Annotated in this window: 50 protein-coding genes (1 of these 50 only partly in view); 22 read left to right on the forward strand and 28 right to left on the reverse strand. The window is 72.2% G+C overall.

Translation table 11 applies throughout. The annotated features are described in order from the left end of the window. Positions 1-103 precede the first annotated feature (103 nt). Positions 104-1,186, reverse strand: coding sequence for a mannose-1-phosphate guanylyltransferase (gene manB, locus ACZ6SQ_RS22640; RefSeq protein ID WP_386379140.1), 1,083 nt, complete (start codon positions 1,184-1,186; stop codon positions 104-106). Between the two features lie 175 nt (positions 1,187-1,361). Then, on the reverse strand, positions 1,362-2,816 hold the full coding sequence (locus ACZ6SQ_RS22645; protein ID WP_469564872.1) for a peptidoglycan recognition protein family protein: 1,455 nt from the start codon (positions 2,814-2,816) through the stop codon (positions 1,362-1,364). A gap of 152 nt (positions 2,817-2,968) precedes the next feature. Between ACZ6SQ_RS22645 and ACZ6SQ_RS22650 the strand changes: the two genes are divergently transcribed. From ACZ6SQ_RS22650 to ACZ6SQ_RS22665, 4 genes are all read left to right on the forward strand, one after another. Next, positions 2,969-3,727: a TIGR03089 family protein gene (locus ACZ6SQ_RS22650; protein WP_469564874.1), complete on the forward strand. Its 759-nt coding sequence runs from the start codon at positions 2,969-2,971 to the stop codon at positions 3,725-3,727. A 253-nt stretch (positions 3,728-3,980) separates the two neighbouring features. Continuing rightward, positions 3,981-5,198: an LCP family protein gene (locus tag ACZ6SQ_RS22655; protein WP_469564876.1), complete on the forward strand. Its 1,218-nt coding sequence runs from the start codon at positions 3,981-3,983 to the stop codon at positions 5,196-5,198. Positions 5,199-5,450: 252 nt separating this feature from the next. Next, complete coding sequence (locus ACZ6SQ_RS22660; protein WP_469564879.1) at positions 5,451-7,205, forward strand: LCP family protein; 1,755 nt, start codon at positions 5,451-5,453, stop codon at positions 7,203-7,205. Positions 7,206-7,318: 113 nt separating this feature from the next. Next, a complete protein-coding gene (locus ACZ6SQ_RS22665) occupies positions 7,319-8,986 on the forward strand; it encodes an LCP family protein (RefSeq protein WP_469564881.1) in 1,668 nt (555 codons plus the stop codon). Positions 8,987-9,095: 109 nt separating this feature from the next. Here the strand turns inward: ACZ6SQ_RS22665 and ACZ6SQ_RS22670 are convergent, their stop codons facing one another. Further along, on the reverse strand, positions 9,096-10,124 hold the full coding sequence (locus ACZ6SQ_RS22670; protein WP_469564883.1) for a glycosyltransferase family 2 protein: 1,029 nt from the start codon (positions 10,122-10,124) through the stop codon (positions 9,096-9,098). Positions 10,125-10,250: 126 nt separating this feature from the next. On the opposite strand from ACZ6SQ_RS22670, the gene ACZ6SQ_RS22675 reads away from it, so the two are divergent. Then, a complete protein-coding gene (locus ACZ6SQ_RS22675) occupies positions 10,251-11,714 on the forward strand; it encodes an LCP family protein (RefSeq protein ID WP_469564885.1) in 1,464 nt (487 codons plus the stop codon). A 22-nt stretch (positions 11,715-11,736) separates the two neighbouring features. On the opposite strand, the gene ACZ6SQ_RS22680 is transcribed toward ACZ6SQ_RS22675, so the two are convergent. Continuing rightward, positions 11,737-12,294: an acyl-CoA thioesterase gene (locus ACZ6SQ_RS22680; protein ID WP_386379131.1), complete on the reverse strand. Its 558-nt coding sequence runs from the start codon at positions 12,292-12,294 to the stop codon at positions 11,737-11,739. A gap of 119 nt (positions 12,295-12,413) precedes the next feature. On the opposite strand from ACZ6SQ_RS22680, the gene ACZ6SQ_RS22685 reads away from it, so the two are divergent. Then, positions 12,414-13,682, forward strand: coding sequence for an LCP family protein (locus ACZ6SQ_RS22685; protein WP_469564887.1), 1,269 nt, complete (start codon positions 12,414-12,416; stop codon positions 13,680-13,682). A gap of 49 nt (positions 13,683-13,731) precedes the next feature. On the opposite strand, the gene ACZ6SQ_RS22690 is transcribed toward ACZ6SQ_RS22685, so the two are convergent. The 3 genes from ACZ6SQ_RS22690 to ACZ6SQ_RS22700 all read right to left on the reverse strand — a co-directional run bounded on the left by ACZ6SQ_RS22690 (position 13,732) and on the right by ACZ6SQ_RS22700 (position 16,717). Then, positions 13,732-14,505 carry a class I SAM-dependent methyltransferase gene (locus ACZ6SQ_RS22690; RefSeq protein WP_469565157.1) on the reverse strand — a complete coding sequence of 258 codons (774 nt, stop codon included), beginning with the start codon at positions 14,503-14,505 and terminating at the stop codon, positions 13,732-13,734. A gap of 50 nt (positions 14,506-14,555) precedes the next feature. Continuing rightward, positions 14,556-15,377 (reverse strand): SAM-dependent methyltransferase, encoded by an 822-nt coding sequence (locus ACZ6SQ_RS22695; RefSeq protein ID WP_469564889.1) that lies wholly within the window; start codon positions 15,375-15,377, stop codon positions 14,556-14,558. Positions 15,378-15,559: 182 nt separating this feature from the next. After that, positions 15,560-16,717 carry an acyl-CoA dehydrogenase family protein gene (locus ACZ6SQ_RS22700; RefSeq protein ID WP_469564891.1) on the reverse strand — a complete coding sequence of 386 codons (1,158 nt, stop codon included), beginning with the start codon at positions 16,715-16,717 and terminating at the stop codon, positions 15,560-15,562. A 186-nt stretch (positions 16,718-16,903) separates the two neighbouring features. On the opposite strand from ACZ6SQ_RS22700, the gene ACZ6SQ_RS22705 reads away from it, so the two are divergent. Beyond that, on the forward strand, positions 16,904-18,247 hold the full coding sequence (locus ACZ6SQ_RS22705) for a UDP-glucose dehydrogenase family protein (protein WP_469564893.1): 1,344 nt from the start codon (positions 16,904-16,906) through the stop codon (positions 18,245-18,247). A 138-nt stretch (positions 18,248-18,385) separates the two neighbouring features. On the opposite strand, the gene ACZ6SQ_RS22710 is transcribed toward ACZ6SQ_RS22705, so the two are convergent. Beyond that, complete coding sequence (locus ACZ6SQ_RS22710; protein WP_469564896.1) at positions 18,386-18,886, reverse strand: CGNR zinc finger domain-containing protein; 501 nt, start codon at positions 18,884-18,886, stop codon at positions 18,386-18,388. Between the two features lie 116 nt (positions 18,887-19,002). Here ACZ6SQ_RS22710 and ACZ6SQ_RS22715 point away from each other — a divergent pair, with 116 nt between their 5' ends. Further along, positions 19,003-19,362 carry a VOC family protein gene (locus ACZ6SQ_RS22715; protein ID WP_469564898.1) on the forward strand — a complete coding sequence of 120 codons (360 nt, stop codon included), beginning with the start codon at positions 19,003-19,005 and terminating at the stop codon, positions 19,360-19,362. Between the two features lie 35 nt (positions 19,363-19,397). On the opposite strand, the gene ACZ6SQ_RS22720 is transcribed toward ACZ6SQ_RS22715, so the two are convergent. The 4 genes from ACZ6SQ_RS22720 to ACZ6SQ_RS22735 form a co-directional block, all read right to left on the reverse strand. Then, positions 19,398-20,516 carry a dipeptidase gene (locus ACZ6SQ_RS22720; RefSeq protein WP_469564900.1) on the reverse strand — a complete coding sequence of 373 codons (1,119 nt, stop codon included), beginning with the start codon at positions 20,514-20,516 and terminating at the stop codon, positions 19,398-19,400. Positions 20,517-20,690: 174 nt separating this feature from the next. Then, positions 20,691-21,869: a dipeptidase gene (locus tag ACZ6SQ_RS22725; RefSeq protein WP_469565159.1), complete on the reverse strand. Its 1,179-nt coding sequence runs from the start codon at positions 21,867-21,869 to the stop codon at positions 20,691-20,693. A 5-nt stretch (positions 21,870-21,874) separates the two neighbouring features. After that, the gene (gene purE / locus ACZ6SQ_RS22730) at positions 21,875-22,399 is read right to left on the reverse strand and encodes a 5-(carboxyamino)imidazole ribonucleotide mutase (protein WP_469564902.1); all 525 of its coding nucleotides are present in this window, start codon (positions 22,397-22,399) and stop codon (positions 21,875-21,877) included. Continuing rightward, the gene (locus tag ACZ6SQ_RS22735) at positions 22,396-23,535 is read right to left on the reverse strand and encodes a 5-(carboxyamino)imidazole ribonucleotide synthase (RefSeq protein ID WP_469564904.1); all 1,140 of its coding nucleotides are present in this window, start codon (positions 23,533-23,535) and stop codon (positions 22,396-22,398) included. Before ACZ6SQ_RS22735 ends, purE begins: the two co-directional genes overlap by 4 nt. Before the next feature lie 199 nt (positions 23,536-23,734). Here ACZ6SQ_RS22735 and ACZ6SQ_RS22740 point away from each other — a divergent pair, with 199 nt between their 5' ends. After that, positions 23,735-24,328: a GtrA family protein gene (locus ACZ6SQ_RS22740; protein ID WP_469564906.1), complete on the forward strand. Its 594-nt coding sequence runs from the start codon at positions 23,735-23,737 to the stop codon at positions 24,326-24,328. Between the two features lie 38 nt (positions 24,329-24,366). On the opposite strand, the gene ACZ6SQ_RS22745 is transcribed toward ACZ6SQ_RS22740, so the two are convergent. Next, complete coding sequence (locus tag ACZ6SQ_RS22745; RefSeq protein ID WP_469564908.1) at positions 24,367-25,635, reverse strand: ATP-binding protein; 1,269 nt, start codon at positions 25,633-25,635, stop codon at positions 24,367-24,369. Positions 25,636-26,256: 621 nt separating this feature from the next. Beyond that, on the reverse strand, positions 26,257-26,934 hold the full coding sequence (locus tag ACZ6SQ_RS22750) for a response regulator transcription factor (protein ID WP_386379116.1): 678 nt from the start codon (positions 26,932-26,934) through the stop codon (positions 26,257-26,259). Between the two features lie 525 nt (positions 26,935-27,459). On the opposite strand from ACZ6SQ_RS22750, the gene ACZ6SQ_RS22755 reads away from it, so the two are divergent. Next, entirely contained in the window at positions 27,460-28,956 is a 1,497-nt protein-coding gene (locus ACZ6SQ_RS22755; RefSeq protein ID WP_386379115.1) for an oligopeptide:H+ symporter, read from the forward strand. A gap of 279 nt (positions 28,957-29,235) precedes the next feature. Here ACZ6SQ_RS22755 and ACZ6SQ_RS22760 read toward each other — a convergent pair whose 3' ends face one another. From ACZ6SQ_RS22760 to ACZ6SQ_RS22785, 6 genes are all read right to left on the reverse strand, one after another. Further along, positions 29,236-30,516: a hypothetical protein gene (locus tag ACZ6SQ_RS22760; protein WP_469564911.1), complete on the reverse strand. Its 1,281-nt coding sequence runs from the start codon at positions 30,514-30,516 to the stop codon at positions 29,236-29,238. Further along, the gene (locus ACZ6SQ_RS22765) at positions 30,513-31,547 is read right to left on the reverse strand and encodes a hypothetical protein (protein ID WP_469564913.1); all 1,035 of its coding nucleotides are present in this window, start codon (positions 31,545-31,547) and stop codon (positions 30,513-30,515) included. Before ACZ6SQ_RS22765 ends, ACZ6SQ_RS22760 begins: the two co-directional genes overlap by 4 nt. Next, a complete protein-coding gene (locus tag ACZ6SQ_RS22770; protein WP_469564916.1) occupies positions 31,544-32,344 on the reverse strand; it encodes a COG1470 family protein in 801 nt (266 codons plus the stop codon). Before ACZ6SQ_RS22770 ends, ACZ6SQ_RS22765 begins: the two co-directional genes overlap by 4 nt. 155 nt (positions 32,345-32,499) lie before the next feature. Continuing rightward, a complete protein-coding gene (locus ACZ6SQ_RS22775; RefSeq protein WP_469564918.1) occupies positions 32,500-33,183 on the reverse strand; it encodes an LPXTG cell wall anchor domain-containing protein in 684 nt (227 codons plus the stop codon). Between the two features lie 247 nt (positions 33,184-33,430). Continuing rightward, complete coding sequence (locus tag ACZ6SQ_RS22780; RefSeq protein WP_469564920.1) at positions 33,431-33,934, reverse strand: ATP-binding protein; 504 nt, start codon at positions 33,932-33,934, stop codon at positions 33,431-33,433. A 173-nt stretch (positions 33,935-34,107) separates the two neighbouring features. Further along, a complete protein-coding gene (locus tag ACZ6SQ_RS22785) occupies positions 34,108-34,485 on the reverse strand; it encodes an STAS domain-containing protein (RefSeq protein WP_469564922.1) in 378 nt (125 codons plus the stop codon). Positions 34,486-34,734: 249 nt separating this feature from the next. On the opposite strand from ACZ6SQ_RS22785, the gene ACZ6SQ_RS22790 reads away from it, so the two are divergent. After that, positions 34,735-35,649 (forward strand): RNA polymerase sigma factor SigF, encoded by a 915-nt coding sequence (locus ACZ6SQ_RS22790; protein WP_469564925.1) that lies wholly within the window; start codon positions 34,735-34,737, stop codon positions 35,647-35,649. Between the two features lie 382 nt (positions 35,650-36,031). Next, entirely contained in the window at positions 36,032-37,945 is a 1,914-nt protein-coding gene (locus tag ACZ6SQ_RS22795) for a ricin-type beta-trefoil lectin domain protein (RefSeq protein WP_469564927.1), read from the forward strand. Between the two features lie 88 nt (positions 37,946-38,033). Here ACZ6SQ_RS22795 and hutI read toward each other — a convergent pair whose 3' ends face one another. From hutI to hutU, 4 genes are all read right to left on the reverse strand, one after another. Further along, positions 38,034-39,206, reverse strand: coding sequence for an imidazolonepropionase (hutI, locus tag ACZ6SQ_RS22800; RefSeq protein WP_469564929.1), 1,173 nt, complete (start codon positions 39,204-39,206; stop codon positions 38,034-38,036). Between the two features lie 56 nt (positions 39,207-39,262). Next, positions 39,263-40,600, reverse strand: coding sequence for a formimidoylglutamate deiminase (locus ACZ6SQ_RS22805; protein ID WP_469564931.1), 1,338 nt, complete (start codon positions 40,598-40,600; stop codon positions 39,263-39,265). Further along, positions 40,597-41,799, reverse strand: coding sequence for an allantoate amidohydrolase (locus ACZ6SQ_RS22810; RefSeq protein ID WP_469565161.1), 1,203 nt, complete (start codon positions 41,797-41,799; stop codon positions 40,597-40,599). The genes ACZ6SQ_RS22805 and ACZ6SQ_RS22810 overlap by 4 nt, the downstream gene beginning before the upstream one ends. Before the next feature lie 176 nt (positions 41,800-41,975). Continuing rightward, positions 41,976-43,640: a urocanate hydratase gene (hutU, locus tag ACZ6SQ_RS22815; protein WP_469564934.1), complete on the reverse strand. Its 1,665-nt coding sequence runs from the start codon at positions 43,638-43,640 to the stop codon at positions 41,976-41,978. 199 nt (positions 43,641-43,839) lie between these two features. Here hutU and ACZ6SQ_RS22820 point away from each other — a divergent pair, with 199 nt between their 5' ends. From ACZ6SQ_RS22820 to ACZ6SQ_RS22840, 5 genes are all read left to right on the forward strand, one after another. After that, on the forward strand, positions 43,840-45,246 hold the full coding sequence (locus tag ACZ6SQ_RS22820) for a type III PLP-dependent enzyme domain-containing protein (protein ID WP_469564936.1): 1,407 nt from the start codon (positions 43,840-43,842) through the stop codon (positions 45,244-45,246). 168 nt (positions 45,247-45,414) lie between these two features. Further along, positions 45,415-45,816, forward strand: coding sequence for a hypothetical protein (locus ACZ6SQ_RS22825; RefSeq protein ID WP_386379101.1), 402 nt, complete (start codon positions 45,415-45,417; stop codon positions 45,814-45,816). After that, a complete protein-coding gene (locus ACZ6SQ_RS22830) occupies positions 45,813-46,634 on the forward strand; it encodes a transcriptional regulator (RefSeq protein ID WP_469564938.1) in 822 nt (273 codons plus the stop codon). Before ACZ6SQ_RS22825 ends, ACZ6SQ_RS22830 begins: the two co-directional genes overlap by 4 nt. 34 nt (positions 46,635-46,668) lie before the next feature. After that, a complete protein-coding gene (locus ACZ6SQ_RS22835) occupies positions 46,669-47,163 on the forward strand; it encodes a roadblock/LC7 domain-containing protein (RefSeq protein ID WP_469564940.1) in 495 nt (164 codons plus the stop codon). A gap of 13 nt (positions 47,164-47,176) precedes the next feature. Further along, the gene (locus tag ACZ6SQ_RS22840; RefSeq protein ID WP_386379097.1) at positions 47,177-47,551 is read left to right on the forward strand and encodes a roadblock/LC7 domain-containing protein; all 375 of its coding nucleotides are present in this window, start codon (positions 47,177-47,179) and stop codon (positions 47,549-47,551) included. 321 nt (positions 47,552-47,872) lie between these two features. On the opposite strand, the gene ACZ6SQ_RS22845 is transcribed toward ACZ6SQ_RS22840, so the two are convergent. Continuing rightward, positions 47,873-48,715 carry a MurR/RpiR family transcriptional regulator gene (locus tag ACZ6SQ_RS22845; RefSeq protein WP_386379096.1) on the reverse strand — a complete coding sequence of 281 codons (843 nt, stop codon included), beginning with the start codon at positions 48,713-48,715 and terminating at the stop codon, positions 47,873-47,875. A 200-nt stretch (positions 48,716-48,915) separates the two neighbouring features. Here ACZ6SQ_RS22845 and ACZ6SQ_RS22850 point away from each other — a divergent pair, with 200 nt between their 5' ends. Further along, positions 48,916-49,350, forward strand: coding sequence for a hypothetical protein (locus ACZ6SQ_RS22850; protein ID WP_469564943.1), 435 nt, complete (start codon positions 48,916-48,918; stop codon positions 49,348-49,350). Positions 49,351-49,782: 432 nt separating this feature from the next. On the opposite strand, the gene ACZ6SQ_RS22855 is transcribed toward ACZ6SQ_RS22850, so the two are convergent. Further along, complete coding sequence (locus ACZ6SQ_RS22855) at positions 49,783-51,171, reverse strand: cystathionine beta-synthase (RefSeq protein ID WP_386379094.1); 1,389 nt, start codon at positions 51,169-51,171, stop codon at positions 49,783-49,785. 149 nt (positions 51,172-51,320) lie between these two features. Here ACZ6SQ_RS22855 and ACZ6SQ_RS22860 point away from each other — a divergent pair, with 149 nt between their 5' ends. The 3 genes from ACZ6SQ_RS22860 to ACZ6SQ_RS22870 all read left to right on the forward strand — a co-directional run bounded on the left by ACZ6SQ_RS22860 (position 51,321) and on the right by ACZ6SQ_RS22870 (position 54,945). Next, positions 51,321-52,355 carry an SGNH/GDSL hydrolase family protein gene (locus ACZ6SQ_RS22860; protein WP_469564945.1) on the forward strand — a complete coding sequence of 345 codons (1,035 nt, stop codon included), beginning with the start codon at positions 51,321-51,323 and terminating at the stop codon, positions 52,353-52,355. A gap of 307 nt (positions 52,356-52,662) precedes the next feature. After that, positions 52,663-53,883, forward strand: coding sequence for an acetyl-CoA C-acetyltransferase (locus ACZ6SQ_RS22865; protein ID WP_469564947.1), 1,221 nt, complete (start codon positions 52,663-52,665; stop codon positions 53,881-53,883). A 282-nt stretch (positions 53,884-54,165) separates the two neighbouring features. Then, positions 54,166-54,945 (forward strand): hypothetical protein, encoded by a 780-nt coding sequence (locus ACZ6SQ_RS22870; RefSeq protein ID WP_469564950.1) that lies wholly within the window; start codon positions 54,166-54,168, stop codon positions 54,943-54,945. A 249-nt stretch (positions 54,946-55,194) separates the two neighbouring features. Here the strand turns inward: ACZ6SQ_RS22870 and ACZ6SQ_RS22875 are convergent, their stop codons facing one another. Then, positions 55,195-55,500 (reverse strand): hypothetical protein, encoded by a 306-nt coding sequence (locus ACZ6SQ_RS22875; RefSeq protein WP_469564952.1) that lies wholly within the window; start codon positions 55,498-55,500, stop codon positions 55,195-55,197. Between the two features lie 124 nt (positions 55,501-55,624). On the opposite strand from ACZ6SQ_RS22875, the gene ACZ6SQ_RS22880 reads away from it, so the two are divergent. After that, the gene (locus ACZ6SQ_RS22880; protein WP_356690941.1) at positions 55,625-55,855 is read left to right on the forward strand and encodes a DUF4287 domain-containing protein; all 231 of its coding nucleotides are present in this window, start codon (positions 55,625-55,627) and stop codon (positions 55,853-55,855) included. 112 nt (positions 55,856-55,967) lie between these two features. Here the strand turns inward: ACZ6SQ_RS22880 and ACZ6SQ_RS22885 are convergent, their stop codons facing one another. Then, positions 55,968-56,247: the end of a Bax inhibitor-1/YccA family protein gene (locus tag ACZ6SQ_RS22885; protein ID WP_469564954.1), read on the reverse strand. The gene runs 599 nt beyond the window's last position; 280 of the gene's 879 nt are visible here — the last part of the coding sequence; the start codon falls outside the window, past its right edge; its stop codon occupies positions 55,968-55,970.

Here is a 56,247-nt window from a genome sequence, read left to right on the forward strand (position 1 = left end):
CCCCCCCCCCCCCCCCCCCCCCCCCCCCCCCCCCCCCCCCCCCCCCCCCCCCCCCCCCCCCCCCCCCCCCCCCCCCCCCCGCACCACCCACCAACACAACGCGCTACTGATCCGACGAGAAGCGGAGCGATGCCGCTGGGATTCGGGCGTCGCACCACACCCGCGCCCCCTCGCGCAGTTCGTTGTCGGCGCCGATCACCGCCCCGTCGCCGATGACCGTGCCGGAGAGGACGGACCGTGTGCCCACGCGGGCGCGGTTGCCGATGAGGGAGTCCGTGATGACCGCGCCGGGCTCGATGACCGCCCCGGGAAGGATCGTCGAGCCGAACACCCGCGCCCCCTCCGCGACGAACGCCCCCTCGCCCACCACCGTCCCCCCGGCCAGCTTCGCGTCGGGCGCCACCGTCGCCGTGGGCAGGACCAGCCGGTCACCGCACCGGCCGGGCACGGCCGGGGACGGCGCCCGCCCCAGGACCAGGTCGGCGGACCCACGGACGAACGCGGCCGGGGTCCCCAGATCCAGCCAGTAGGTACTGTCGACCATGCCCTGGAGATGCGCCCCGGCCGCCAGCAGATCCGGGAACGTCTCCCGCTCCACCGACACCGGCCGCCCGGAGGGGATCGAGTCGATGACGGAGCGGCGGAAGACGTACGCCCCCGCGTTGATCTGGTCGGTGACGATCTCCTCGGGCGTCTGCGGCTTCTCCAGGAAGGCGAGGACCCGCCCGGTCTCGTCGGTGGGGACGAGCCCGTACGCGCGGGGGTCGGTCACCTGCGTCAGGTGCAGGGAGACGTCCGCGCCGGAGCGGGCGTGGGTGGAGACCAGCGCCCGGATGTCGAGCCCGGTCAGGATGTCGCCGTTGAAGACGAGCACCGGATCGTCGGGCCCGGAGTGCAGCCGGGAGGCCACGTTCCGGATGGCCCCGCCCGTCCCGAGGGGTTCGTCCTCGGTGACGTACTCGATGTGCAGACCGAGCGCCGAGCCGTCTCCGAAGTACGGCTGGAAGACGTCCGACAGATAGGACGTCGCGAGCACGATGTGCTCGACCCCTGCCGCCCTCGCCCGCGCCAACTGGTGCGTGAGGAACGGCACCCCCGCCGCCCTGACCATCGGCTTCGGTGTGTACACCGTGAGTGGACGCAGCCGCGTGCCCTTGCCGCCGACCAGGAGGATCGCTTCTGTCACGTGTCGTCTCCGCTTCCTGCCGGGACCGGCCGAACTCTCGTTCGGCCGGCCAGTGTGTGCAGCCCGTCGTCTGGCGCTCTCGACTGCCGGCGGTGTCGCGTCCCTTCCCCCCGACGGCGGTGACGAAGCCCCCGAACGTGCTCCCGGCGGACGACTCACTCCCCGCCCGGGGCGGTCAGCGGCCCTGGAGGCGGGCCGCGTCCGTCCGGGCGGTGCCGAGCCTGCCGTACAGCAGCCCGCCGGGGCACTGTGTGGCGAAGCCGTCCCGATGACCGGAGATCACGTTCAGTCGCACATTCTTGCCTTTTTTGTAGAGATTCCCACCGCCCGACTTGAGAGAGGTCTTGGCGCGCGGGTCCATCCCGTAGATGCCGAGCTTCCAGGCCGTCAGTTTCGCGATGGCGGTCACCGCGGAGGCCGACGGCTTGGAGGTGTTGAACGTGCCGAGCACGGCGATCCCCATGCTGTTGGTGTTGAAACCGAGAGTGTGGGCGCCGAGGACGGCCTTGGCCACCCCACCGGCACGGCCCTCGTAGATGTTTCCGCACTTGTCGACGAGGAAGTTGTAGCCGATGTCCCGCCAGCCCATGCTCTTGACGTGGTAGCGGTAGATACTGCGGATGACGGACGGCACCTGGGAGCACAGGTACTTGTTGCCGGACGCCGTGTGATGCACGAAGGCCGCCTTGACCGACTTGGTGTAGACGAACTTCCTCTCGCGCAGTGACTCGTCCGCGCCCCAGCCGCGCCGGGTGACGATACGCGGCCGCGGCCCGATCTTGGGCTGGGCCGGTGTCCGCCCCTGGCGCAGCAGGGCGAGTTCGCGCAGTGTCGCGGCACGGCCGAGCGCGGGCAGTTCCATGGCGCCGAGCGGCGCGAGGGCGGAGTTGGCGGCGGAGGCGGCGACGGTGCCGGCCCCGAGCGAGCCGGTACGCGGCGCGTCCACGGAGACGGCGCCGGCGGGGGCGGCCCCCGTGCCGGGGACGGAGCCCGAGGCGGGGCGGGCGCCGAGCGCGGGCCGGGCGGCCGAGGCGGCAGGCGCGTCCTCGGCCCGTCCCGGATCGACGAGTTCGAGACGCAGACCCGACGGCAGCACGGCCTCCGCGGTGGCGGTGCGGGCACCGCGGCCGGTCTCCTCGACGCGCGATTCGGCGACGGCCCGGACCCGGACCTCCACGCCGTCGGAATCGCCCACCCACAGCGGGGCGGTGGCACCGCGGACCCGGCCGGCGGCGCGCTCGGCGGTGTCGGGGTCGGCGGCGTGTTCATGGTTGTGGGTCTCGATGTCCTGCCAGCCGGACCACTTCCCCGTGGTGGAGCCGCGGGTGCGGACCTGGACGCGGCCGTGCAGTTCGGCGTCGGGGTCGTCCCAGACGACGCCGACGAGGGAGAAGTGGCGTACGTCGCGGCGGGTCAGGCCCTGTACGGCGGTGGAGCCGAGGGCACGGTCGACGGCGAGCGGGACCAGGGGCAGGGACTGGGTCTGTCCGGGAACCGCGGCGGAGGCGTCGGCGGCCTGCTCCGCGGCCGGTGCAGGGCGGGCCGACGCCGTGGCGGCGGGCAGGGTCAGCGGCAGGGCCAGAGCGGCCGCACAGGTGACACCGATCGAAGAGGCTAGGAATCCACGCATGCCCCTGATCCTGGACATAGCCATACAAATCTGTCCATCGATGAGTTGACGGACCGTCGGCAGCCGCTGGGCCGAACCGGTGGCATGCGCTGGGCCGAACCGGTGGCATGGCGCTCCGGCGCGGGCGCGTCGGCACGCGTACGCTTGCGCGGGTGAATGCGACCGACCGCACCCCTGCCGACCTGCTGCGTTCCGCGCTCGCCGAGGACCCCGCGCGACCGCTGGTGACCTTCTACGACGATGCGACCGGCGAACGCGTCGAACTGTCCGTGGCCACGTTCGCCAATTGGGTGGCCAAGACCTCGAACCTTCTCCAGGACGGGATGTCCGCGCAGCCGGGAGAGAGAGTGGCGCTCCTGCTGCCCGCGCACTGGCAGACGGCGGTGTGGCTGCTGGCCTGTTCCTCGGTGGGTGTGGTCGCGGACGTCGGCGGGGATCCGGCGCGAGCGGACCACGTCGTGGCGGGTCCGGACCGTTTCGACGAGGGCCTCGCCTGCTCCGGGGAGCGCTACGCGCTGTCGCTGGCGCCGCTGGGCCGGCGTTTCACCGGCGGACCTCCGGCGGGCTACGAGGACTACGCCGTCGAGGTGCCGACCTTCGGCGACCGCTTCGCCGCGTACGCGCCCGTGGATCCCGAGGAGCCCGCGCTGGTCGTGGCCGGGGCGGAGCTGACCGGCGCCGAGGTCGTGGAGCGGGCCCGCGCCGAGGCGGCACCGCTCGGCCTGACCGGCCCCGGCTCCCGGCTCCTGTCGGCGCTGCCGTACGACACCTGGGAGGGGCTGAGCGCGGGGCTGTACGGGCCGCTGGCCTCCGGCGGCTCGGTCGTGCTGTGCCGGCATCTGGACCAGGCCTCGGAGGAGACCCTGACCAAGCGCATCGAGAGCGAGCGGGTCACGGCGACGGCACGGTAGGAAAACCCGGGCCCGGCCCCACACCCGGCCGGGCCCCTGGCCCGCACCCGCCCCCGCCCCCCACCCGGCAAACCCGGCCCGGCCCAGGCCGGGCAGCCCGCACCCGCCCTGCCCCGCCCCGCCGCGCGAACCCGCAGGTCAGACCCGCCCCCGTCCCCCGTTCGGCCCACCCCCACCCCCCACCCCACCGCCATCCACGGCATCGTCGTAAGCGCAGGACGAGACGCCCGGACGCCGCGAGGGGGACTCAGACGTGAGCGAGAGCACGGGTTGGGGTTCCGGGAGGCAGGGGGCGGTCGGCGCCGGAGCGGCGGCGTCGGGGCGGGGGCTCGCGCGCCGGCGGCGCAGGCGCTGGGTGCGGGGCACCGCGATCGGCGTGACGGTCGTCCTCGTGGGGGCCGCGGTCGTGGGAGCGGTCGTGTACGCGAAGCTCGACGGGAACATCACGCCCGACGAGGCCGCCGCGGCCGAGCTCGCGCGCTACGAGAAGGAGCGCCCCACCGCACTGGTCGAGGGTGCGCAGAACCTGCTGCTGATCGGGTCGGACTCGCGTTCCGGGAGCGGGAACCGCAGATACGGGCGGGACTCGGGCACCGAGCGCTCGGACACCACGATCCTGCTGCATCTGTCGGCGGACCGGCGCAGCGCGACCGCGGTGTCGCTGCCGAGGGACCTGATGGTGGACGTGCCGAGCTGCCGCAAGCCGGACGGAACCCGCACCGAGCCGATGTTCGCGATGTTCAACTACGCCTTCGAGACGGGCGGCTCGGCCTGCACGATCCGCACGGTCGAGAAGCTGACCGGGATCCGGATCGACCACCACATCGTGGTGGACTTCAGCGGCTTCAAGAAGATGGTCGACGCCGTCGACGGCGTCGAGATCTGCCTGGCGGAGCCCATCCGGGACAAGGCGGCCAAGCTGCGGCTGCCCGCGGGGCGCGTGCGGCTGAACGGGGAGCAGGCTCTCGGCTACGTCCGGGCCCGCAAGTCCCTCGGCAACGGCAGCGACACCGACCGCATGGACCGCCAGCAGCGCTTCCTCGGCGCGCTCGTCAACAAGGTGCGCAGCAACGACGTACTGCTGAATCCGGTCAAGCTCTATCCGGTGCTGGACGCGGCCACGTCCTCGTTGACGACGGACCCCTCTCTGGCGAGTTTGCGCGGTTTGTACGAACTCGTACGCGGTGTGCGCCACATCCCCATGGAACGCGTGCAGTTCCTGACCGTTCCGCGGGAGTCGTACGTCTACAACGCCAATCGCGACCAGCTCGTGGAGCCGGCCGCGGAGAAACTCTTCGCCCGGCTGCGTACGGACGCGCCGATCAACGTCTCCAGGGAAGTTCCGGGGGATTCCGCGGCAAAGGGCGATTCGGATTCGCAGTCGTACGATCACCCTGAGTACAAGGAGGACAGCAGCTCTCCCGCCCCGACGTTCCGCGGAAACACCGCCGCCGAGGACGACTGCGAGTAAAGCCATCCCCAAGTAGTCCGGCCCGGACGAACGCGCGTTCAAAGAATTGGGGTGGATTGCCCGGTTGTATGGGCGTGGAATTCGTCACCGCCGTGGCTCCACGCTGAACTGGGCGGATAGTGTGAGCGCTCCGGTGCCCCCGGCCCTGCGACCCGACCGGTCGTGGCCCGGGGTCGCGCACTGTTTGTACGAGAGCCGAGCGTCTTTGAGGGGGAAGACGCCGCGTGGCCCCGACGGAGGATTCGGACAACCGTGGACGCGCAAGGCCGTGGGCGGGCGGACAACATCGATCCCGCAGACCAGTGGGTGCTCAATCCGAACACCGGCGAATACGAACTGCGACTGGCCAATTCCGCAGCGCAGTCGGGAGTGCCCGGACCGCGGGCGGCCGCGCGCCGTGCCGCACAGGGCGCCGCCCGTTCCCGGACAGCCGCGCCGGGCAGCCGCACCGCGCCCGAGACACCGGGCCGCGAGGGTGCGCCGGGCCGTGAGGTCCCGCCGCCGCGCAGGCGCCGTACGCCGCCCGAGGAGCCGCCGGGGCGGCGCGGGCGACGGCCGGCCAAGAAGCCCAGGGGCAAGAAGATCCTGATGTGGACGGGCGGCTCCATGGCGCTGGTCCTGGTCGCCGTCGGCACCGCGGGATACCTCTACCTCAAGCACCTCGAGGGCAACGTCAACACGCAGGACGTCGGTGACGCGGCCGCGAGCAACTTCAGCAAGGACGAGGCCTTCAACATCCTGCTGATCGGTACCGACAAGCGCACCGGCGAGGGCAACGAGGGCTACGGCGACAAGGACAACTCGACGGGCCACGCCGACACCACGCTGCTGCTGCACGTCGCCAAGGACCGGACGAACGCGACGGTGCTGAGCATCCCGCGCGACATGAAGGTGGACATCCCGGACTGCGAGACGAAGCAGGAGGACGGCTCCTTCGAGACGATCCCGGGCATCCACGACCGCTTCGGCTACAGCCTGGGTGTCGGCGGGCGCGACGCAGGCTGCACCATGCGCACGGTCGAGCAGCTGACCGGCGTCAAGCCGGACCACTTCATGATGGCCGACTTCAACGCCATCAAGACCCTGACCACAGCCGTGGACGGCGTCGACGTGTGCGTCGAGAAAGCCGTCGACGACCCCAAGTCGCATCTGAAGCTCCCCGCCGGTCCCTCGACCATCGAGGGCGAGCAGGCGCTGGCGTTCGTCCGCACCCGGCACGCCTGGGGGAACGAGGGCGACCTGGACCGCATCAAGGTGCAGCAGCAGTTCCTGGCGTCCCTGATGCGCAAGATGTCCTCCGGCGACACGCTGACCAGCCCGACGAAGCTGGTGAAGCTGGCGGAGGCGGCCACCGAGGCACTGACCGTCGACAAGGCCATCGGCGACGTCGGCACTCTCAAGGACATCGCCCTGGAGATGAAGAAGGTGCCGATGAAGAACCTCTCCTTCACGACGGTACCGGTGGTCGACAACCCCGAGGAGACGGTGAAGGTGACGGTCGTCCTCAACGAGACCCTGGCACCGCCGATCTTCGACGCGATCAAGAACGACGTCTCCCTGACCGAGGTCAAGCAGAAGAAGAAGCAGGAGAGCGCGGCCATCGCGGCCCGGCTGAAGGGCACCAGGGCGCCCGCCTCCGAGGTGCGGGTGCAGGTGCTCAACGGCGGTGCGGCCGACGGTTCCGCGCAGAAGACGCTCAACTGGCTCCAGTTGGAGGAGAGCGTCACCAAGTCGGAGAACGGCGGCAACGCGCCCGCCGACCTGGCGAGGACCACGCTGGAGTACGCCCCCGACCAGGCCGACCAGGCCCGCGCGCTCGCCGCGATCATGGGGCTGTCCGGCGCGGCGATGAAGCCGGGCGAGAGCGTGACCAACTCCCAGGGCCTGCCGACGATGACCCTGACCCTGGGCAAGGACTTCAAGGGGGCGGGGATCCCGCTGACCGGCCAGGCGAAGATCGACGTGAAAGACAAGACCACGGCGGACAAGGTTCAGTGCGCCAGCTGAGACGGCCACGGCCGAGAAGTTGAGCGCCGCAGGCGACCAGACGGGCCTGTCACGCGTCTTACCCGACGCATGACAGGCCCGTTCGATGGCCGCAAGGGTGGGGAGGACGGGAAATGACGCAGAGCAGTGTGCAAGGGGAGGGGACTCTTCAACGGGTCCGGCACGCTGACGAGGACAGTGCCCACGCCGGCCGGACCACGGCCGGAACCGCACAGGGGAACTCGCCGGGCACGGAAGGGGAGCCGGAGCCCGGCACACGGGCCGATGCCCTGCACGGCGGGCGACGCGCCCGGCGCGCCCCGCGGCTCGGCGGCCGTGTCCTGCGCTGGACGGCGGGCGCCGTGGCCCTGCTCATCGTGGGCACGGCCGGCGCCGGGTATCTGTACTACCGGCACCTGAACGACAACATCAAAGAGGACCACCTCAACCTCGGTGACAGCGACGTCGCCGCGCCCACGCCGAACGCCGCCGGGCAGACGCCGCTGAACATCCTGCTCATAGGCTCCGACGCGCGCGACACCGAGGAGAACCAGAAACTCGGCGGCGCCAAGGAGACGTTCGGCAGCCCGCCGCGCGCGGACGTGCAGATGCTGCTGCATCTGTCCGCCGACCGCTCGAACATGTCGGTCATCAGCATGCCGCGCGACACGCTCGTGCAGATACCCAAGTGCACCGACCCCGACGACGGTCAGGTCTACGAGGCGAGCAACGGCCGCGACATGACCAACCTGAGCCTCAGCAACGGCGGTCCGGGCTGCACGGTGGCCACCTGGCAGGAGCTCACCGGCATCCATATCGACCACTTCGTCATGGTCGACTTCGCCGGTGTGGTGTCGATGGCCGACGCGATAGGCGGCGTCCCGGTGTGTGTGGACGCCAACATCCGCTCCCGGGACAGCCAGGGCCACGGCTCCGGCCTGAAACTGGAGGAGGGCACCCACCCGGTCAAGGGCGAGCAGGCCCTCCAGTGGCTGCGCACCCGCTACGGCTTCGGCGACGGCAGCGACCTCGAGCGCGCCAAGGCCCAGCACATGTACATGAACTCCCTGGTCCGCGAACTGCGCACGAACGCGACCCTGGGCAGCCCGAACAAACTGCGCAAGCTCGCCGAGGAAGCCACCCGGGCACTCACCGTCGACCCCGGCCTGAACAGCGTCAAGAAGCTCTACGACCTCAGCAACGAACTGCGGGCGGTGGCGCCGGAGCGGGTCACGATGACCACGATGCCCAACCGCTATGTCGGCGCGCGCGTGGAGCCGACCGAGGACGCCGAGCAGCTGTTCCGGCTGGTGCGCGAGGACATCGCGCTGGACGGCAAGGGCCAGAAGAAGAAAAAGAGGACGGAGCCGGTCTCCGGCGACCCGGCCGCGCCGGACGCCGAGATCGCCGTCCAGGTCCAGAACGGCACGCGCACCGATGTGCTGGGCCCGGCCAACAGGCGGGCCACGGAGGTGGCGGGACTGCTCACCGAGGCGGGCTTCACCGGCGCGGTGCCCGATCCGCAGACGCCCCCGGCCGAGAAGGTCACGGTGGTGCGGTTCCCGAGCGCCGACCTGGAGGGCGACGCCCAGGCGGTGGCGCGTGCCCTGAAGATCCCGCTGAGCTCGGTGCGGCGCTCGACGGACGTCAGCGGGGTCACCCTGATCGTGGGCGCCGACTGGCGCGAGGGCACCGTGTACAAGGCACCGGCCCGCAGCGACAAGCTGCCCGACACCGCCGAGGCCCTCAACGGCGCGGACGACGGGGCCTGTATGCATGTGAACCCGGCGTTCACCTGGTGACGACGGCCGGCGCGGGAGACTGGGCCGCGCCGTTCCCGGGACGGCCGGTCCGGGGGAGAGAACGACGAGCGAACCGGATCCGTCCGAGGTCCGGTTCGCTCGTTCGCGTTCAGCGCTCGGCGAGCACCGCCGGCCGCCGTGAGGCGATCACCTTGCGGGCCAGTGCCTTCGGGCTGGTCAGGAAGCCCCAGCCCCAGGACATGTGCATGGTGGCGAGGGCGAGCGGGATCTGGAGGCGGGCCTTGAGCGGCAGGCCGCCGCCCGCGGGGAGCGAGCCCGCGGTGATCGCGGCGAGGTAGCCGCCCGGGATCACCAGGCCCCAGGGGGTGAGGGCCACGCCCACGACCAGGCCGGCCGCGATGGCGCAGACCGCCGTCGGCGGGGCGAGGTAGCGCAGGTTGATGGAGCCCGAGTGGTAGCGGGCCACGACATGGCGCCAGCGGCCGTAGTCCTTGTACTGCTTGGCCAGCGCCTTCACGCTCGGGCGCGGCCGGTAGGACACCCGCAGCTCCGGCGAGAACCAGATCAGGCCGCCCGCCTCACGGATGCGGAAGTTCAGCTCCCAGTCCTGGGCGCGGATGAACTCCTCGTTGTAGCCGCCCTGCCGCTCCAGGGCCTCCCGGCGGAAGACGCCGAGGTAGACCGTCTCGGCGGGCCCGGCCTGGCCGCCGGTGTGGAAGGCGGCGTTGCCCACGCCGATCTTCGAGGTCATCGCGGCCGCGACCGCGTGCTCCCAGTCGTTCTCGCCCTCGGCGTGCATGATGCCGCCGACGTTCTGCGCGCCGGTCTCCTCCAGGAGCCGTACGGCGGTCGCGATGTAGTTCGGCGAGAGCATGCCGTGCCCGTCGACGCGGACCACGACCGGGTGCCGGGAGGCCTTGATCGCGGCGTTCAGGGCGGCGGGCGTGCGTCCGGTGGGGTTGGGCACGGTGTGCACGCGCGGGTCCTCGCGCACCAGTTCGGCCGCGATCTCGTCCGTACGGTCCGTGGACGGACCGAGGGCGATCACGACCTCCATCTCACCGGCGTACTCCTGCGCGAGGATCGCCTGGACGGAGCCGCGCAGATGCCGTTCCTCGTTGAGGACGGGCATGATCACGGAAACGGCGGGGAGCTGCACGTCGGGCTTGGCGTTCATCGGTGCTCACGTTACCGCGAACGGGGGACACCGGGTGCCCCGGCCGTGGCGCTGCGCCGGGGTGGAGATCGTATCGGCCTACGGTGCTCACGGCTCCCGCGTACGGCCTCGCCCGGAGGTGTTCCCTTGCCCACGCCGCCCAGGTCCCCCGGCCGGCCCCAGCCCCGACCGCGGCCGTCCCGCCGCGTCCCACGGCCCGCGCCGCGGCCCAGACGGCCCCGCTGGGCCATGCGGGTGGTGACCAGCCTGTCGGTGGTGGTGCTGGCCTCCGCCGGTATCGGGCACGCCGTCGTCACCAGTCTCGACGCGGACATCGCGCGTGTGGACCCGTTCAAGGACATGAAGAACCGGCCGCAGGCCGGGCACGGCATGAACGTGCTGCTGGTAGGCACCGACGGCCGCGACCGGATCTCGAAGGCCGAGCGCCAGAAGTACCGCCTCGGCGGGGCGCCCTGCCGCTGCACCGACACGGTCATGATCGTGCACATCTCGGAGGACCGGGAGCGGGCGAGTGTGGTCTCCCTCCCCCGCGACTCCTACGCCGAGCTGCCCGCGCACGTCGACCGGACCACGGGTGAGCGGCATCACGCGCACCCCATCAAACTGAACGCCGCCTACGCCGAGGGCGGGCCCCAGCTGACCGTGCGGACGGTCGAGCACATGACGCATGTGAAGATCGACCACTATCTGGAGGTCGACTTCACCAGCTTCATGAAGACCGTCGACGTCCTCGGCGGCGTCCGCATCTGCACCACGGACCGGCTGAAGGACTCCTACACCGGCCTGGACCTGCCCGCGGGCCCGCACGACCTCAAGGGCGGCCAGGCCCTCCAGTACGTCCGCGCCCGCCATGTCGACGGCGCCTCCGACCTCGGCCGGATGCAGCGCCAGCAGCGGTTCCTCGCGGCGCTGGTGGAGCGGGCGACCTCCTCGGGCGTCCTGCTGAACCCGCTGAAGTTCCGGGACGTGACCCGGGCCGTGCTCGGCTCGGTCCGCGCGGACAAGGGGTTCGGCACCGACGAACTCCTGGACCTGGGGCGGGCGATGCGCAACTTCTCCCCCTCCTCCTCGGAGTTCGCCACGGTCCCCATCGGGAAGATGGGCCATGTGGTCAAGGGCATCGGCTCCACCCTGAAATGGGACCCGGTGAAGTCGGCCAGGCTGTTCCGGGCGCTGCGCGAGGACCGGCCGCTTGCGGCCCACCGCCCGCGCGACACCGCGGTCCGGGTGCCCGTGGCCCCGCAGCAGATCCGGGTGCAGGTGGAGAACGGCACCCGCACCGCCGGTCTGGGCCGCCGCGTCGACGCCGCCCTCGCCGCGACCGGCTTCCGCACGACCCGGCAGCCCACCAACGCGGCCCGGCCCACGAACCGCCGTACCGTCGTCGTCCACGACCCCCGCTGGGACCGCTCGGCCAAGTCCCTCGCCGCGGCCCTGCCCGGCAGCGAGCTGCGCGCGGTGAAGGGGCAGGGGGCGACGCTGAAGGTGGTCGTCGGCGCGGACTTCGAGAAGGTGCGCAAGGTCCGCGCGGAGAACGCCCGGCAGGGCGAGTTCGGGGTGGTGCGGGGCGACGAGGTGGGGTGCCCCTAGGGCAGTCGCGTGCGGCCCGGGGTCAGTCCTCGTAGCCTTCGGCCGCGCGCTTCTCGCGCAGTTCCCTGATCGCGCGCCGACGGGAGAGCCGGTGGGTGCGGCGGATCTGGGCCTCCTGGTAGCGGCGCTTGTCGCGCTCGGTCTCGGGGAGCACCTGCGGTACCGAGCGCGGCTTGCCGTCGGCGTCGACCGCGGCGAAGACCAGATAGGCGGAGCCGACCTGGGTGGCGGGCGTGGACTCGTTCCAGCGCTCGGCCAGGACGCGTACGCCGACCTCCATGGAGGTCCGGCCGGTCCAGTTGACCTGGGCCTTCACATGCACGAGGTCGCCGACGCGGACCGGCTCCAGGAAGACCATCTCGTCCATCGACGCGGTGACGGCGGGTCCGCCGCTGTGCCGTCCGGCCACCGCACCCGCCGCGTCGTCGACCAGCTTCATGATCACGCCGCCGTGCACCGTGCCCAGCAGGTTCGTGTCGTTGTGGGTCATGATGTGGCTGAGCGTCGTACGGGAGGCCGAGGTCGGCTTGCCGGGAATGCCCGGATCGTCCATGTCGGCGTTGCTGGCCTGGTCTGTCATGGCCTCCACCTTATGCCGAACAGGCAGGTGGGGGCTTTGTGTCAGATTGGCAACAGCACTGCCCCTGTTTTCCGCTCACCCTTGTAAAGCACACGCCTTCGACCGGCACACTGGGGCGCATGAACGATTGGCCCGAGGGATGGTCCGACGACAACCGCGGCAGCCGCGGCCCCGCCTACGGTCGCGGCAGCGCCGGTGCGCAGCCCGAGGGCGCCCGTGTGATGCGACAGGTCCGGCGCGGCCCCGGCGGGGGCGGTTACCAGGCACCGCCGCAGCACGGAGGGGTTCCGCAGCAGCCGTCGTACGTGGACGGCGGTGACGGCTACGACAGCGGCTACAACACCGGCCAGGTGTACGGCGGCGGTCCCGGCGGAGGCGGGGACGGCTACTCCGACGGCGGCCGGCCGCGGCCCGACTGGCGGCGCCGGATCAAGTGGACCGCGATCACCGTCACCACGGTGTTGTTCGTCACGGCGGTCGGCACCTACTTCTGGGCCGACTCCAAGCTCAACCGCGAGGTCGACCTGTCCAAGGTCATCGAGCGGCCGGAGGCGGGCGAGGGCACGAACTACCTCATCGTCGGCTCCGACAGCCGCGCGGGCATGACCGCCGAGCAGAAGAAGAAGCTGCACACCGGGTCCTCCGAGGGCAAGCGCACGGACTCGATGATGATCCTGCACACCGGCGACGGCGCCCCGACGCTGATCTCCCTGCCCCGCGACTCGGACGTGGAGATCCCCAGCTTCCAGGGCTCGGAGTCCGGCAAGACCTACCCGGGCACCGGCCGGCACGTGAAGCTGAACGCCGCGTACGCCGAGGACGGTCCCGAACTGCTGGTGCGCACGGTCGAGTTCAACACCGGCCTGCACATCGACCACTACGTCGAGATCGGCTTCGCCGGGTTCGCGAACATCGTGGACGCGGTCGGCGGCGTCGAGATCGACATCCCGAAGGCCTTCAAGGACAAGAACTCCGGCGCGGACTTCCAGGCGGGCAAGCAGACCCTGAACGGCGAGGAGTCGCTCGCCTTCGTCCGCACCCGCTACGCGTTCGCCCGCTCCGACCTGGACCGCACCAAGAACCAGCAGAAGTTCCTGTCTGCCCTGGCCAGTCAGGTCGCGACGCCGAGCACCGTCCTCAACCCCTTCAAGCTCTACCCGACCATGGGCGCGGGCCTGGACTCCCTCATCGTCGACGAGGACATGGGGCTGTTCGACCTGGCCGACATGTTCTGGGCGATGAAGGGCGTCAGCGGCGGCGACGGCAAGTCCATGAACATTCCGCTGGCGGGCTCCACGGGCGGCAACCTGCTGTGGGACAAGGACAAGGTCAAGACGCTGGTGAGCCAGCTGAAGAACGACGAGACGGTCACGGTGTCGGGCGACTGACCCGGCGACGCCCTGCCGGACCGATGACCGGTCCGGCAGATGACCGTCCCTAAGCCGTCGCCCGCGCGAGCAGCGCCCCGTGTTCCAGGGACAGCTCGCCGCGGGCGTCCGTGTATCCGGCCGCGGCGATCCGGCCGTACTCCGCGCGGACACGGGCGACGGTCTCGGTGTCCTGGGCGGTGACGATCAGGCCGATCGTGGCGAGGCCCGAGGCCGCGGCGGTCCACCACTCCTCGACGCCCGCGCGGTGCTCGAAGCGGGTCTCGGCGCAGGCGGCGCCGGTGAAGCCCGCCTCCCTGAGCAGGGCGGCGACTCCGTCCGGGGTGCGCGTGAAGTCCTCCGCGGCCTCCAGACGCGGCAGACCGGGCGGCGGGACCACGCCGGCGGCCTCCAGCGCGCGGCCGTACAGCTCCATGCCGGCCTGGCGGCCGGTGCTCCACAGAGTGACGGCGAGGCGCCCGCCGGGCCTGAGCACGCGGCGCAGTTCGGCGAGGGCGGCGCGCGGGCGGCCGACGTGGTTGAGCACGAAGTTGCCGACGACGGCGTCGAACTCGCCGTCCGCGAAGGGTAGTTCGGGCAGTTCGGCGACCTCGGCGGGGATGCCCCGGGCGCGGGCCGCCGCCGCCATTGCGGGCTCGGCGTCCACCGCCCTCACCCGGGCGCCGCGTTGCCGGGCGGCCAGGGCCGCCGTGCCCGTGCCGGTGCCGACGTCCAGGACGTACGTCCCGGCGCCGACGCCCGCCGCGTCCAGCAGCTCCGGCACCGGGTGCGCGCACAGCCGGGCGAAGGTCGAGCCGTAGGCCTCGGCGCGCCCGGCCCACATCCGCCGCTCCGCGGTGTCGAACGCGGTGGCGGTCGGGTGGACGGCCGGGCTCACGGCTTGCGACCCACGCCCGCGAAGTGGGTGACCCGGACGGGCTCGGGGCCCGGTTCGGGCCGCCAGCGGGAGCAGCTGACGATGCCGGGCTCCAGCAGTTCGACGCGGTCGAAGAAGCGGGCGAGGTCCTCGCGGGTGCGCAGGGTCATCGGCGCGGAGCCCTGGCTGTTCCAGTACTCGACGGCCTGGGTCATGGCCTCGCCGTCGACCTCGGTCGTGGGGTGCGATATCGCGAGGTGGCTGCCGGAGGGCAGGGCGTCCAGCAGCCGGTGGACGATACCTGCGGCCTCGCCGGTGTCCATGACGAAGTTGAGGATGCCCAGCATGGTGACCGCCACCGGGCGCTGGAGGTCGAGTGTCGCGGCCGCCCCGCGCAGGATCGTCTCGGGGTCGTTGACGTCTGCCTCGATGTAGTCGGTGGCTCCCTCGCGGGTGCTGGTGAGCAGCGCGTGGGCGTGGTTCAGCACGAGCGGGTCGTTGTCGACGTAGACGATCCGGCAGGAGGGGTCGACGCGCTGGGCGACCTCGTGGGTGTTCTCGGCGGTCGGCAGCCCGGTGCCGATGTCCAGGAACTGCCGCACGCCCACCTCGCCGGCCAGATGCCGCACCGCGCGGGCGAGGAACGCCCGGTCGGCGACGGCCGAGCGCGGCAGCTCCGGCACGAACGACAGGATCTGGTCACCGACCTCCTGGTCCACCGGGTAGTTGTCCTTGCCGCCCAGCCAGTAGTTCCAGATCCGCGCCGAGTGGGAGACGTCCGTACGCAGGCGGTTCACCCGGCCGACGCCTTCGTCGTGGGAGGGGAGGGGGTCGGACATGAGGTGGGTCTCCTTGGTCGGGAACGATCCGATCGCGCCCTCAACCTAGACACAATCAGCCTCCGCCGTCGGCCACTTGGCCGATCCTGGCCCGTGCCCGGACGGGGGCTCGGGAGCGCCGACGGGCATGCGACAGCCCCCGGCCGGGGGCTCCGGGCGGGGGCTCGGCAGGTGCTCGCGGGTTACGGCAGGTTGCGGGCCATGACGATGCGCTGGACCTGGTTGGTGCCCTCGTAGATCTGGGTGATCTTGGCGTCGCGCATCATGCGCTCGACCGGGTAGTCGCGGGTGTAGCCGTAGCCGCCGAGGAGCTGGACGGCGTCGGTGGTGACCTCCATCGCGACGTCGGAGGCGAAGCACTTGGCGGCCGCGCCGAGGTAGGTCAGGTCGGCGTCGCCGCGCTCGGAGGCGGCGGCGGCCTGGTAGGTCAGCGCGCGGGCGGCCGAGATCTTCATGGCCATGTCCGCGAGCATGAACTGGATGCCCTGGAAGTCGGCGATCGCCTTGCCGAACTGCTTGCGCTCCTTGACGTAGCCCTTGGCGTAGTCGAGGGCGCCCTGGGCGACGCCGAGGGCCTGCGCGGCGATGGTGATGCGGGTGTGGTCCAGCGTCTTCATCGCGGTGGCGAAGCCGGTGCCCTCCTCGCCGATCATGCGGTCGGCGGGGATGCGGACGTTGTCGAAGTAGACCTCGCGGGTCGGGGAGCCCTTGATGCCGAGCTTCTTCTCCGGCGCGCCGAAGGAGACGCCCTCGTCGCCCTTCTCCACGACGAACGCGGAGATGCCCTTCGAGCGCTTCTCCGGGTCGGTGACCGCCATCACGGTGTAGTACTCGGAGACGCCGGCGTTGGTGATCCAGCGCTTGACGCCGTTCAGGATCCAGTGGTCGCCGTCGCGGACCGCGCGGGTCTTCATGCCGGCCGCGTCGGAGCCCGCCTCGGGCTCGGACAGGCAGTAGGAGAACATGCCGTCGCCCTTGGCGAGCGGGGTCATGTACTTCTTCTTCAGGTCCTCGGAGCCGGACAGGATCACCGGCAGGGAGCCCAGCTTGTTCACGGCCGGGATCAGGGAGGACGAGCAGCACACGCGCGCCACCTCCTCGATCACGATGACCGTGGCGAGCGCGTCGGCGCCCGCGCCGCCGTAGGACTCGGGCACGTGGACCGCGTGCAGGTCGTTCGCGACCAGCGCGTCGTGGGCCTCCTGCGGGAAGCGGGCCTCCTCGTCCACCGCGGCGGCGAACGGGGCGATCTTCGCCTCGGCCAGGGAGCGGACGGCGTCGCGGAGCATGTCGTGCTCCTCGGACGGGCGGTACAGGTCGAAGTCAGCCGATCCGGCCAAGGTCTCTCACGCTCCAATGACGCTACTGACGCTAACTACCGTTAAGTAACTCAATTTTAGTGCGTCCCCTCGCGAGGCGGATACGTGAGGTAGACGACAACGGGAAAAGTGCCCGCTGAATGGGGTTCCCGAGCCCCGGCTATGCTCGGGCACCGCATCACCGTTCGCCGTACTCCTGGAGCGTCCATGGCCCTGAAGATCACCGTGATCGGCACCGGCTATCTCGGCGCCACCCACGCCGCGGCCATGGCCGAGCTGGGCTTCGAGGTGCTGGGTCTCGACGTCGTCGAGGAGAAGATCGACCTGCTGCGGCAGGGCGAGGTGCCGATGTACGAGCCGGGCCTCGGGGAGCTTCTCCGCAAGCACGTGGCCGGGATCGAGGGCTCGTCCGGGCGGCTGCGCTTCACCACCGACTACGCCGAGGCGGCCGCGTTCGGCGATGTGCACTTCGTCTGTGTGAACACTCCGCAGCGGCACGGCGACTACGCCTGTGACATGTCCTACGTCGACTCCGCCTTCGCCTCGCTGGCCCCGCATCTGACCGGCCCTTCGCTGGTGGTCGGCAAGTCGACCGTGCCGGTGGGCTCCGCCGAGCGCCTGGCCGCCTACGTGGCCGAGCACGCCCCGGCCGGGGCGGACGCCGAGGTCGCATGGAACCCGGAGTTCCTGCGCGAGGGCTTCGCGGTGCAGGACACCCTGCACCCGGACCGGATCGTGGTCGGCGTGCGCAGCGAGCGCGCCGAGAAGCTGCTGCGCGAGGTGTACGCGACGCCGGTCGGCGAGGGCACCCCGTTCGTGGTGACCGACTTCCCCACCGCCGAGCTGGTGAAGACCTCCGCGAACTCCTTCCTCGCCACCAAGATCTCCTTCATCAACGCCATGGCCGAGGTGTGCGAGGCCGCGGGCGGCGACGTCGTCCAGCTGGCCGAGGCCATCGGCTACGACGACCGCATCGGGAAGAAGTTCCTGCGCGCCGGGATCGGCTTCGGCGGCGGCTGTCTGCCGAAGGACATCCGGGCGTTCATGGCCCGCGCGGGCGAGCTGGGCGCCGACCAGGCGCTGACCTTCCTGCGCGAGATCGACTCGATCAACATGCGTCGGCGCGGCCAGATGGTGGAGATGGCCCGCGAGGCGCTCGGCGGCGGCTCGTTCCTGGGCCGGCGCGTGGCGGTGCTCGGCGCCAGCTTCAAGCCGGACTCCGACGACGTACGGGACTCGCCCGCGCTCAACGTCGCCGGGCAGATACACCTCCAGGGCGGCCAGGTGACCGTCTACGACCCCAAGGGCATGGCCAACGCCCGGCGGCTGTTCCCGACCCTGGGCTACGCCGACACGGCGCTGGAGGCGGTGCGCGGGGCGGACGTCGTGCTGCATCTGACCGAGTGGCGGGAGTTCCGCGAGCTGGACCCGGCCGCGCTGGGCGAGGCGGCGAAGCAGCGGGTGATCCTCGACGGGCGCAACGCCCTGGACCCGGAGCTGTGGCGGCGGGCCGGGTGGACGTACCGGGCGATGGGACGCCCCACGGCCTGAGTTCCGCGCACGGCGGTGGCGACGCCGGTTCGGCCGAGGCTCAGTCGGCCGAACCGGCGTCTTCCCGCATTCTGCCCCACGCACCCCCGCCGCGGCCGGTGAACGTTACGCGGCTCACGCATCCTTTGCGTTCAGAGGTTATTTAGCCCGGTATCGCCGCATCTTCGCGCGTGCTCCGCACACCTGCATCGAGCACCAGCGGCCGCGGCCGGCCGGGCTGCGGTCGTAGTACGCCCAGTGACAGGTGTCCGATTCGCACGCCTTGAGGCGGGTCCAGGTGCCGGCGACCAGGGCCTCGGCGACCGCCGCGGCGACCCGTGAGAGCAGGGGGCCTTCGTCGGCCGGGGCGAGCCGGGCCGAGCCGTCCCCGGAGTCGACAGCCAGCAGGAGCGGGGCGCCCGCGAGCAGCGTGCCGAGCGGGGTCACCGTGCCGTGCGGCGGGTGACCGGCATGGGCGAGGAGGGTCGCCCGCAGCGATTCACGCAGGTCGCGCGCGCGGGGCAGTTCCTCCTCGGTGAGCCCGAGCCGCGCCCGGCCGTCCGCCGAGTCGAGGGCGTCGGCGCCCGACTCGATGTCCAGCGTGTTGACCAGGGACTCGATCAGGGCGAGGCCTCCGGGCGCGGGTGATCTCTCGCTCATGGCTGCACGCTACCTCCCCGATCTCCCTTGCGACGTTACCTCTCATGAGGGACCATGAGGTAACGGTTACCGGTTACCAGCTCCTAGCGGTAACCCCGTATTCCCGAGGAGGAGTCATGGCTGTCGCCGAACTGGGTGTCGTCGTCCTGGACTGCCCGGATCCCGCCGGGCTCGCCGCGTTCTACGCCGCCGTCCTGGGCGGCAGCGTCGAGGGCGAGGGCGAATGGGTGGACGTGAAGGTGCCGGGCGGCCAGTCGCTGGCGTTCCAGGCGGCACCGGGGTTCGTGCCGCCGAGGTGGCCCGCCGCCGATCACTCGCAGCAGTTCCACCTGGATCTGAACGTGCCCGACCTGGACGCGGCCGAGCGGGAGGTGCTCGCCCTGGGCGCCCGCCCGCTGGACACGGAGGACCGGACGCGCGGCTGGCGGGTGTACGCCGACCCGGGGGGCCACCCGTTCTGTCTCTGCGCGAGCTGAACCGTCCGGTCGCCCGGCCGCGCGGGCGCCCGCGGTCAGCCGTCCAGCTCGGCGATCCTGGCCGTCGACGGCTCGCGGCGATGCTGTGCGGCGCGGGCGGTGGAGTCGGTGGTGCGCAGCACGCGCTGGACGTTGCCCCAGGTCAGCAGCGCGATGTCGGCCGCGGGCCAGCCGCGCTGGAACAGCTCGGCGACGAGCCGCGGGTACCCGGAGGGGTCGCCGAGGTCCTGGGGGTGGGCGGCGCCGGAGTCGTAGGTGCCGGACAGGCCCACGCACTCGGGCCCGGCGATCTCACGGACGTGGTCGAGATGGTCGGCGACGTCCCGCACGGTCGGCCCGGTCTGCTCGGCGGTCAGCGGCACCATGCACAGGCCCTTCGCCGCCCCCAGCTCGGCGAGCAGGTCGTCGGGCAGGTTGGCGGGGTGGGGGCGCAGCGCGCGGGCGGCGGAGCGGGTGCACAGCACCGGCGTCCTGGACAGGGCGATCGTCCGGGCGACGGTGGCCTCGGAGGCGCCGGAGAGGTCGGCGAGGACCCCGAGCCGGTTCATCTCCCGCACGACCTCCTCGCCGAACCGGGTCAGCCCGGCCTCACTGGCCCAGGAGGTGCCGCTGAGAGTGAGCACGCGCACCCCGAGCCGGTGCAGGACGCGCAGGATGGCCAGGGAGTCGTCCAGCGCGGCGGCCGTGGCCGGACCGAGCAGGACGGCGACCCGGCCGCAGTGGCGGGCGTCGATGAACTGCCCGGCGCTGCGGGCCAGGCGCAGGCCCTCGGGGTGCGCCCCGATGACCGAGCGCACCAGGTCGAGCTGCTCCAGCGTGGCGCCCACGGCCCGGTCGGCCGCCAGCCCCTCGGGCAGTTGCAGCGACCAGAACAACGCCCCGACCCGGCCCTCCCGCAACCGCGGCACATCCGTGTCGACCGCGCTCTCCCCGAGCTGGAGGTCGTACCAGGGCAGGTGGCGCAGCGCCCAGGGCAGGCCGCTGTAGCCGTCGGCGACGGGGTGCGAGGCCAGCAGGGCGTGCGCCTGTTCCAGCGGCTGCGCTCCCTCGGGGACGCTGACGGACGGCTCTTCGACCAGCTCGTCGAACGGCTCCGCGAGGGGCAGCGCGGCGATCCCGGTGCCGGGGTGCAGTTCGTCCTGGAGGTCGGCCATGGCGGTCTCCGTACGTCGGGATCACGGCGTGACCCGCCGTACCGTCACCGTCGCACGGACGTCCGGGGCCTTCCTGGTGGGCGGGGCGTTCGGGGGTACGCCCGCCGCCGCGCTTCAGGACCGCCGCGGGGCGGGGCGACCGGGGACACCGGCCGCTCCGCCCGGGGACGGCGGTCAGCCGTCGAGCGACTCGATCGTCGCGTTGGACGGGGAGCAGGTGGCCCGGAGATGGCGGGCCACGTCCTCCGCGGCGTCCAGCACCCGGACCGCGTTCTGCCAGGTCAGCTTGGCGAGATCGGAGTTGGACCATCCGCGGTCGTGGAGCTCGACGAGAAGACGCGGGTAACTCGACACGTCACCGAGGCCCTCGGGGGTGAAGGCCGTGCCGTCGTAGTCGCCGCCGATGCCGAGATGGTCGACGCCGGCGACCTCGCGCATGTGGTCGAGATGGTCGGCGACCGTCGACACCGTGGCGACCGGGCGCGGCCGCCGCTCCTCGAAGGCCGCGTGGACCTTCATGGCCTCCGGGGTGGTGTCGAGGTGGTGGAAGCCGTGGGCGCGCATGTTGTCGTCGGCGGCGGCCGTCCAGTCGACCGCGGCCTGGAGCACGAACTTCGGCACGAACGTCACCATCGCCATGCCGCCGTTGCCGGGCAGCCGCTCCAGGACGTCGTCGGGGACGTTGCGCGGATGGTCGCACACGGCCCGCGCGGAGGAGTGGGAGAAGATCACCGGGGCCGTGGAGGTGTCCAGCGCGTCCCGCATGGTCGTCGCGGCCACATGGGAGAGGTCCACCAGCATGCCGAGACGGTTCATCTCCCGCACGACCTCACGCCCGAACGCGGACAGCCCGCCGACGCTCGGCACGTCCGTCGCGGAGTCCGCCCAGGCCACGTTGTCGTTGTGGGTGAGCGTCAGGTACCGCACGCCCAGCGCGTACAGACCCCGCAGTGTGCCCAGCGAGTTGTCGATGGAGTGCCCGCCCTCGGCCCCCATCAGCGAGGCGATCCGGCCCTCGCGGCGCGCCGACTCCATGTCCGCGGCCGTGAACGCGGCCCGCAGTTCCATCGGATGACGGTCGATCAGCTGCCGTACGCAGTCGATCTGCTCCAGCGTGGCCGTGACCGGGTCGGGCAGGTCCGTGCGGACGTACACGGACCAGTACTGCGCGCCGACCCCGCCCTCGCGCAGCCGGGGCAGGTCGGTGTGCAGATGGGCGTCCTGCCGTACGGCGATGTCCCGGGCGGAGAGGTCGTAGCGGACCTGTTCGCGCAGGGCCCACGGCAGGTCGTTGTGGCCGTCGACGACCGGGAACTCGGCGAGGAGTTCCCGGACTGCCTCCAGGGCGGTCATCGCGGTCACTTCCCGAAGCCGAAGCCGCCGCCGGACCCCTCGGCCTTGGCGCGCAGGCGCTTGCCCTTCTCGGTGGCCTGGTCGTTCAGGTCCTGCTGGAACTCGCGCATCCTCGCCAGCAGGTCCTCGTCGTGCGCGGCGAGCATGCGGGCGGCCAGCAGACCGGCGTTGCGGGCGCCGGCCACCGACACGGTCGCCACCGGCACACCCGCCGGCATCTGCACGATCGACAGCAGCGAGTCCATGCCGTCCAGGTACTTCAGCGGCACCGGCACACCGATGACCGGCAGCGGGGTCACGGAGGCGAGCATGCCCGGCAGGTGCGCGGCGCCGCCCGCCCCGGCGATGATCGCCTTCAGGCCCCGGTCCGCGGCGTTCTCGCCGTACGCGATCATCTCGCGCGGCATGCGGTGGGCGGAGACGACGTCGACCTCGTAGTCGATCTCGAACTCGTCGAGGGCCTGGGCCGCGGCCTCCATGACCGGCCAGTCGCTGTCCGACCCCATGACGATGCCAACAACAGGGCTCATTCGGTGATGGTGCCTCTCAGGTAGTCGGCAGCGTGACGCGCGCGCTCCAGCACGTCGTCCAGCTCGTCGCCGTAGGTGTTGACGTGACCGACCTTGCGGCCGGGCTTCACGTCCTTGCCGTACATGTGGATCTTGAGCTTGGGGTCGCGGGCCATGCAGTGCAGGTACGCGGAGTACATGTCGGGGAAGTCGCCGCCGAGGACGTTCGCCATGACCGTCCAGCGCGCCCGGGGGCGCGGGTCGCCCAGCGGGAGGTCCAGGACCGCGCGGACGTGGTTGGCGAACTGGCTGGTGACCGCGCCGTCCTGGGTCCAGTGACCGGAGTTGTGGGGGCGCATCGCCAGCTCGTTGACGAGGATGCGGCCGTCGCGGGTCTGGAACAGCTCGACGGCGAGGTGGCCGACGACTCCCAGTTCCTTGGCGATGCTGAGCGCCATCTCCTCGGCCTTCAGCGCGAGCGCCTCGTCCAGGTCCGGGGCGGGCGCGATGACCGTGTCGCAGACGCCGTCGACCTGGCGGGACTCCACGACCGGGTAGGCGACGGCCTGGCCGTGCGGCGAGCGGACCACGTTGGCGGCCAGCTCACGGAGGTAGTCGACCTTCTCCTCGGCGAGGACCGGGACGCCCGCCTTGAAGGGCTCGGCGGCCTCCTCGGCGGAGTCCACCACCCACACGCCCTTGCCGTCGTAGCCGCCGCGGACGGTCTTCAGGACCACCGGGAAGCCGTCGCCCTCCGCCGCGAACGCGGCCACGTCCCGCGGATCGGCGACGATCCTGTGCCGTGGACAGGGCACACCGATCGCGTCGAGCTTCGCGCGCATCACCCCCTTGTCCTGGGCGTGCACCAGCGCGTCGGGGCCGGGGCGCACGGGAATGCCGTCCGCCTCCAGGGCCCGCAGATGCTCGGTGGGAACGTGTTCGTGATCGAAGGTGATCACATCGCACCCGCGCGCGAAGTCACGCAGCGTGTCGAGGTCGCGATAGTCGCCGACGACGACATCGCTGACGACCTGCGCCGCGGAATCCTGAGGGGTGTCACTGAGGAGCTTGAACCTGATGCCGAGCGGGATGCCTGCTTCGTGTGTCATACGAGCGAGCTGGCCCCCGCCGACCATGCCGACTACCGGGAACGTCACGCCCCCAGAGTATCCGGCGCGCGAGGACGGCCGGATTCCGCTCCTCGCGCGGGTCCCGTTACCGCTCCTCGCGCGTCCTGTGACCGCTCCTCGCGCGGGTCCTGTGACCGACCTGTGTGCTCGGTCGCGAGCGATCACGAAAGGGGGGTGGTTAGCATGATTGCGTTGACGATTTCCGACGGACGGGGCCTACAACGCCATGGGACGTGGTTCCTCAGGGCTTCACTCGGCGCCGCCCGGCGCGTTGCGGCTGCGCTTCGACCACCTGCTCCGGGAGGTCGCGAAGTTCGGCGCGGTCGGCGGTGCGGGGCTGCTCGTCAACCTCGCCGTCTTCAACCTGGTGCGCAGCGTCACCGACCTCCAGGTGGTGCGCGCCAGCGTCATCGCCACGGTCGTGGCGATCGCCTTCAACTACATCGGGTTCCGGTACTTCACCTACCGTGACCGCGACAAGAGCGGCCGCACCCGTGAGATGACCCTCTTCATCGTGTTCAGCGCGATCGGCCTGGTCATCGAGAACGGTGTGCTGTACGCGGCGACGTACGGGTTCGGCTGGGACAGTCCGCTGCAGAGCAACATCTTCAAGTTCCTCGGCATCGGCGTCGCCACCCTGTTCCGCTTCTGGTCCTACCGCAGCTGGGTCTTCAAGGCCCTGCCGCAGGAGACGGCCGCGCCGCAGCAGGTCACCGCCGCCGGGTCGCGCGGCACCCCGCGGGCCCGATCGGGCAGGGCCGGGCACCGCTCCGCCGACGGGACGCGGTCGGGACGGCAGCGGGTCAAGCAGCGGGTCTGAGGGGCGCGGGGGCTGTTCCGGCTCCGGACCGCCCGCGCTCAGCGCACTGTGGGGGCCTTCTCCTCGCTCTTCGGCGGGGCCGTGCGGGACAGGAACAGGCCGAAGACCGGCGGCTGGGCCTGGAGCATCTCCAGGCGGCCCCCGTCGGCCTCGGCGAGGTCCCGGGCCACGGCGAGGCCGATACCGGTGGAGTTGCGGCCGCTGATGGCCCGCTCGAAGATGCGCGCGCCGAGGTCGGCCGGGACGCCCGGGCCCTCGTCGGTGACCTCGATCACGGCCTGGTTGCCGGTGACCCGGGTGCGCAGGGCGACGGTGCCGCCGCCGTGCATCAGGGAGTTCTCGATCAGCGCGGCCAGCACCTGCGCGACCGCGCCCGGGGTGCCGACCGCCTGGAGGTGCCGTTTTCCGGAGCTGACGATGGCCCGGCCCACACCCCGGTACGCGGGGCGCCACTCGGCGAGCTGCTGCTGGATGACCTCGTCGAGGTCGAAGGTGACGGCGGAGCCGGTGCGGGGGTCGCGGGCGTTGGTCAGCAGCCGCTCCACGACGTCCGTGAGGCGCTCCACCTGGGTCAGCGCGATGGTCGCCTCCTCCTTCACCGTCTCCGGGTCGTCCGTGAGGGTGATCTCCTCCAGCCGCATCGACAGCGCGGTGAGCGGGGTGCGCAGCTGGTGGGAGGCGTCGGCGGCCAGCCGCCGCTCGGCGGTGAGCATGCGGCCGATGCGCTCGGCCGAGGCATCCAGTACGTCGGCTACGCGGTCCAGTTCGGGGACGCCGTAGCGCTTGTGACGGGGGCGCGGGTCGCCGGAGCCGAGGCGTTCGGCGGTCTCCGCGAGGTCGGTGAGCGGGGAGGCGAGGCGGCCCGCCTGGCGCAGGGCGAGCAGGACCGCGGCGATGACGGCCAGCAGGGCCACCGCGCCGATGATCAGCAGGGTGCGGCCGACCTCGCGGGTGATCCGTGAGCGGGGCTCCTGGACGGTGACCGTCTCGCCCTCCTCGCCGCGCGCGGTGTGCTCGATGACGTCGCCGTCGGGCTCGTCGCCGATCTCGATGACCTCGCGGCCGGGGATGCGGATCGCCGCGAAGCGGTCGTCGCCGACCTGGTCCTGCAGGATCTCCGCGGAGATCTGCTCGTCGCCGAGGATGCGGCCGTCGACGATGCCGGCGAGGCGTACGGCCTCGGAGTTCACCCGCTCCTGGGCGGTGGTGGTGATCGTCCGTGTCTCGACGATCACCAGGGATACGCCGAAGACGGCGATGACGACGAGTACGACGGCGAGGGTGGACTGGATCAGACGACGGCGCACGGGTCCTCCGGGAGCGGCTTCACGACTCCCAGTCTGCCAACACGGTCCCCTTGAGCGCCGCTCCCCCCTCCGGGGCAGGGCCGTCGATCGAGTGCGGCCCGCTCGTGGCAGATCGCGCAGTTCCCCGCGCCCCTTCAGTGCTTGCCGCCGCCGTTCGACCGCGGGTCCTCGTGGGCTGGTCGCGCAGTTCCTCGCGCCCCTAGGGGGTGCGGTCGTCGATCGGGTGCGGGTCGCGGTCGGCCGGTCGCGCAGTTCCCCGCGCCCCTAGGGGGTTGGGCTGCTGGCGCGTCGGGCAGCCCATCGGGGTCGCGGGACTGTACCGATCTCCGGCTACCGCCACGCGGACCCGACAAGCCGCAGCCGACAACCGACGGCAACCACATCAGGGGCGCGGGACTGTACCGAATTGCGGCTACCGCCGCGCGGGCGCGACAAGCCGCAGCAGACAGCCACCCGATCAGGGGCGCGGGGAACTGCGCGAACAGCCCACCACGGCCCACAGCCGAACGACTGCAAGTAGCACCATCAGGGGCGCGGGGAACGGCGCAAGAGGCTGTAGGGGGCTCGGGCAGGGGGCGGCAGCGGCCCCGGGGGTGGGTGGGGTTCAACCGCCGGCGGCACTCAGCTCTTCTCGAAGCGGAACCCGACCCCCCGCACAGTCGCGATGTACCGAGGATTGGCCGCATCGTCACCCAGCTTCTTGCGCAGCCACGAGATATGCATGTCGAGCGTCTTGGTCGACGACCACCACGTCGTGTCCCACACCTCACGCATCAGCTGATCCCGCGTGACCACCCGCCCCGCGTCCCGCACGAGCACCCGCAGCAGATCGAACTCCTTCGCCGTGAGCTGGAGTTCCTCCTCGCCCATCCACGCCCGGTGCGACTCCACGTCGATCCGCACGCCGTGCGTCGCCGGCGGCTGCTGCGGCTCCGCGGAACCGCGCCGCAGCAGCGCCCGGACCCGGGCGAGCAGCTCGGCGAGCCGGAACGGCTTGGTGACGTAGTCGTCCGCCCCCGCGTCCAGCCCGACGACCGTGTCCACCTCGTCGGCCCGCGCGGTGAGGATCAGGATCGGCACGGTCTGCCCCTCGGCGCGCAGCCGGCGGGCGACCTCCAGGCCGTCCATGCCGGGCAGCCCGAGGTCCAGGACGACCAGGTCGATACCGCCCTGGATACCCGCGTCCAGCGCGGTGGGGCCGTCCTCACGCACCTCGACCTCGTACCCCTCCCGGCGCAGCGCGCGGGCCAGGGGCTCCGAGATGGACGCGTCGTCCTCGGCGAGCAGTACACGGGTCATGACCTGATGGTAGTCCGCCTGGTGGCGGCCCAGAGGTGAGATCGCCACGGCGGATTCTTACCTTTGGATCTGTACCGAAATGACGGATTCACACCTTTCCCAACCTTGGTACGAACCTATGATTGAGGCTCGGATCCGTCTGATCGCATTCGAATTAGGCTCCACGGTTCCTTGATCACCTGTGATCCATATCTCAAGTCCTTTCATTTCAGGCACTGAACTGCCGTATGGTGATTCAACGCCTGTAGCACCGCAGGGACCTTTGGCTCCGCATTTGACGCCGAGGGTCTCTTTTGTGTGCGGGCCGGCTCGCGCCGGCCCTGAAAGGAATGACCTGTGGCCGGGCCTCACCACGCGACAACGCGCGAGAGGCGTGGATCCCGGTGGTCGCCGTCCACCGTCCCGTGACCCGGGGCGGACTCCCCCTGGGCGTAGGGGCGGACGGGCCGATCACGCCGGTGCCGGCCGCCCCACCGGGCGCGCAACGCTCCACCCCGCGCGTCCCGAACCAGCAAGGAACGACCCATGGCGTCCAGCCTGACGAAGGACTCGGTCCGTCCGGGCACCCCCGGTTCCGAGAAGACCTTCCTCGGCCACCCCCGCGGCCTGGCCACTCTCTTCATGACCGAGATGTGGGAGCGGTTCTCCTACTACGGCATGAGGGCACTGCTCCCGCTGTACCTCGTCGCCCCGGGCGGCCTGCACCTCGACGCGGCCACGGCCACGGCGATCTACTCCGTTTACGTCTCGCTGGTCTACCTGCTGGCGATGCCCGGCGGCTGGTTCGGCGACCGGGTCTGGGGCCCGCGCAAGACCGTCGCCGTCGCCGGCGCGGTCATCATGCTCGGCCACCTCACCCTGGCCCTCCCCGCCTCCGGCACCTTCTACGCCGGTCTCGGCCTGGTCGCCGTCGGCTCGGGTCTGCTGAAGGCCAACATCTCCACGATGGTCGGCCACCTCTACGACGGCCCGGACGACCCGCGCCGCGACGGTGGCTTCACGGTCTTCTACATGGGCATCAACCTCGGCGCCTTCGCCGCCCCGCTGGTCATCGGCACCATCGGTGAGAACGTCAACTGGCACCTGGGCTTCGCCCTCGCCGCGCTCGGCATGGCCCTGGGCCTCGGCCAGTTCCTGCTGGGCAGCCGCAACCTGGCCGAGCGCTCCAGCGTCGTGCCGAAGCCGCTGTCCGCTCAGGAGAAGGCGTCCACGCTGCGCAAGGCCGCCGTCTGGGCCGGTATCGCCGTGGTCTTCTACGCGATCGTCGGCTTCTCCGGCTCCTACACCCTGAACTGGATCCTGGTCCCGCTGACCCTGCTCGGCGTGATCATCCCGGTGCTGGTGCTGGTCAACATCAAGCGCGACAAGGACCTCGACCGCACCGAGCAGAAGTCGATGTCGGCGTACATCTGGTTCTTCGTCGCCGCCGCCGTCTTCTGGATGATCTACGACCAGGGCGGCTCGACCCTGTCGATCTTCGCCGACTCCTCCGCCGAGAACACCGTGTTCGGCTGGGAGTTCCCGGTCTCCTGGTACCAGTCGGTCAACCCGGTCCTGATCATGGCGCTGGCCCCGGTCTTCGCCTGGTTCTGGCTGGCGCTGAACCGGCGCGGCAAGGAGCCGAGCACGATCGTGAAGTTCGCCTCGGGTCTGGTCCTGGTCGGCGCGTCCTTCTTCCTCTTCCTCGCCCCGCTGTCGATCGCCGAGGGCGGTCACAAGGCGGCCGCGATGTGGCTGGTGGCGATCTACTTCGTGCAGACCGTGGGTGAGCTGCTGCTCTCGCCGGTCGGCCTGTCGGTCACGACGAAGATGGCGCCCGCGAAGTACGCCTCGCAGATGATGGGTGTCTGGTTCCTGGCCGTCACCGCGGGTGACGCCACGACCGGTCTGCTGTCCATCGCCGGGGTCGATCTCAACAAGACGGGCATCGTCGCGCTGGAGGCGACTCTGGCCGTGGTCGCCGGTGTCGCGGTGTGGATGTACCGCAACAAGGTCAAGGAGCTCATGGGCAGCGTTCGCTAGTCCGGGCTCGCTTGCGCGAAAGGGCCGCCGTATCCGAGGGGGATACGGCGGCCCTTTCGCCGCTTTGCGCGGCGGACTGTGGGCGGCTGCGGGTCCGTCGTGGTTTCTCGCGCAGTTCCCCGCGCCCCTGAGGGGCGGTTTTCTGCGGGTGTCGCCGTGCGGGCGGGGCAGCCTTGTCGCCGTGCGCGTGCCGTGCGTGGGCGGCTGCGGGTCCGTCGTGGCTTGTCGCGCAGTTCCCCGCGCCCCTGAGGGGCGGTTGCCCGGCCGTTCTCCGCGGCTCTAGGGGCGTTTGCGGGTTGGTAGGGCTGTGAAGATTGCTGTGCCCAGGAGGAGGGTTGTGGCTGCTGCCAGGGCCAGGGCCTTCAGGGGGCCGTGGGATTCTGAGCCTGTGTCCGCCAGGCCGCCGCCGGTGGTGGTGGTCGTACCACCCGCCGAGGAACCGCCTCCTGACGCTCCGCCGGGCTGGGCCGTGGTGTCCAGGGTGAGGGAGACCTCGGTCTTCTGGGGAGTGCAGGTCGTCGTCGTACCGAGGGCCTTGATGACCAGGACGCCCGGCGCGAGGGTCGACTCGCCGTCGGCGCCCGGCTTGTAGGTGCCCGTCAGGTCGGGGATCTCGATCGGCTCACCCGCCTTGACCGCCTCGGAGTTGGCCGGGCCGGTGACATGGACCGTGCCCCGGTCGTCGCCGCCGAGGACGACGTCCATGGACGGCTCGACCGAGTTCGCGGGGATCTCGGCGGGGCTGTCCATCACCGACTTCTTGAAGCCGACGGTGAGTTCGAAGTTCCCGCCGTCGCGCCGCGCGTCGATCTGCACGCGCGAGATCGCGTTCCGGTCGCCGATCGGGGTCTTGCAGGCGTAGGGGACCTGGACCTCCTTGCCCTTGAACTCCGAGGCGGGCGCGCTGGGTGTAGGGGTGGGGGTGGGCTCGGGAGTCGGGGTGGGGGTGGGCGTGGGCGTTGGTGTCGGGGTCGGGGTGGGGGTCGGGGTGGGGGTCGGCGTCGGGGTGCCGTCGCCCGAGGTCACCTTGATGGTCGCGGCGGGCGGCACCGGCTGCTCCGGCGTGCACCTGGTGTCCGTGGACATGGCGTTGATGACGTACGCGTCCGGCGTCAGCGTGACCTCGCCGGGTGTCGTGAGCCTGACCTTGCCTTTCATCGCGGACAGCACCATCGCGCCGCCCTTGGGTATGGGCGGGTTCTCGCGCGGCCCCCGCATCGCGATGTCGCCGCTCTGCGCGCCGCCGGCCTTGAGCGTGCCGCTCGGCTGGACCGAGTCGGCGGGCAGGTCGACGAGGTCGGGGTTCTTCGAGGCGGCCCGGACGAACGTCCACACCACCTCGACCTCCTCGCCCACCGCGGCCGTGGCCGGGGCGGTGATCTCCACCTCGGTGGTGCCGTGGACCGGCGGCAGACCCGAGATCGCCGGGGGCACGCACTCGGTGGCGTACGAGACCGCGGCGGCCCGCGCGGGCACGGCGGACAGGGCGAGCAGTACGCCCGCCCCGGTCATCAGGGCGAGAGCCCGGCCGGCCGGTGTGACTCTCCTTCGCTCCTTCACGTGCCTGCCTCTCTGCTGGGGAACTGGTCGTCGCGCGGCGCGGAGGGTGCGCCCGGATCGGCGTCCGGGGTGAACCAGGGCAGGGTCGGGGGCGCCGGGGACCCCCGGCCGCCGGGTGTCCTCGTACGGGGCAGCCGCAGGGCCACGGCCGGCAGACGCAGGCGCCGAGGCGCGGCCCCGCGCGGCCGCAGACGGTCCACCAGGGCCATTCCGGCGCGGAACACCGCGGCCGGCACCACCAGGCAGACCAGGATCCAGAACAGGGTCACGCCCCACGGGCGGCCCACCGCCCAGGGCTGCTCGGCCATCACCCTGCCGCCGTACTTCAGAGAGACGGTGTAGTCGCCGTGCGCCCCGGCGGCCAGTTCGACAGGAAGCTCGACCCTCGCGCGGCCGCCGGGCGGGATCGTGCCGCGCCACTGCCGCTCCTCCCACTGCGGCGCGAACACACCGTGCGCGGTGCCGACCTGGAAGACCGGGTCCCGCAGGGCCGAGGTGCCGACGTTGCCGACGGTGAGCACCAGGGTGCGGGTGGGCGGCGCCCCGAACCAGGTCAGCAGCCCGTCGGAGCCGTCGAGCCGGGCGTCCGTGAGGGCCGCCGGCCGGGCCCCGCCGGGCTGCGCGGGCAGCGGCTCGACGGCGTGCCCGGCGACCTGGAGGACCGCGTCGGCCTGTGCCCTCGCGCCCGTCGCCGTCGCCACGTGCACCACGCACGGGCAGGGCACGGGCGGTTCGGCGACGGGCAGTTCGCGCCTGAACCGCCCGTCGGCGTCCGTGGTGACGGCCCTGCCGTCGGCGTTGGCACAGGAGTTGGTGCCCCCGGGCACGCCCCGGGAGGGCACGGACTGCCCGCAGATCAGGATCATCAGCAGGGCGCGCGGCCGCCAGCCGCTGCCGTGCACGGTGACCGAACCGCCCGTGCCCGCCTGGGCCGTGGACAGCCGCACGGCGGGTTCCCCGTCCGCCCGGGCGAGCCCGGCCGGCACCAGCAGGGCGGCGACCAGCGCCAGCACCAGGGCCTTCGCCCTCACCTCGCCACCTCCCCGGGCCTGCGCCGCCTGCGTCGCCGTAGGACGATCAGGGCCCCGGCGGCGGCCGCTCCCCCGGCCCCCGCCGACGCGGCCGGCCACGGCACGAACCTGGCCCGCGCGCTCGCGCTGTCGCGGGCGCCGCCCGCCGCGGTGACCGTCAGCCGTACCTCGACCGCGTCCAGGGTGGGGCGCCCCGGCCAGGGCTCGGTCAGCCTCAGCCGGCGGCCGGGCGGGAGTTCGACGTCCAGCATGCGCGGCGCGCGGTCCAGCACCGGGCCGAGCAGCCCCTGCGCGCGCACCGCGAGCCGCGGCACGAGGGTGGTCGTACCGCGGTTGACCAGCTCGTAGACGATCCGTCCGTCGCGTACGGCGACGTGCTCGACGGTCAGCGCGGACAGGCGCGGCCCGCCGATCCGCAGCAGCAGCGGGACCGTGGCCGTACGGCCGTCGCCGTCCCGGGCGGTGATCGTGCCGGGCCGGTCGCCCGGGGCCGCGTCCGCCGGGACCGTCAGGGTCACGGGGATGTCGGCGCGGGTGCGGGCGGGCACCCGGACCTCTCGGCCGGCGAAGGCGACCGGGGCCCCGCCGCCGGTGAGCCGTACCGTCACCGCCCGGCTCCCCCGGTTGGTCACGGAGACGGAGTCCGTCAGGACCGCGCCGGGCCCGCCCTCGGCGTACAGGGTGGGGCGGCCGCCGCCGGAGGGCGTGACGGACCAGCCGTCGGCGGCCGAGACGGGTGTCGCGCCGAGGGCGAGCAGCGACAGGGCCAGGGACAGGAGGCGTACGGCGTACGGCATCGGCGGCTCCGTCGGGGAGGTGCGGCGCGATGGGGTGCCCCCGGCGGCGGACGCCGGGGAGCCTCGTCACGGAGTGGGGGCCGGGCAGGCCCCGGGAGGGTGGCCTGCCCGGCCGTCGACGGTCGGCGCATGCCTTTGTCCGCCGACGCGTGCCTTCAGCGGCCGGCGCGTGCCGTCCCGCGCCGCCGGGTCAGCCACAGGGTGCCCGCCGCACCGGTGAGCAGGACCGTGCCGCCGAGGATGCCGAGGGCGACGGCCGAGTCCGCCGGGCCCGTCTGCGGGAGTCCGGCCCCCGGATCGCCGCCGGCCGGCGGGTCGCCCCCGGTGTCCGGGCCGCCCGCGCCCGCCGCCTTCACGTCGAGGCTCAGGGAGGGGCCGGGGCTGTTGGTGGGTGTGCAGGTGGTCGTCGTACCGAGGGCCTTGATGGTGAGGACGCCCGCGGTGAAGGTGACCTTGCCGGACTTGCGCGGGGTGTACGTGCCGCTCAGGTCGTTGATCTTGATCGGGGTGTCGGCGGGGATCGCCGCCTGGTTGGCCGGGCCGGTCACGGTGAGGCTCCCGCCGTCGGCGCCGCCGATCTCGACGGTCGCGCTGGGGTTCATCGCCCCCTTGCCCAGCTCGACGGGGCTGGACGAGACGCCCTTCTGCCAGGACATGGTGATCCTGTAGCCGTCGCCGCTCCGCACGCCCTTGATGTCGATGGGCGACACCGCGCTCTTGTCCCCGATCGGCGTCTTGCACTGGTAGTTGACGTCGACGACCTCGGCCCGGGCCCCGGGAGCGCCCACCAGCACCGCCGATCCGGCCAGGACCGCGACGATTCCCTTCCGGTACGACATGGGCGTACCCCCATTCCTGACGGAGCATCAGATCGGCCGTCAAGGTACGCCCACGGGCAACAAGAGGGAAGAGAAGCGCACTCGGGGACGTGAGGCGGCGCCGGACCGCCCGTCCGCGCGCACGTCAGAGGCAGGCGGGGATCGGGATCGCGCCACACGGAAGGAACAGGCGGAGGGCGCCGAACCGCCCACACACGGACGCCGTGCGGCCGACAGGACCGCGCCCAGGGCGGTTACGCCGGGGCCGTCAGAGCGGAGCCCCCAGCTCCGCCCACACCGTCTTCCCCGTCACCCCGGGCGTGCGCACGACACCCCAGTCCAGACAGAGGCGCTGGACGATGAACATGCCGTGCCCGCCGGGCCGCCCGGCGCGATGGGGCGTGCGGGGCGCGGGCTGGCCGGTGCCCTTGTCGGACACCTCGACACGGATCACCTTGCCGTCGCAGGCGATCCACATCGTGTCCGGCCCCTCCGCGTGCAGACACGCGTTGGTGACCAGCTCGGACACGACGAGCAGCACGTCCTCCGCGACGGCCCGCCGGTCCGCGGACGCGGCGGGCAGCCAGCCCCACGCGTACAGCGCCTGACGGGCGAAGTCACGGGCCAGCGGCACGACGCCGGCCTGCCCCTCGAAGGCCAGCCGGCGCACCTGCCGGTCCTCGACGCCCCCGGGCTCACCGGACACCGCGGGCGCGCCGGAAGCGCCGCTGGGCTCTTCGGAGCCCGGCGAGTACGGCCGGGTGGTGCTCATCAGCGCTTCACCTCACCGATTCACCAGTTCACGATTCAGAAGTCTCTACAGGAAATCCGCAGCTGGGCGGTTGCCGCCGTCATGTTCAAGGGGTCTCCTGCCCGGGCGGCGCGGCGGAACACCCGTATCTTTCCGGCCCGACCGGATATTCCGGCCCAGCCGCACCCCCCGGCTCAGCCGGACTCGTCGGCCAGAGCCGCGTCGAGCGTGTCATGGACAGTGAAGACCGCGTCCGCGCCGGTGATCTCGAACACCCGTGCGACCACAGGCAGCATTCCGGCGAGATGGACACCGCCTCCGGCGGCCTCGGCCTTCAGCCGGGCGCCGAGCAGGACGTTCAGCCCCGTGGAGTCGCAGAACTCCAGCCGGGAGCAGTCCACGACCAGCCGGCTCAGGCCCCGCTCGAGGCACTCCTCCAGAGGTACGCGCAACAGGTCGGCGGTGTGGTGATCGAGCTCACCCGCCGGTGTCACGACCGCACTGGAGCCCTCCTGCCGCACCTCCACCAGAAGCCGGCCCGACTGCGCACTGCCGACCGTCCCGTGGTCCATGCCGTCTCTCTCCCGAGGTCGTCGCTGCCGATTGACGCCCTCGAACACTACGCCTTCCTCACACTCTCTGACACCTGAACAACCGCAACGAAGCGGACATACCCGCACGTAACACACTTGCGGTGGCTGTCGGAAAGCGGGTAGGGCTAGTAGAGACACGCAACCGACACGGCCGGCTTTGGAGGCGCCGCACACCGCAGTGCACCCAATGGCTTCGGCAGCCTTATGCCGAGAACGATGGAGGACACCATGTCACCCCGGCTCGACGCATCGCGCCCCGCTACGGACACGGCGACGTCGACACCCGCTCCGGAACAGCTGGAACCCATCACCCCCACGACCGACGCGGGCGAGGACGCGCTCGCCGGTCTTCCGGAGATCCCCCCGTACGACGAGGTGGGACCCGTGGACGCGCGGGCGTTGTCCAAGACCCTCTTCGAGCGGCTGGAGTCCCTCGAGGAAGGCACGCACGAACACGCGTACGTCCGCAACACGCTGGTCGAGCTGAACCTCGCGCTGGTCAAGTTCGCCGCCTCCCGCTTCCGTTCGCGCAGCGAGCCGATGGAGGACATCGTCCAGGTCGGCACGATCGGCCTGATCAAGGCGATCGACCGCTTCGAGCTCACCCGGGGCGTCGAGTTCCCCACTTTCGCGATGCCGACCATCATCGGCGAGATCAAGCGCTTCTTCCGCGACACCTCGTGGTCCGTGCGCGTCCCGCGCCGCCTCCAGGAACTGCGGCTGGACCTGGCCAAGGCCGGTGACGAACTGGCCCAGCGGCTGGACCGCGCGCCGACGGTGCCCGAACTCGCCGAGCACCTGGGGCTGAGCCACGACGAGGTCGTCGAGGGCATGGCCGCCTCCAACGCCTACACCGCCAGCTCGCTGGACGCCCAGCCCGAGGAGGACGACTCCGAGGGCGCGCTCGCCGACCGCATCGGCTACGAGGACCACGGGCTCGAAGGCATCGAGTACGTCGAGTCGTTGAAGCCGCTGATCGCCGAACTGCCGCCGCGCGACCGGAAGATCCTGTCCCTGCGGTTCGTGGCGGGCATGACGCAGTCGGAGATCGGCGAGGAACTGGGCATCTCGCAGATGCATGTGTCCCGGCTGCTGTCCCGGACCCTGGGGCGGCTGCGCAAGGGCCTGACGGTCGAGGACTGACCCCTCCGGCCGGAGGGCGCCCCTCGCCCGGACCTCACACGTCCGCGGCTGCCGCGCCGGGCCTCACGCGCCGGGCCCGCCCGTGTCGGGCCTCGCGTGTCCCGGCCCGCCGTGTCGGGGCTCGCGCGACAGCACCGCGGAGACGTCGTGGGTCACGGATCTCCGAAGCCTCGTGTTGTACGGATGCTCGGGGGCGGTTCGATCGGTCGGACCGCCCTCGTGGCCGTTACCGGACCGCATCCTTGTTCTCCCTGGTTACCCGGGGAAACCTCTTTTCCCGCCCGATCGGGTCCACCACTATGGGCACCCCCAAACCGACTGGCCAGTAAGTCAGTTATGGACGGGGTGTACACCAGGGACGGGGACGCGAGGAGGCTTGGTGATGGCGCGGGCCGAGGGAACCGGCAATGAGGCCGGGGCCGTTGACAGCGAGAGCGAGTACTCGGGCGCCGCGGACGCCCGGCTGACGGAACTGCTGCGCACCGGCAGCACGACCGCGTACCCGGCCCTGCGCGAACTGCGGGCCCGCCACCGCGAGTCCGTGCTCGCCTACGCCCGCCTCAGCACCGTCAGCGACGCCGTCGCCCGCCAGCTCGCCGCCCACGCCTTCACCTCGGCGGCCCGCGAGACAGCGCAGGGCACCGACTCCGGCACACCCGTACGCCACCGGCTGCTGCTGCTCGCCGCGCAGGTCGCCGGGCAGTGGGCGGCCGAGGAGCGCGCGGTCGGGCTCGACCCCGCCCTGCGGCAGGTGCTCGGCGCGGCCGGGCCGGACGGGCCCGTACCGCCCCTGCTCAGGGCGTTCCACTCGCTGCCGCCGCGCACCCAGGGCCTGATCTGGTACGGCCTCGTCGAGCGGGAGACCGAGGAGCGCACCGCCCTGCTGCTCGGGATGAGCCGTGCCGACGTGGCCTGGGGCGTCGAACGCACCCTCCCCGCCCTGGCCGGAGCCGCCCTGCGCACCCGCCTGGCCGACTCCGACGACCCCCACTGCCAGGACTTCCGCCGCCTGATCGAGGAGTCCGTACGCCCGGACTCCCCCCGCCACAGCCTCGACCTCGCCACGCACATGACGCAGTGCCCGCACTGCACGATGGCCTACGAGGAGCAGTGCGCCCTGCGCGACTCCCCGCGGGCGGCGCTGGCCGAGGGACTGCTGCCCTGGTCGGGCGCGGCGTACGCGGGCGAGGCCCCGGTCGGCGGCCGGGCCTCCGGCGCGGCCGCCGCGGCCGCGACCTCCGCGGGCGGGGACGGCCGGGACACCGGCACGCACACCACGGGTCGAAGGGCCACGTCGGGGACGGGCGCCCTCGCCGTCCACGGCGGCTCCGGCTCCGGCGGCTGGAACGGGCCGGGGCAGTCCTCCGCCGCGCACTCCCGTACGGCCTCCGGCGCCGCGTCGGGCGCCGGCCGGGGCGCGGCGGCCGTCCCCGGACCGGGGGCCGGGGTGCGCCCGGCCGGGTCCGGGCCCGCCGGTTCCAGGCCGGCCGCTTCCAGGCCCGCCGGGGAGGGTCCCGCGGGCCGCGGGTCGGTGGAGGAGGCGGCGCGGGCCTGGCCGGCCTCGCGGCGGTTCGCGCTCGCCTCGGCGGCGCTGGGAGTGGCGCTCACGCCGCTGCTGCTGTTCCTGCTCACGCCCGGCGACCCGCCCGCGCAGAACGCCGCCGCGCACACCCGGTACACACCGCCGCCCGTGCCCGCCGTGACGGTGACCGCGACCGTGTCGGTGACCCCCTCGCCGTCGCCCTCGCCCTCCCCCTCGAAGACCCGCACGTCACCGTCGCCGAAGCCGACGCCGACCCCGTCGCCCACCTCCGCGCGTCCCCGGCCGACCACCGCGGCGCCGAAGCCGCCCCCGCCGCCACCGGCCCCGCACGCGCCGAACGGCGTCTACGCCGAGGTGGTCAACGAGGACACCGGACGATGCCTGGACATCGCGGACGGCTGGTTCGACAAGGGCAACGACGTGATCGCGGCGCCCTGTTCCGGCTCCGACACACAGCTGTGGCGGTACGACGCGGAACGCCAGGTCCTCCAGGCGTACGCCGACGACGACTTCTGCCTGGACAGCCGCGGCTCGGACGACCGGGGCGCCGGCATCTGGACCTGCGACTCGGTCTACGGCAGCAACGGCCGCAACCTGATGTTCGAGGTGACCTCCGACGGCGTGATCCGCCCGTACGTCGCGCCCTACACGGCGCTGACGGCGTACGGCTACGACGACGGTCTGTGGTTCGACTGGACCGGGGGAGACGATGGGAGCCCCGCGCAGCGCTGGCAGGCGGGGCGGGCCCGCTGAGGTTCCGGCCCGGCCGAGGGTCAGCCCGGCTGAGGTCCCGGTCCGGCTGGGGGTTCCCGGCCCGGCGCCTTGCCTCCAGGAGGCCGGGTCAGACGGCCCTGGTGCCGCCGCGCCACACCTCGTCGACCAGCGGCACGCCCGGCCGGTAGGCCAGGTGGACATGGCTGGGCGCGTCCAGGAACGCCAGGTCGGCGCGGGCGCCCGGGGCGAGACGGCCGATGTCCTCGCGGCGCAGGGCCGCGGCGCCGCCCGCGGTGGCCGACCAGACCGCCTCGTCGGGGGTCATGCCCATGTCCCGTACGGCGAGCGCGATGCAGAACGGCACGGACGAGGTGTACGACGAGCCCGGGTTGCAGTCGGTGGACAGGGCGACCGTGACCCCGGCGTCGAGCAGGCGCCGGGCGTCGGGCCACTGCGCGCGGGTGGAGAACTCGGCGCCGGGCAGCAGAGTCGCGACCGTACGGCTGTTGGCCAGGGCGTCCACGTCCGCGTCGGTGAGGTGGGTGCAGTGGTCGGCGCTGGCCGCGTCGAGCTCGACGGCGAGCTGCACGCCGGGGCCGTGGGAGAGCTGGTTGGCGTGCACACGCGGGTGCAGGCCGCGGGCCTTGCCGGCGGTGAGGATCGCGCGGGCCTGGTCGCCGTCGAAGGCGCCCTTCTCGCAGAACACGTCGATCCAGCGCGCGTGCGGGGCGCAGGCGTCCAGCATCTCGCCGGTGACCAGGGCGACATAGCCGGCCGGGTCGTCGGCGTAGTCCGGGGAGACGATGTGGGCGCCGAGGTAGGTGACCTCGTCGGTGTGCGCGGCGGCGATGCGCAGGGCGCGGGCCTCGTCCTCGACGGTGAGACCGTAGCCGGACTTGGTCTCGAAGGTGGTCGTGCCCTGGCGCAGTGCCTCGGCGAGGTGCCGGGTGAGGCCCGCCTCCAGCTCGGCGTCGGTCGCGGCGCGGGTGGCGGCGACGGTGGTGCGGATGCCGCCCGCGCTGTACGGCCGCCCGGACATACGGGCGTTGAACTCCTCGGTGCGGTCGCCCGCGAACACCAGGTGCGAGTGGGAGTCGACGAAGCCGGGGATCACGGCCCGCCCGCCCGCGTCGACCCGATTGTCAGTGGCGGGTGCTTTGCTTGATTCACCGGCCCAGGCGACGCGGTCGCCGTCGACGACCAGGGCCGCGTCGCGGATCAGGCCGAGCGGGGAGTTGTCACCGAGGGAGGGGTCGTTGGTGACCAGCGTGGCGATGTTGGTGATGACAGTGCTGCTCATCGTCGTGTCCTCGTGGGCAGGTGCGTGGGCGGGGGCGTGTGCTTCGGGTGCGGTGATCAGTCGCGCAGCGCCGCGACGGCCGCGGCCAGCGCCTGCGGCACATCGGGCACGAGCGTGTGCGCCCCGTCCCGGACGACGTGCCGTCCGCCCACGACCGTGTGCCGTACGTCGGCCGCGGTCGCCGCGAATACGGCCGTCTCGGCGCCGAGCCTGGGCAGCGGTCCCGCTGTCCTGACCGTGTCGAGCGCGAGGGTGGTGAGGTCGGCGAGCGCGCCCTGCTCGATGCGTCCGGCCTCGTCCCAGCCGAGGGCGGCGTGACCGTCCTCGGTGGCGGCGCGCAGCAGGGCGGCGGCCGTCCAGTGGCCCCGGGTGCGGGTGCGCAGCCGCTCGTTGAGCTCCATCGCGCGTGCCTCTTCGAGCAGGTCGATGACGGCGTGGCTGTCGGAGCCGAGGGAGAGCGGGGAGCCCTGCCGCTGGAGGGCGACGGCGGGGCCGATGCCGTCGGCGAGGTCGCGTTCGGTGGTCGGGCACATGCAGGTTCCGGTGCCGGTGCCGCCGAGCAGGGCGATGTCCTCGTCGGTGAGGTGCGTGTTGTGGACGCCGGTGGTGCGCGGCCCGAGCACCCCGTGTTCGGCGAGGAGCTGGGTGGGGGTGCAGCCGTGCGCGTCCTGGCAGGCGTCGTTCTCGGCGGTCTGCTCGGACAGGTGCACATGCAGCGGGGCCCGGCGCTCCTGTGCCCAGCGCGCCACGGTCGCCAACTGCCCTGCGGGCACGGCCCGTACGGAGTGGACGGCCGCCCCGATCCGTGCGTGATCGCGTTCCTTGAGAAGTGAAGAGCGTTCGGCCCAGGCCTCGGCGCTGCCGTCGGAGAAGCGCCGCTGATGGCTGTTCGGCGCCTCGCCGAAGCCGGCGGAGAGGTAGCAGGTGTCGAGGAGGGTGATCCGGATGCCCGCCTCGGCCGCGGCCGCGATCAGCGCCTCGCCCATGGCGTTGGGATCGGCGTAGGGGGTGCCGCCGGGGGCGTGGTGGACGTAGTGGAACTCGCCGACGGAGGTGATGCCGGCCAGGGCCATCTCGGCGTACACCGCGCGGGCGAGGTCGCGGTAGCTGTCCGGGGTGAGCCGGTCGGCCACGGAGTACATGACCTCGCGCCAGGTCCAGAAGGTCCCGGAGCCGACCTGGACGGTGCCGCGCAGGGCCCGGTGGAAAGCGTGCGAGTGGGCGTTCGCCAGGCCCGGCAGGGTCAGGCCCCGCAGGATCTCCGCGCCGGGCGGCGGGGCTTCGGCGCCGGTGCGGACGGCGGCGATCCTGCCGCCCGCGACCTCGACGACGACGCCGGGCTCCACATGGGTGCCCAGCCAGGCGTGCTCCAACCAGTAGGTCCCCTTGGTCACCGGCAGGCCAGTCCTTCCAGTACGTCTGCGAGGGCGGTCACCCCGGCCAGGCAGTCGGCCTCGGCCGCGTGCTCGGCCGGGGAGTGCGAGACGCCCGTGGGGTTGCGCACGAACAGCATGGCGGTCGGGACGCGCCCGGAGAGGATTCCGGCGTCGTGTCCCGCGCCCGTGCCCAGGACGGGGACGGTCAGGCCGGTGTCCTGGCCGAGGATGCGGCCCAGTTCGTCGCGCAGGGCGTGGTCGAACTCGACGACGGGGGTGAAGGACTCCCGGACCACGGCGAGGTCGACGCCGTGCCGGTCGGCGTACTCCCGGGCGGCGTTCCGGATGCCGTCCACCACGGTGTCGAGGCTCTCCTGGTCGGCGGCCCGGCTGTCCAGCCAGCCTCGCACCAGGGAGGGGACGGCGTTGACGCCGTTGGGCTCGACGGAGATCTTGCCGAAGGTGGCGACGGCTCCGGCGAGTTCGGCCTCGCGGCGGGCGGCGAGCACGGTCTCGGCGTACGACAGCATCGGGTCCCGGCGGTCCGCCAGCCGGGTGGTGCCGGCATGGTTGGCCTCGCCCCGGAAGTCGAACCGCCAGCGTCCGTGCGGCCAGATGGCGCTGGCGATGCCGACGGCGTCCCCGCTGAGGTCAAGCGCCCGGCCCTGTTCCACGTGCAGTTCGACGAACGCGCCGATGCGGGCGAGCCGTTCGGGATCGGGTCCGATGGCGTCGGGGTCGTAGCCCGCGGCCTCCATGGCCCGGGGAAGGGTGATCCCGTCCCCGTCGGTGAGCCGGTGGGCCTGCTCCGGGGTCAGCTCTCCCGCGGTGAGCCGGGACCCGACGCAGGCCAGGCCGAAGCGGGCACCCTCCTCGTCCCCGAAGTTGGTGATGGCGAGGGGTCTGGTGAACTCCGCTCCCCGGCCGCGCAGTTCGTCGAGCGCGGCGAAGGAGGAGACCACGCCGAGGGGGCCGTCGAAGGCCCCGCCGTCCGGTACGGAGTCCAGGTGCGAGCCCGTGACGACGGCGTCCCCGGCCGTGGGGTCGCCGAGCCAGGCCCACTGGTTGCCGTTGCGGTCGACCTCGTAGGCCAGCCCCCGGGCGCGGGCCTGCTCCTCGAACCAGGCCCGGCAGTCGGCGTCGGCACCGGTCCAGGCGTGGCGCCGGTAACCGCCGGATTCGGCGTGGCGGCCGATGGGGTGCAGGTCGGCCCACATGTCGTGGAAGGAGCCTGCACCCGGCACAGGCTGTGGGCAGTCGTTCCGCAGGGCGGTGGGGGTCCCCCCGGTCGAGCGAACTCGGGACTGGGGGCGGGTGGGCACAGCCGAACCCGCGGACGGCGACGAGACATCCGCCCCCACCGGAGAGTTGCCGTGCCCGCCTTCGTGGACCGTCACGCCTGGTCACCCTCACGCATCGGCACGCGCACGCCCTTGTCGTCGGCGACGGACTCGGCGATGTCGTAGCCCGCGTCCACGTGCCGGATGACACCCATGCCGGGGTCGTTGGTGAGCACGCGGCGGATCTTCTCGCCGGCCAGCTTCGTGCCGTCGGCCACGGACACCTGCCCGGCGTGGATGGACCGGCCCATGCCGACGCCGCCGCCGTGGTGGAGGGACACCCAGGAGGCACCCGAGGCGACGTTGACCATGGCGTTCAGCAGCGGCCAGTCGGCGATCGCGTCGGAGCCGTCGAGCATGGCCTCGGTCTCGCGGTAGGGGGAGGCGACGGAGCCGCAGTCGAGGTGGTCGCGGCCGATGGCCAGCGGGGCGGCCAGCTCGCCGGAGGCGACCATGTCGTTGAAGCGCTCGCCGGCCTTGTCGCGCTCGCCGTAGCCGAGCCAGCAGATGCGGGCGGGCAGGCCCTGGAAGTGGACGCGCTCGCCGGCCATCTTGATCCAGCGGTGCAGGGACTCGTTCTCGGGGAAGAGCTCCAGGATCGCCTTGTCGGTCTTGGCGATGTCGGAGGCCTCGCCGGACAGGGCGGCCCAGCGGAAGGGGCCCTTGCCCTCGCAGAACAGGGGGCGGATGTAGGCGGGGACGAAGCCGGGGAAAGCGAAGGCGCGGTCGTAGCCGGCCAGCTGGGCCTCGCCGCGGATGGAGTTGCCGTAGTCGAAGACCTCGGCGCCCGCGTCCATGAAGCCGACCATGGACTCGACGTGCCTGGCCATGGACTCGCGGGCCCGCTGGGTGAAGCCGGCCGGGTCCTTCGCCACGGCGTCGGCCATGTCCTCGAAGGCGACGCCGATCGGCAGATAGGCCAGCGGGTCGTGGGCCGAGGTCTGGTCGGTGACGATGTCGATCGGGGCGCCCTCGGCGAGCATCTGCGGGAGCAGCTCGGCGGCGTTGCCCAGGAGGCCGATGGACAGCGGCCTGCGCTGGTCGCGGGCCTCGGTGGCGAGCTGGAGCGCGTGGGCGAGGCTGTCCGCCTTCACGTCCAGGTAGCGGTGCTCGATGCGGCGCTCGATGGCGCGCGGGTCGACGTCGATGCAGATGGCGACGCCGTCGTTCATGGTGACGGCGAGGGGCTGGGCGCCGCCCATGCCGCCGAGGCCGGCGGTGAGGGTGATGGTCCCGGCGAGGGTGCCGCCGAACTTCTTCGCGGCGACGGCGGCGAAGGTCTCGTAGGTGCCCTGGAGGATGCCCTGGGTGCCGATGTAGATCCACGAGCCGGCGGTCATCTGGCCGTACATGGTCAGGCCGAGGGCCTCGAGGCGGCGGAACTCCTCCCAGTTGGCCCAGTCGCCGACGAGGTTGGAGTTGGCGATGAGGACGCGCGGGGCCCACTCGTGGGTCTGCATGACGCCGACCGGGCGGCCGGACTGGACCAGCATGGTCTCGTCCTGCTTGAGGGTGCGCAGGGTGCGGACCATGGCGTCGAAGGAGCGCCAGTCGCGGGCGGCCTTGCCGGTACCGCCGTAGACGACGAGCTTGTCGGGGTGCTCGGCGACCTCGGGGTCCAGGTTGTTCTGGAGCATGCGCAGGGCGGCCTCCTGCTGCCATCCCAGGGCGCTCAGTTCCGTGCCGCGCGGTGCTCGGACGGGGCGGGGTCCTGACATGGTCTGCCTCCTTGGGCTTGCTCCCAGCGGAATGTTTCTGCCGATATTCACATCCTGAACCTCTGAATAGAACTAGTCAATACGCCTGGCCGACGGCATCGCCGTCCCACGGATGTTTGGCTGGATGCATGGACCCCGACCGCGCGGGGGCGGAGATGCGGGGCGACGGAGACAGCGACGGCACGTGGGCGAGGTGACCATGGGCGATGACACGGGCCGTGAGCGGCCCTCGGGCCCCGGCGCGGACGCCGCCCCGGACGTGCGGCGGGCGGGCAGGCGGGACCGGGCCGTGCGGGCCGCCGTGGAGCAGGGGCTGCTCGGGCCCGGCGCACCCCTGGTGGCGCTGCTGGACGTGGCCGGGATCAGGGAGTCCGTAGCCGGGTTGCGCGCGGCGTTCGACGCGGTGGTCGCGCCGGGGACGCCCGTGCTGCACGCCTTCGCGGTGAAGGCCACACCGCTGGTGCCGGTGCTGCGGCTGCTGCACGCCGAGGGCGTCGGCGCGGAGGTGGCGAGCCCCGGCGAGCTGGCGCTGGCCCGCGCGGCCGGCGTCCCGCCCCGGCGGATGGTGCTGGACTCCCCCGCCAAGACCCCGGCCGAGCTGCGCGAGGCGCTCGCGCTGGGCATCGCGGTCAACGCCGACAACCCGCAGGAGCTGGACCGCGTGGACGCCCTGCTGCGGTCCGAGCCCAGCCGCTCCCCGCTCGGCATCCGGGTCAACCCGCAGGTCGGCGCGGGGGCGATCGAGGCGCTGTCGACGGCGACGGCCACCTCGAAGTTCGGTGTGGCGCTGCGCGACGAGGGCGCCCGCGACTGGCTGGTCCGCGCCTGCCGGGACCGGCCCTGGCTGACCCGGCTGCACACGCACACCGGCTCGCAGGGCGTCCCGCTGCCCCTGATGGCGCGGGGTGTGGCGGAGACGTACGCCCTGGCGGAGGAGATCAACCGGACGCTGGGCCGGCGCCAGATCGACACCGTCGACATCGGCGGCGGCCTCCCCGTGAACTTCGCCTCCGACGTGACGACGCCGACCTTCGCCCAGTACGCCCGGCTGCTGCGCGAGACGGTGCCCGGACTGTTCGACGGGCGCTACGGGCTGGTCACCGAGTTCGGGCGTTCCCTGCTCGCCGAGCACGGCACGATCCTGGCCCGCGTGGAGTACACCAAGTCCGCGGGCGGGCGCCCCGTCGCCGTGACGCACGCGGGCGTGCAGGTGGCGACCCGCACGGTCTACGCGCCCGGTTCCTGGCCGCTGCGCATCGCCGCCTACGACGCCGAGGGCCGCCCGAAGCAGGGCCCTCCGCTGGTCCAGGACGTGGCGGGACCGGCCTGTTTCGCGGGCGACCTGCTGGCCACCGGCCATGCCCTGCCCCGGTTGGAACAGGGCGACTTCGCCGCCGCCCTGGACACGGGCGCGTACTACTTCGCCCACCACTACGGCTACAACTCCCTGGCCCGGCCCGCCGTCCACGGCTTCGCGCGGGGCGAATCGGGCTCGGTGGTCTTCGCGACCGTACGCGAGGCGCAGACGCTCGCGGAGATCGTGGCGGAGTCGGGAGGGGCGCACGCGGACGCGCTCACCACGGGGTTCACATCGGAACGCCGTTGAACGCGCCCATGCGCACGGTGTTCAACGGGTATGAACACATGCCCAGTTGACCCACCCTAGTGCCCCCGCCGCATGTTCCACCGGAAAATGCCGGATCCCTCCGCGGCGGCGCACACGGTGCGTAGCCTCTCCCTCACTCAGCCGGACCGGGGTGGGAGGGGAACCGGGGTGCCCGGAATCGACGAATGTCTGCTGGAGGCCATGCGCCTGCCCGGCGCCAAGGGAGCCTCGCTGGTCGACTGGACGAGCGGGCTGGCCCTCGGCACGGTCGGGGAGTTTCCCGGCGGTGACCACGAGGCGGCGGCCGCCGAGGCGGCCGAGGTCGCCCGGCTGGCCGCCGAGCAGAGGGCGTTCGCGCCCGAGACCGAGCAGGGCGGCGAGGACACGGCCGGCCCTCCGGTGGAGGACCTGATCATCAGCAACCGCGACAGCTACCACCTGCTGCGGTTCCTGCGGACCTCCTTCGACAGCAGCGTGTTCCTGCACGTCTGGCTCGGCCGCGCGGACGGGAACCTCGCGCTGGCCCGGATCAGGCTGGGCGAGATGGCCGGACGGCTGGAGCTGGGATGACGGTGAAGGAAGCGGCCCGGCCGGCCCCCCTGCCGGTGCGAGAGGGATCGGCCCGGCGGCAGGCCGGCGGACTGTCGCCGATGCTGACCCGGCTGGCGGAGGAGCGGGCCACCGGAACCCTGGAGCGGGAGCACGGCTGTCTGCACCTCGCCGACGGTCAGGTCGTGCACGCCGAGAGTCCGTACGCCCCCGGCCTCGGGGTGCTGCTCCCGGCCCACGGCACGCTGGAGGCCGAGGTCTGGCTCGAGGCGGTCGAACGGGCCGACGAGCAGCACGGCGCCGCCGGGCTGCTGCTCGACGCCGGGTGGCTGGGCCGGGGCGCGCTGGAGGTGTGCCACACCGGCAGCCTGTTCGACGCCGGGTACTTCGCGCTCTGCCCGAGCCGTTCCCCGGGCCGCTTCCGCTACGGCACCGGGCACTGGCTCGGGACCGTACGGCCGGTGTCCGTGGCGGCACTGGAACGCGAGACGCTGCGCCGCCGCTCGCTGCTGGAGAGCCTGTGGCCCGATCCCCGGGCCGACAGCGCTCCCCTGCTGCGCACAGACGCGGCCGTGCCCAGGGCCGGGGCCACCACACGGCAGCGCGCGGTGCTGGCCCTGGTCGACGGGGTGCGCACCGCCCCGCAGATAGCCCACGCGCTGGGGCGGCACACCTTCCACACCCTGGTGGACGTACGCCGGCTCGCCGCGGTCGGTCTGATCACGGCGGGCGTCCCGCCACCCCCGCCCGACCCCCGGCAGGCCCTGACCCTGCCCCCTACGGACGACCCCGACATCACCCTGCTGAAAAGGCTCAGGGATGCGCTGGAGGCCCTTTGAGCGGCAGCGACCGCTCGGCGAGAGGAGAGACCTGATGGCGGCCGAGGCCGAAATACTCGACGAGCTGCGGCGGCTGCGCGCCCGGATGCCGCAACTGACCGGCGCGCTCGCGGCGAGTGTGGACGGACTCGTCCTCGCCCACGACACACCCGGCGTGGAGCCGGAGGGCGTGGCCGCGCTGACGGCCGCCGCCCTGGGCGTCGCCGTACGCACCGCCGACGCCACCGGCCGGGGCGACCTGCGCGAGCTGCTCGTACGCGGCCGCTACGGCTACATCGCCACCTACGCGGCGGGCGACACCGCCGTACTGACCCTGCTCGCCCCGGACGGGGTGAGCGTGGGCCGGCTGCATCTTGAGGGCCGCCGGTCGGGCGCGCACATCGGCGACCTCGTGGCCGCCGCCATGGCCGCACCACCCGCCCGGCCCGCCTCGCGGACCACCACCAGGTCCACCGCGCGGCTCCCGACCCGGGCCACGCCGGCCCGCACCACGACCACCACCGACACCGCACACATAACGGACCGTTGAGAGGAACCACGTCATGGCCAACACCGAGACCGCGCTGAAGGAATGCCTCGCCTCCATCGAGGGCGCGACGGGCGTAGCGCTCGTCGACTACACCAGCGGAATGGCGCTCGGCACCATGGGCGGCAACAAGAGCTTCGACCTGAACGTCGCCGCCGCCGGCAACACCGATGTGATCCGCGCCAAGATGCGCACGATGGAACACCTGGGCCTCAAGGCCGAGATCGAGGACATCCTGATCACACTGACCGACCAGTACCACCTGATCCGGCTGCTCAGCGGCCGCGCCGGCAACGGCCTGTTCCTCTACCTCGTGCTGGACGGCAAGCGTGCCAACCTGGCGATGGCCCGCCACCAGCTGCGCAGGATCGAGGAGACCCTGGAGGTCTGACCCGGCCCCGCACGGCCGGTCCACCCGCACCCATGGCACATCGCCGCCAGCGGGTTCCACGAAGAAGTCGCGGAACCCCCCACCCCGGCGGGTGCGGGTGGTTCCGCGGCCACACACCACCCCCCTAGGCACGCGAGAAACCGCACACCACCGCCCCAGGGGCGCGGGGAACTGCGCCACCAGCCACAACCGGCCCGCAGCCGGCCGACACGCACAGACCCCCACAACCTCCCCCGAGGGGCGCGGGGAACTGCGCGACCAGCCACAGACGGCCGGCAGCCGCCCGACGCACAAAGCCCGCCCGCCCGGGAAGGCACACCCTCAGTCCACGAACAGCCCCTGCGCAGCAGCCTTCGCATCGAACTCCTCAAGCCGCGCCTGCGCCTCCGGCAGATCGTCACACATCGCCTCCAACAGCATCCGCCCCAACAACATCGGCGCACACGCCGTGTCGAAGGCCAGCCCCGTACCCACCGCGGCCGGCAGCAGCAGATCGGACACCTTGGCGACGGGCGCGAACGCCGAGTCGGCGACGCTCACCACGGTCAGCCCGGCCCCACGGGCATAGGCGAGGGTGTCGACGACCTCCCGCGGATGACGCGGCAGCGCGAAGCACAGCAGCGCGCTCGCCCCGGCCCGCACGGCCCCGTCGATCCGGTCGTGGATCATCGTGCCGCCCTCGTCGAGGAGCCGTACGTCGGGATGCACCTTGGCGGCGAAGTAGGCGAAGCCGTAGGCCTGCGCGGCGGCGGCGCGCAGCCCGAGCACGGGCAGCGGGCGGGACGCGGCGAGCACCCGCCCCGCCCGGGCGACCGGCTCCGGGTCGGCGAGCGCCTCGGCGAGATGGCGCAGGTTCTCGATCTCGGCCTCGACGGCCTGCTGGTACCCGTTGGCGACGGCCGTGTCCGTGGGCGGCTCGGCCGGGGCCACCTCGCGCAGGTGGCGCCGCAGCGCCGGGTAGCCGTCGAAGCCGAGGGCGACGGCGAAGCGGGTGACGGAGGGCTGGCTGACCCCGGCCAGCTCGGCCAGCTCCACGCTGGACAGGAACGGCACGTCGGCGGCACGCCGCACCATGCTGTGCGCGATGCGCCGCTGGGTGGGCGTGAGCCGGTGCCCCTCGAAGAGCGACTGCAGGCGGGCCGCAGGGCTGTCGGTCACGCTCATGACGTGCTCCCCCTCCAGAGTCCGGACTATTCAGCTGCCAAGAACTCTGCATGCTCCTATGCAGCCGGGCAAGTGCCGTCTCACCCCGGGACCCCGCACACCCGTGCCGTCCCACCCCTGCCCCACCCCCGGCCCGCCGGAGGGGCAACCCGGGGGCTAGCCCCACTGCGCGGAACCTTGCCGGTTCCTACCGTGGAGGCATGAGCGGAACGCACGAGCGGGACACCGACCTGAAGAAGGAACTCGACGCGACCCTGCACGCGCGCAGGGAGCTGGGCGAGGAGTACGACTCCGCACTGGTCGAGTCGTTCCTGGAGAAGGTCGACCAGCGGATCGACGGCGCGGTGGAACGCCGGGTGCGGCGCCAGCTCGCCGAGCAGCAGATGGCCTCGGCGAGGAACCGCCAGACGTCCGGGGACACCGACTCCTGGGGAGAGCGGTACGGCTTCGGCATCGTCTCGCTGGTCCTGGCGGTCCCGCTGTCCGCGATCGGCGGCGGCATCGCCAACCTGTCGGGCCTGCTGATCGCCTGGACGGGCATCGTCGGCGTGAACGTGGTCCAGGCGGTACGCGTGAACCCGGGCCTCTTCCAACGCCGCCGCAAGTCCGACGACAAAGACCACTGGGAAGACTGACACCAAGTCAAAAAGAAAAGCGCCCACAACCCGCAACCATCAATTGAGCAACCCCGACGGCGAGCAACCAGATCCGCGAAAGCGGCGCCGGTTCAGGCGCAAAGGGGGTTGCGCGGGGACCGCCGCACCCCCGTTGCCGGGGGGCGGGACGACGGCGGTCCCCGCGAGGGACGCGGGCCGGGTCAGGGCCAGGCGTACGCGTCCATGGCGTCGGTGGAGGTCCGGGAGCCGCTCCGGAGGTCCTTGACGCCGTTCGGCGTCGGCCCGGGCGGGGAGCCGCTCCCGCCCTGCCGACACCCACTAATGTGCCGGACGCGTGTTAAGCGGGTGCTGCGCGGACGTGACACGCTCGTACCACTTCCGCGAAGCCGTGCCCACGGCAGGACACCGCAAGTTCGCCGTGGACACGGGCGGTTCACCGGAGGTTCGCCGTCACTTGCCCGTCTGGGCCAGGAAGGCGAGCAGGTCCTGCCGGCTGACCACTCCGGTCGGCTTGCCCTCGACGAGGACGATGGCCGCGTCGGCCTTGCCGAGCACCGCCATCAGGTCGCCGACCGGCTCGCCGGAGCCGACCTGCGGCAGCGGCGAGGACATGTGCTGCTCCAGCGCGTCGTCGAGGGAGGCGCGCTTGTTGAACAGGGCGTCCAGCAGCTCGCGTTCGACGACGGAGCCGACGACCTCGGCGGCCATCACGTCGGGGTGGCCGGCGCCGGGCTTGACGACGGGCATCTGGGAGACGCCGTACTCGCGCAGCACCTCGATGGCCTGGCCGACCGTTTCGTCGGGGTGCATGTGGACGAGGGACGGCATGTGGCCGTGCTCCTTGTCGTTCAGCACGTCGGCGACGCGGGCGCTCGGGCCCTCGTCCTCCAGGAAGCCGTAGTCGGCCATCCACTCGTCGTTGAAGATCTTGCTGAGGTAGCCGCGGCCGCTGTCGGGGAGCAGTACGACGACCACGTCGTCCTCGGTGAGCCGCTCGGCGACCTCCAGCGCGGCCACCACGGCCATGCCGCAGGAGCCGCCCACCAGCAGGCCCTCCTCCTTGGCGAGGCGGCGGGTCATCTGGAAGGAGTCCTTGTCGGACACCGGGACGATCTCGTCGGCGACCGTGCGGTCGTAGGCGGTCGGCCAGAAGTCCTCGCCGACGCCCTCGACGAGGTAGGGGCGGCCGGAGCCGCCGGAGTAGACCGAGCCCTCCGGGTCGGCGCCGATGACCTTGACCTTGCCGTCGCTGACGTCCTTCAGATAGCGGCCGGTGCCGGAGATGGTGCCGCCGGTGCCGACGCCCGCCACGAAGTGGGTGATCTTCCCCTCCGTCTGCTCCCACAGCTCGGGGCCGGTGGAGTGGTAGTGGGAGAGCGGGTTGTTGGGGTTGGAGTACTGGTCGGGCTTCCACGCGCCGGGCGTCTCACGCACGAGACGGTCGGAGACGTTGTAGTAGGAGTCCGGGTGCTCCGGGTCCACGGCGGTCGGGCACACGACCACCTCCGCCCCGTAGGCGCGCAGCACGTTGATCTTGTCGGTGCTCACCTTGTCGGGGCACACGAAGATGCACTTGTAGCCCTTCTGCTGGGCCACGATGGCGAGCCCGACCCCGGTGTTGCCGCTGGTCGGCTCGACGATGGTGCCGCCGGGCTTGAGCGCGCCGCTCTCCTCCGCGGCCTCGATCATGCGCAGGGCGATGCGGTCCTTCACGGATCCGCCGGGGTTGAAGTACTCCACCTTGGCAAGGACGGTCGCCTTGATGCCCTTGGTCACGCTGTTGAGCCTCACCAGCGGGGTGTTGCCGACGAGGCTGATCATCGAGTCGTGGAATTGCACCGTTGTCTCCGGATGCTGCAAAAAGTTGTGGTCGTGGATATTCCGCCAGCCTACGGCCCCGAGGGGTCGTTCACTCGCAGTTGAGATTGACCGACGGTCCGTACGGGGCAAGGAGTGGTTGTACGGGTACGAGGAGGTGGCGGCAACGCATGACCAGGATGTCGAGGGCGAGGGTGGCCCGGCGCATCGCGGCCGGCGCGGCCTACGGCGGTGGCGGGGCGGGGCTGGCGGGCGTGGCCGTGGTGGGGCTGCTGCTGGCGGAGATGCGGCTGGCGAAACGGCATGTGGGCAACGGCGTGAGTCCTCAGGTGCCGAAGGCGCAGGGCGTGTACGGCGCCTCGTACACGGTGCCCGGTGAGCCGCCGCTGCGGCTGACCATGCTGGGCGACTCGACGGCCGCGGGCCAGGGCGTGCGCCGCGGCGGGCAGACGCCGGGCGCGCTGCTGGCGTCCGGGCTCGCCGCGGTCGCCGAACGGCCGGTGCAGCTGCGCAACGTCGCGCTGCCCGGCGCCTGCTCCGACGACCTGGAACGGCAGGTGGCGCTCGCGCTGGCCGACCAGGACCGGGTCCCGGACGTCTGCGTGATCATGATCGGCGCGAACGACGTCACCCACCGCATGCCGCCCACCCGCTCGGTGCGCTGTCTGTCCACGGCGGTACGGCGGCTGCGCACGGCCGGCGCGGAGGTGGTGGTCGGCACCTGCCCCGACCTGGGCTCGGTGGAGCCGGTGCAGCAGCCGCTGCGCTGGCTGGCGAAACGCGCCTCGCGGCAGCTCGCGGCCGCCCAGACGATCGGCGTGGTCGAGCAGGGCGGCCGTACGGTGTCGCTCGGTGATCTGCTGGGCCCGGAGTTCGCGGCCAACCCGCGCGAGCTGTTCGGCCCCGACAACTACCACCCGTCCGCCGAGGGGTACGCCACCGCCGCGATGGCGGTGCTGCCGACCGTCTGCGCGGCGCTCGCCCTGTGGCCGACCGAGGACGAGCGCCCGGACCTGTCCCGCAACGAGGGCTTCCTGCCGGTGGCCCGCGCCGCGGCCGAGGCGGCGTCGGAGGCGGGCACGGAGGTCGCCGCGGCGATGCCGACCGGCCCGCGCGGCCCCTGGGCCCTCCTCAAGCGCCGCCGCAGGCGCCGCGTCCAGGAACCGGAACCCTCCCCGGCACAGACCCCGGCCCACCCGACATAACGCCCCACACACAGCCACCCAAGGGACGCGAGGAACTACGCCCCCCTTCAGGGGCGCGAGGAACTGCGCAATCTTCTAGGGGCGCGGGGAACTGCGCAGTCTTTAAGGGGCGCGGGGAACTGCGCGAACACCCCCACAAACCCGCACCCGCCCACAGCCGGCCGACCCCACGACGCACAGCCACCCCCCACTCACCTAAGCAAGCGCTTGGAAAAGAGGCCCTCATCACACACCGATTCCGATGACCGACAGCCTACGTACCGGTAATTTCGCCCGGGAAGCCCTACCGACGTCGTCTGGAGCCGTGATGCCCGAAGCCGTGATCGTCTCTGCCGCCCGCTCCCCCATCGGCCGCGCCTTCAAGGGCTCCCTCAAGGACCTGCGCCCGGACGACCTCACCGCCACGATCATCCAGGCCGCCCTCGCCAAGGTCCCCGAGCTGGACCCGCGCGACATCGACGACCTGATGCTCGGCTGCGGTCTGCCCGGCGGCGAGCAGGGCAACAACCTGGGCCGGATCGTCGCGGTGCAGATGGGCATGGACCACCTGCCGGGCTGCACGATCACCCGCTACTGCTCCTCCTCGCTCCAGACCTCCCGCATGGCGCTGCACGCCATCAAGGCCGGCGAGGGCGACGTCTTCATCTCGGCCGGTGTCGAGGTGGTCTCCAGCTTCGTCAGGGGCAACTCCGACAGCCTGCCCGATACGCACAACCCGTTCTTCGCCGAGGCCGAGGCCCGCACCGAGGCCGTCGCCGCGTCGACCGGTTCCACCTGGCACGACCCGCGCGAGGACGGCCTCGTGCCGGACGCCTACATCGCGATGGGCCAGACCGCGGAGAACCTCGCCCGCCTCAAGGGCATCACCCGCGCGGAACTGGACGAGTTCGGCGTCCGCTCGCAGAACCTCGCCGAGGAAGCCATCAAGAAGGGCTTCTGGGAGCGCGAGATCACCCCGGTGACCACCCCCGACGGCACGGTCGTCTCCCAGGACGACGGCCCCCGCGCGGGCGTCACCCTGGAGGGCGTCTCCGGACTGAAGCCCGTCTTCCGCCCCGACGGCCTGGTCACCGCTGGCAACTGCTGCCCGCTGAACGACGGCGCCGCCGCCCTGGTGATCATGTCCGACACCAAGGCCCGCGAGCTCGGCCTGACCCCGCTCGCCCGCATCGTCTCCACCGGCGTCTCCGGCCTGTCCCCGGAGATCATGGGCCTCGGCCCGGTCGAGGCCTCCAAGCAGGCCCTCACCCGCGCCGGCCTGACGGTCGACGACATCGACCTGGTCGAGATCAACGAGGCGTTCGCCGCCCAGGTGATCCCCTCCTACCGCGACCTCGGCATCGACCTCGACAAGGTCAACGTCAACGGTGGCGCCATCGCCGTCGGCCACCCCTTCGGCATGACCGGCGCCCGCATCACCGGCACGCTGATCAACTCCCTCCAGTTCCACGACAAGCAGTTCGGTCTGGAGACCATGTGCGTCGGCGGCGGCCAGGGCATGGCGATGGTCATCGAGCGCCTGAGCTGACCGACTTGGGGTGACCGCGAAGGCACCCAGCGTCACGCGGCGGCCCGGACTCCGAGAACCCCTCGGACTCCGGGCCGTTTTGTGATCCAATCTCCCTCAGGATGTGACCTTTCTCCCTCCAGAACGGGATACCCGCAGCTCAGCGCCGTTTCGCACCAGACCCCGGGCTCAAAGACCTGTCCGTTTCGTGACGTTACGCACTGACAGCTGGTTAGTCCGCCCTTCAAGCTGTTGTAGGAAGTCGGGGGTCGACTTTGAACCGGGAGTACGTCAGTGAGCGCCATGCCGATCGCCTTGCTGGTCACCACGGCCGCCACCGGCGCCGTGGGCGTCGCCGTCCTGCGCAGCCTCGCGGGGCTGCGTCGTCAGGTCGCCGCCCTGCGCACCGAGCTCGCTGAGGGCCGCGCCTCCGTGCGCGCCCTCGTGCCCGCCGCCCGTGGCAACGCCGACGCCGACGAGATACGCGCCGCCGTCGCCGAGGCGCTGGCCGAGGAGCGCGAGCGCGAGCTGGCCGAGGCCCGCGCCTTCTGGGCCGCGCAGGAGGCCCGTGACGCCTCCGACGCGCCCTCGCTGCTGGGACTGGCCGACAACGATCTGTTCCTGCCCCGTCAGTCGGACTTCGTGGGCATGGAGCCGCTGGAGCCGGTGACCGAGCCGGGCGTCGAGGCGGACGAGTTCGCCGGGGAGTCGCCGGAGCTGGCCGCGGCCCGCCGCCGCCACCCCTCCCACCCTGACTTCGTCCCGGTGGCCTCGCCCGTGGTCAACGACCACGAGCGCACCCTCACCACGCTGGAGGACCTCGCCGCCTCCGAGACCGAGCTGACCGACGTCCGGCCGGGGCCGCTCGGCACGCTCGACGTCTACGTCTTCGCCGACGGCACGACGCTGTGCATGACGCCGGGGCACAAGGAGACCGCGGAGCGGTTGGCGTCCGCCCTGGGTGCCGGGCAGAGGCCTCACCTTCTGGGGGGCTCGGGGATCTCCGGCGCGTACACACTCACGTTCGTGTGTGGCGAGGAGAACGTGTACGTCCTGGCCGACCGGGTCATAGCGTCCCTCTGAGGCGCGGTTGACCACGTGCGCCCTGTCGAGGGCGGTGCGTGTTCGGCCGCGGGCCGTCGTTGGCTGTTCGCGCAGTTCCCCGCGCCCCTGAGAGAGCCGGTCGTCGTGGGTCTGTCGCGCAGTTCCCCGCGCCCCTGAGAGAGCCGGTCGTCGTGGGTCTGTCGCGCAGTTCCCCGCGCCCCTGAGAGAGCCGGCCGTCGTGGGTCTGTCGCGCAGTTCCCCGCGCCTGAGAGGGGTGGGTGAGTGGGGTCAGACGCCGGCTCGGGTCTGGGCCTCCTCGATCAGGCGGACGGCTGAGGCGACCTCGCCGTCGGTGCGCAGGACCACCGCGAGATCACGCGCGGCCACCGTCACCTGGTCCGCGGCGGCGAACATCCCCGCGTCCGGCATCTCCCGGGGCTCCAGCCCCTCCAGCTCCTGCGCCCACCGGGCCAGGGACCTCGCCAACTGCAGAGCCTCCGCGGCACCGCTGCGTTGCAGCCTGCTCTGCGGTGCCGCCCTCAGCCGGTCGGCGAAGTGATCCACGGCTTGGATGAGCCCCGTTGTATCAGCCACCCCGCGAGACTACGCGCCGCGACAGGACAGTTGCCAATACGCGGGCGCACTGTTGCCAACACGCGAACGCTCAGGCACGGTGACCTGAAGGACCGGCTTACATCCCCTGCGTCCGGAGGCGCCGATGTCCCACGTCCTCTCCGAGGAGACCCACCGCAACATGCTCGCCCGCATCCCGCACTGCACCGGTCGTGAGGTCTCCGACTGGCTGCGCACCGTCGAAGAAGGCCCCTCCCTCTTCCGCTTCGAGGAGAAGGTCAGCTGGCTGCGCCACGAGTACAACCTCGCGTACGGCCACGCAAAGGCGATCGTCCACGAGTACGACCTGAGGAGGGCCGCGCGCAAACTGCTCTGAGCGCGCAGGACGGACAGGACCACACCGAGACGGCACGAAGACGCCAAAGGGCCCCGGGACGAACCCGGGGCCCTTTCACGTCAGGCGATCAGGTGCTCGGCGGCACCACTGATCAGTCGTCACCGCTGAAGATGGCGACCAGACGCAGCATCTCGACGTAGATCCACACCAGCGTCATGGTCAGGCCGAAGGCGGCCAGCCAGGACTCCTCGCGCGGCGCGCCGTAGGCGATGCCGTCCTCGATCTGCTTGAAGTCGAGCGTCAGGAAGAAGGCGCCGAGCACGATGGCGAGGATGCCGACGATCGCGCCGAGCGGGCCGAAGCTGCGCAGTCCGCCGTCCTCGGCGACACCGAAGACGACCAGCAGGAGGTTGACCGCCATGACCAGGATG

The sequence above is a fragment of the Streptomyces sp. NPDC048600 genome (genome assembly GCF_055587025.1).

Excerpts from the sequence above, each read along its gene's own strand:
- ACZ6SQ_RS22680 (WP_386379131.1), bottom strand. The coding sequence starts at position 12,294 with ATGACAGACCAGGCCAGCAACGCCGACATGGACGATCCGGGCATTCCC.
- ACZ6SQ_RS22720 (WP_469564900.1), bottom strand. The coding sequence starts at position 20,516 with ATGGCCGACCTCCAGGACGAACTGCACCCCGGCACCGGGATCGCCGCG.
- ACZ6SQ_RS22840 (WP_386379097.1), top strand. The coding sequence starts at position 47,177 with ATGGCCAACACCGAGACCGCGCTGAAGGAATGCCTCGCCTCCATCGAG.
- ACZ6SQ_RS22770 (WP_469564916.1), bottom strand. The coding sequence starts at position 32,344 with ATGCCGTACGCCGTACGCCTCCTGTCCCTGGCCCTGTCGCTGCTCGCC.
- ACZ6SQ_RS22820 (WP_469564936.1), top strand. The coding sequence starts at position 43,840 with ATGGGCGATGACACGGGCCGTGAGCGGCCCTCGGGCCCCGGCGCGGAC.
- ACZ6SQ_RS22845 (WP_386379096.1), bottom strand. The coding sequence starts at position 48,715 with ATGAGCGTGACCGACAGCCCTGCGGCCCGCCTGCAGTCGCTCTTCGAG.
- ACZ6SQ_RS22780 (WP_469564920.1), bottom strand. The coding sequence starts at position 33,934 with ATGAGCACCACCCGGCCGTACTCGCCGGGCTCCGAAGAGCCCAGCGGC.
- ACZ6SQ_RS22835 (WP_469564940.1), top strand. The coding sequence starts at position 46,669 with ATGGCGGCCGAGGCCGAAATACTCGACGAGCTGCGGCGGCTGCGCGCC.
- ACZ6SQ_RS22690 (WP_469565157.1), bottom strand. The coding sequence starts at position 14,505 with ATGTGGGCCGGGCGCGCCGAGGCCTACGGCTCGACCTTCGCCCGGCTG.
- ACZ6SQ_RS22870 (WP_469564950.1), top strand. The coding sequence starts at position 54,166 with ATGCCGATCGCCTTGCTGGTCACCACGGCCGCCACCGGCGCCGTGGGC.
- ACZ6SQ_RS22710 (WP_469564896.1), bottom strand. The coding sequence starts at position 18,886 with ATGAGCGAGAGATCACCCGCGCCCGGAGGCCTCGCCCTGATCGAGTCC.
- hutI (WP_469564929.1), bottom strand. The coding sequence starts at position 39,206 with ATGAGCAGCACTGTCATCACCAACATCGCCACGCTGGTCACCAACGAC.
- ACZ6SQ_RS22785 (WP_469564922.1), bottom strand. The coding sequence starts at position 34,485 with ATGGACCACGGGACGGTCGGCAGTGCGCAGTCGGGCCGGCTTCTGGTG.
- ACZ6SQ_RS22645 (WP_469564872.1), bottom strand. The coding sequence starts at position 2,816 with ATGCGTGGATTCCTAGCCTCTTCGATCGGTGTCACCTGTGCGGCCGCT.
- ACZ6SQ_RS22775 (WP_469564918.1), bottom strand. The coding sequence starts at position 33,183 with ATGTCGTACCGGAAGGGAATCGTCGCGGTCCTGGCCGGATCGGCGGTG.
- ACZ6SQ_RS22705 (WP_469564893.1), top strand. The coding sequence starts at position 16,904 with ATGGCCCTGAAGATCACCGTGATCGGCACCGGCTATCTCGGCGCCACC.
- ACZ6SQ_RS22790 (WP_469564925.1), top strand. The coding sequence starts at position 34,735 with ATGTCACCCCGGCTCGACGCATCGCGCCCCGCTACGGACACGGCGACG.
- purE (WP_469564902.1), bottom strand. The coding sequence starts at position 22,399 with ATGAGCCCTGTTGTTGGCATCGTCATGGGGTCGGACAGCGACTGGCCG.
- ACZ6SQ_RS22665 (WP_469564881.1), top strand. The coding sequence starts at position 7,319 with ATGACGCAGAGCAGTGTGCAAGGGGAGGGGACTCTTCAACGGGTCCGG.
- ACZ6SQ_RS22850 (WP_469564943.1), top strand. The coding sequence starts at position 48,916 with ATGAGCGGAACGCACGAGCGGGACACCGACCTGAAGAAGGAACTCGAC.
- ACZ6SQ_RS22795 (WP_469564927.1), top strand. The coding sequence starts at position 36,032 with ATGGCGCGGGCCGAGGGAACCGGCAATGAGGCCGGGGCCGTTGACAGC.
- ACZ6SQ_RS22750 (WP_386379116.1), bottom strand. The coding sequence starts at position 26,934 with ATGACCCGTGTACTGCTCGCCGAGGACGACGCGTCCATCTCGGAGCCC.
- ACZ6SQ_RS22685 (WP_469564887.1), top strand. The coding sequence starts at position 12,414 with ATGAACGATTGGCCCGAGGGATGGTCCGACGACAACCGCGGCAGCCGC.
- ACZ6SQ_RS22865 (WP_469564947.1), top strand. The coding sequence starts at position 52,663 with ATGCCCGAAGCCGTGATCGTCTCTGCCGCCCGCTCCCCCATCGGCCGC.
- ACZ6SQ_RS22860 (WP_469564945.1), top strand. The coding sequence starts at position 51,321 with ATGACCAGGATGTCGAGGGCGAGGGTGGCCCGGCGCATCGCGGCCGGC.
- ACZ6SQ_RS22725 (WP_469565159.1), bottom strand. The coding sequence starts at position 21,869 with ATGACCGCCCTGGAGGCAGTCCGGGAACTCCTCGCCGAGTTCCCGGTC.
- ACZ6SQ_RS22830 (WP_469564938.1), top strand. The coding sequence starts at position 45,813 with ATGACGGTGAAGGAAGCGGCCCGGCCGGCCCCCCTGCCGGTGCGAGAG.
- ACZ6SQ_RS22880 (WP_356690941.1), top strand. The coding sequence starts at position 55,625 with ATGTCCCACGTCCTCTCCGAGGAGACCCACCGCAACATGCTCGCCCGC.
- ACZ6SQ_RS22740 (WP_469564906.1), top strand. The coding sequence starts at position 23,735 with ATGGGACGTGGTTCCTCAGGGCTTCACTCGGCGCCGCCCGGCGCGTTG.
- ACZ6SQ_RS22670 (WP_469564883.1), bottom strand. The coding sequence starts at position 10,124 with ATGAACGCCAAGCCCGACGTGCAGCTCCCCGCCGTTTCCGTGATCATG.
- hutU (WP_469564934.1), bottom strand. The coding sequence starts at position 43,640 with ATGTCAGGACCCCGCCCCGTCCGAGCACCGCGCGGCACGGAACTGAGC.
- ACZ6SQ_RS22715 (WP_469564898.1), top strand. The coding sequence starts at position 19,003 with ATGGCTGTCGCCGAACTGGGTGTCGTCGTCCTGGACTGCCCGGATCCC.
- ACZ6SQ_RS22755 (WP_386379115.1), top strand. The coding sequence starts at position 27,460 with ATGGCGTCCAGCCTGACGAAGGACTCGGTCCGTCCGGGCACCCCCGGT.
- ACZ6SQ_RS22810 (WP_469565161.1), bottom strand. The coding sequence starts at position 41,799 with ATGTGGGCCGACCTGCACCCCATCGGCCGCCACGCCGAATCCGGCGGT.
- ACZ6SQ_RS22695 (WP_469564889.1), bottom strand. The coding sequence starts at position 15,377 with ATGTCCGACCCCCTCCCCTCCCACGACGAAGGCGTCGGCCGGGTGAAC.